The sequence below is a fragment of the Alteromonas sp. KUL106 genome (genome assembly GCF_009811415.1).
Lineage (GTDB): Bacteria > Pseudomonadota > Gammaproteobacteria > Enterobacterales > Alteromonadaceae > Alteromonas.
Window position 1 is genome coordinate 1 of record NZ_BLIG01000033.1, and the last position, 40,883, is coordinate 40,883.

Genomic DNA, 40,883 nt, shown 5'->3' on the forward strand with positions numbered 1-40,883 from the left:
TTTTTCTCGTTTCCTAAGTTAAAAGTCCGACCCACCAATAGACCGGACCGAACCTTCATTTAGATTAAATTCTAGATTCAATAATAGCCTGCGCCACATTGTTCGGCGCCTCAGAATAATTGAAGAACTCCATTGAGTATGAAGCACGACCTTGTGTTTGTGAACGCAAGTCTGTTGCGTAGCCAAACATTTCTGAAAGCGGCACTTTTGCACGTATTATTTTAACACCTGCTACACCATCTTCCATACCTTCGATCATGCCGCGACGACGATTAATGTCGCCAACTACATCACCCATCCAGTCTTCTGGAGTAGTCACTTCAACTTTCATTGTGGGTTCAAGTAACACCGGATTTGCTTCTGCGGCGCCTTTTTTGAAACCCATAGAGCCGGCGATCTTAAACGCCATTTCAGAAGAGTCAACATCGTGGTATGAACCGTCAAACAAAGTTACCTTTACATCAAGTACCGGATACCCTGCAAGAACACCACTTCGCATCTGCTCCTGAATTCCTTTATCGACCGCTGGGATGAACTCTTTTGGTACAACACCACCGACGATTTCGTTCACAAATTCGTAGCCTGAACCTTCTTCTTGAGGTTCAATACGTAACCAAACATGACCAAATTGGCCACGGCCGCCTGACTGACGAACGAACTTCCCTTCAACTTCAACAGACTTACGAAGGGTTTCACGATAAGCAACCTGTGGGTTACCTACGTTACATTCAACTTTAAATTCACGCTTCATGCGGTCAACAATGATATCAAGGTGAAGTTCACCCATACCAGAAATGATTGTTTGACCTGTCTCGTCGTCAGTTTTTACTTTAAACGACGGATCTTCTGCCGCAAGCTTACTAAGGGCTATGCCCATTTTTTCCTGATCAGCTTGAGACTTAGGCTCAACCGCAATTGAAATTACCGGCTCTGGAAACTCCATACGCTCCAGCGTGATAACGTGATTCGGATCACACAGCGTATCACCGGTTGTTACATCTTTAAGGCCGATGGCCGCGGCGATGTCACCTGCGCGTACTTCTTTAATTTCTTCGCGATCTTTCGCGTGCATTTGCACGATTCGACCAAAGCGCTCGCGCTTACCCTTAACAGGGTTATAAACCGTGTCACCTGTGTTTACTACACCAGAATAACAACGGAAGAATGTTAGCGTGCCCACAAATGGGTCCGTCGCTATTTTAAATGCTAACGCTGAGAACGGCTCATCGTCGCTTGCATGACGCTCTGCTTCTGTTTCGTCTTTATCGTCAAGTACACCCGTGATGGCCTTAACTTCTGTTGGAGACGGAAGATAATGAATAACAGAGTCTAGTACAGCCTGAACACCTTTGTTTTTGAAAGCACTGCCACATGTGGCAAGAACAATTTCGTTGTTCAGCGTACGCTTACGAAGCCCTAAACGAATTTCTTCCTCAGAGAGCTCTTCACCCTCTAAGTATTTATTCATTAGTTCATCAGATGCCTCTGCAGCCGCTTCGATCATCTCTGTGCGGTACTGCTCAGCCGTGTCTAAATATTCAGCCGGAATGTCTTCATAGGTAAATGTCATACCCATGTCTTCTTCATTCCAGTTGATGGCTTTCATTTTCACAAGGTCAATGACGCCATGGAAATTCTCTTCAGCGCCCATGTTGATTTGAATCGGAACACAGTTTGCGCCTAAACGTTTGCGGATTTGACCCACAACCCGTTCAAAATCAGCGCCAGCCCGGTCCATCTTATTGACGAACACAAGGCGTGGCACTTGATATTTGTCAGCCTGTCGCCAGACTGTCTCTGATTGAGGTTCAACCCCAGAAGACCCACAGAATACCACTACCGCACCGTCTAATACACGTAGTGAACGCTCTACTTCGATAGTAAAGTCAACGTGTCCAGGGGTGTCGATGATGTTGATCCTATGTTGATCGAACTGTTGCTCCATACCAGACCAAAAACAAGTTGTTGCAGCAGACGTGATAGTAATACCACGCTCCTGCTCTTGCTCCATCCAGTCCATGGTAGCAGCACCATCGTGCACTTCACCGATTTTGTGAGACAGTCCTGTATAAAACAGAACACGCTCTGTGGTCGTGGTTTTACCCGCGTCCACGTGAGCCACAATACCAATATTGCGATAACGCTCAATCGAGGTCTTACGAGGCATAAATCTCTCTCAGTTATATAACGTTGATTACCAACGGTAATGAGCAAACGCTTTGTTTGCTTCGGCCATACGGTGAACGTCTTCACGTTTCTTAACCGCAGAACCTTTATTTTCTGATGCGTCTAACATCTCAGCCGCTAGGCGTTGTGCCATAGACTTTTCGCCACGTTTACGTGCAGCTTCAACCATCCAACGCATACCTAGCGCGTTACGACGAACTGGACGTACTTCAACTGGAACCTGATACGTTGAACCACCAACACGACGAGATTTAACCTCTACTGTTGGACGGATGTTATCAAGCGCTTCCTCGAAGATATCTAGGTGTGCTTTGCCGGTTTTTTCAGCAACAATATCAAGCGCACCGTAAACGATTTTTTCAGCGACTGACTTTTTGCCGTCGAGCATTACGACATTCATGAATTTCGCAAGCAGTTGTGAACCAAATTTTGGCTCTGGTAGGATTTTACGTTGACCTACGACTCTTCTTCTTGGCATTTTCTATTCTCCGTATGAATTCAGGGAAAACCCAAAACTCTTAAACTTCAGTTTGGCCTTACTAACGGAGAACCGTTAAGACTTAGGCCTTTTCGCGCCGTACTTAGAACGGGCTTGTTTACGATCGTTTACACCTGCGCAGTCAAGAGTACCGCGAACTGTGTGATAACGAACACCTGGTAGATCTTTAACACGACCACCACGGATAAGTACTACACTGTGCTCTTGTAAGTTGTGACCTTCACCACCGATGTATGAAGAAACTTCAAAACCGTTAGTAAGACGCACACGACATACTTTACGTAGTGCAGAGTTTGGTTTCTTAGGCGTAGTAGTATATACACGAGTACATACACCACGTCTTTGTGGACAAGCTTGTAGAGCAGCTACGTTGCTTTTTTCAACGGGCTTTCTACGCGGCTTGCGCACTAACTGGTTAACTGTTGCCATTAACTAGCTCCTGATTAAAAACTACGAAAACCCAATCACTGTGATTGGGTCCATATAAACGCGACTTTTTTTAAAATCGCCCTGATTTGTGAATATTGTGCTCGTCAATATTCACTGAGCGTTGAAACAAAAACCGCGACCGTTCATCGAGCCCTTCAAGGCTATCCAAAATCGGGTCGCGGAATATTAAAGATCATCGCCCTGACTGTCAAGGTGTACAAAGGTTAAGCAGTTAATTTATCTGCAATCTGTACAACTGAACTGCCAATTTGTTAGGAGTACGTTAACGTACTCCTATGATCATGCCTTATTCGGCAGTATCTTCGTCTGCACCAGCATTAAGCGCTTCGGTTAGTGCCTGTTCTGCTTCAGCAGCAGAAACTGACATTTCTTCGATTTGCTCTTTGCGACGTTGTGCACGGCGTTCGTGGTAAGCGAAACCCGTTCCCGCTGGAATTAGACGACCAACGATAACGTTTTCTTTCAGACCGCGTAGGTCATCTTCTTTACCTTGAACCGCAGCTTCAGTTAGAACACGTGTTGTTTCTTGGAACGATGCTGCTGAGATAAACGACTCAGTAGACAGTGACGCTTTAGTGATACCAAGCAGTTGCGTTTCGTACTGCGCTGGGATCTTACCGTGTTTTTCAATTTCACGGTTCGCCACTTTAACGTTCGATACTTCAACCTGTTCACCTTCAAGGAACTGCGTATCGCCTGGGTGAGTGATAACACACTTACGTAGCATCTGACGGATAACTACTTCGATGTGCTTATCGTTAATCTTAACACCCTGTAGACGGTATACTTCCTGAACTTCGTTCACGATGTAGTTTGCTACTGCTGAGATACCACGTAGACGTAGGATATCGTGCGGAGACTCTGGACCATCAGCGATAACTTCGCCTTTTTCCACTTTCTCACCTTCGAACACGTTAAGCTGACGCCACTTAGGAATCATCTCTTCGTATGCATCACCCTCAGCAGGTGTAATTACAAGACGCTTCTTACCTTTGGTCTCTTTACCGAAGCCGATAGTACCTGAGATTTCTGCAAGGATTGCAGGCTCTTTAGGCTTACGTGCTTCAAATAGGTCCGCAACGCGCGGTAGACCACCCGTGATATCACGAGTCTTCGAGCTTTCCTGAGGAATACGTGCTAGCACGTCACCTTCATTCGCCACTTTGCCTTCTTTCGCTTCGATAGTCGTGAAGCTTGGAAGACGAATTTCTTGAAGACCGAAATCGTCACTTTCAAGAATTAGCTTAGGCTCTTTAGAGTTAACTTTCGCAAGGTCTTTAACAACGATACGGGTTAGACCAGTAAGCTCGTCTTGCTGCATTTCGGTGTTAGAGTCATCAATGTCTGCGAAGCTAATCTTAGCTGCGCGCTCAGTGATGATTGGGTGACTATGCGGATCCCAGTTAGCAACCACGTCGCCAGCTGCAATCGTTGCACCGTCATCCACGCTAAGTACAGCACCGTAAGGCACTTTATAACGCTCTTTCTCACGGCCTTGCTCGTCGATAACAGTAAGTTCTGTTGAACGAGAAACGATAACCACTTTACCGTCAGAGTTACGTACGAATTTTGCATTGTGTAGCTTAAGGCTACCCGCAGTCTTAACTTGTACGCTGTTCTCAGCAGATGCTCTAGATGCCGCACCACCGATGTGGAACGTACGCATGGTAAGCTGTGTACCTGGCTCACCGATTGACTGTGCTGCAATAACACCAACCGATTCACCGCTACCCACCATGTGACCACGTGCAAGGTCACGACCGTAACACTTAGCACAAACACCGAAGTCGTTGTCACAAGTGATTACCGAGCGAACCATGATTTGGTCAACTGAGTTAGCTTCAAGCATGTCTACTAACGCTTCGTCTAGAAGAACGTTACGCTCTACGAGTACTTCGTTAGTACCAGGCTTAAGTACATCTTCTGCTACTACACGACCTAGTACACGCTCGCGTAGTGGCTCAACAACGTCACCGCCTTCGATTAGTGGTGTCATTTGAACACCTTCGAATGTGCCACAGTCGTCGTTAGTGATTACCAAGTCTTGTGCAACGTCTACTAGACGACGCGTTAGGTAACCCGAGTTCGCTGTCTTAAGTGCGGTATCCGCAAGACCTTTACGCGCACCGTGCGTTGAGATGAAGTACTGTAGTACGTTCAGACCTTCACGGAAGTTCGCCGTAATTGGTGTCTCGATGATTGAGCCATCTGGCTTAGCCATCAGACCACGCATACCAGCAAGCTGACGAATCTGAGCGGCACTACCACGAGCACCCGAGTCGGCCATCATGTAAACAGAGTTAAATGATGTTTGCTCTTCTTCTTCGCCATCGCGGTTAATTACGATGTCAGTCTTAAGGTTATCCATCATGGCCTTAGCAACTTTTTCGTTGGCATTTGACCAAATATCGATAACTTTGTTGTAACGCTCACCCGCGGTAACAAGACCGTTTTGGAACTGTTCCTGAATTTCGATAACTTCTGCTTCAGCGGCGTCGATGATTTCTTTCTTCGCTTCTGGGATAACCATATCGTCGATACCAACAGATGCACCCGCGATCATCGCGTAGTGGAAACCGGTATACATGATTTGGTCAGCAGCAATTACTGTGTCTTTCAGACCTAGCGTACGGTAACAAGCATTCAATAGTCTTGAAATTTGCTTCTTGCCCATGGCTTGGTTGATGATTTCAAACGGCAGACCCTTTGGAAGGATCAATGAGAAAATTGCACGACCAACAGTAGTATCTGTTAGCGTCACTTTCTCAGTTTTGTTGCCATCTTCATCGATGTCATATTCAGTAATACGTACTTTAACGCGAGAGTGAAGCTCAGCATTACCTGTACGGTATGCTTTTTCTGCTTCATTCGGGCTGGTAAATACCATGCCTTCGCCTAAGCCGTTTACTTTGTCACGCGTTAGGTAGTAAAGACCTAATACAACGTCCTGTGAAGGAACGATGATTGGTTCACCGTTCGCGGGTGACAGAATGTTGTTCGTCGACATCATAAGCGCACGTGCTTCTAGCTGTGCTTCGATAGTCAACGGAACGTGTACCGCCATTTGGTCACCGTCGAAGTCGGCGTTGTACGCCGCACACACTAGCGGGTGAAGCTGAATCGCTTTACCTTCGATAAGTGTTGGTTCGAACGCTTGGATACCCAAACGGTGAAGTGTAGGTGCACGGTTAAGCAGTACCGGGTGTTCGCGGATAACGTCATCTAGTACGTCCCAAACCTCTGGTGCTTCGCGCTCTACAAGCTTCTTAGCTGCTTTAATTGTCGTCGCAAGACCACGTGCTTCAAGCTTACCGTAGATAAACGGCTTAAATAGCTCAAGTGCCATCTTCTTAGGAAGACCACACTGGTGAAGACGTAGCGTTGGACCTACGGTAATTACAGAACGGCCTGAGTAGTCAACACGCTTACCAAGAAGGTTTTGACGGAAACGACCTTGCTTACCTTTGATCATGTCTGCAAGCGACTTAAGTGGACGCTTGTTAGAACCTGTAATCGCACGACCGCGACGTCCGTTATCTAGAAGCGCATCAACAGACTCTTGAAGCATACGCTTTTCGTTGCGTACGATAATGTCTGGAGCAGCAAGGTCTAGAAGACGCTTAAGACGGTTGTTACGGTTAATTACACGACGGTATAGGTCGTTTAGGTCAGACGTTGCAAAACGGCCTCCATCTAGTGGTACTAGAGGACGTAAGTCTGGTGGAAGTACCGGAAGTACCGTCATGATCATCCACTCTGGCTTGTTACCAGATTGTTGGAATGACTCAAGCAACTTAAGACGCTTAGTAATTTTCTTACGCTTGGTCTCAGAGTTGATTGAAGGCAGCTCTTCACGCATAGCCGCAACGTCTGCGTCTACGTCTAGTGCTTTTAGAAGGTCAAATATCGCTTCAGCACCCATCTTCGCATCGAACTCATCACCGTGCTCTTCAAGTGCATCCAAATACTCTTCTTCGTTAAGAAGTTGGCTGCGCTCAAGCGTCGTCATACCTGGCTCTGTAACCACATATGATTCGAAGTAAAGTACACGTTCAATATCACGAAGGGTCATATCAAGCATTAAGCCGATACGAGACGGAAGTGATTTAAGGAACCAGATGTGTGCAACCGGGCTAGCTAGCTCGATGTGACCCATACGCTCACGACGTACTTTAGTCAGTGTTACTTCAACGCCACACTTCTCACAGATTACACCGCGGTGCTTAAGGCGCTTGTACTTACCGCAAAGACACTCATAGTCTTTAACCGGACCAAAGATACGTGCACAGAACAGACCGTCACGCTCAGGTTTGAACGTACGGTAGTTAATTGTTTCAGGCTTTTTAACTTCACCGAATGACCATGAACGGATCATGTCAGGCGAAGACAGACCGATTCGGATATTATCGAATTCTTCGGTCTTGTTTTGTTGCTTTAGAAACTTTAATAAGTCTTTCACATTACTCTCCCAGCGGAGTCAGTCTCTAGAACCCGGCGCAAGCGCCGGGCCATCTCATAACATTACGTGGCTAACGCCGTATTACTTTTCTTCAAGCTCGATGTTGATACCCAACGAGCGAATTTCTTTAAGTAGTACGTTGAATGACTCTGGCATGCCAGGTTCCATTCTGTGGTCGCCATCGACGATGTTCTTGTACATCTTGGTACGGCCGTTAACGTCATCCGACTTAACGGTAAGCATTTCTTGAAGGGTATATGCTGCACCGTATGCTTCAAGTGCCCACACTTCCATCTCACCGAAGCGCTGACCACCGAACTGTGCTTTACCACCAAGAGGCTGCTGTGTAACAAGGCTGTAAGAACCCGTAGAACGCGCGTGCATTTTGTCGTCTACTAAGTGGTTCAGTTTCAGCATGTACATATAACCAACCGTAACTGGACGCTCAAATTCGCGACCGGTACGACCGTCAAACAAAGTAATCTGACCGCTTTCTGGAATATCAGCAAGCTTCAGCATTTCCTTGATTTCAGATTCACGAGCACCGTCGAATACCGGTGTTGCTACCGGAACACCTTTGCGAAGGTTTTCCGCTAGACGGCGAACTTCATGGTCTGTGAAGCTGTCGATGTCGACTTCTTGATGGTTCTCACCAAGCTCGTACACCTTCTTCAAGAAGTCACGTAGTTCAGCCAGCTCACGCTGCTCTTTGATCATGCGATCAATCTTCACACCAAGACCGTGTGCTGCCATACCCAAGTGCGTTTCTAGGATCTGACCGATGTTCATACGAGACGGTACACCTAGCGGGTTAAGTACGATATCTACCGGCGTGCCGTCAGCATCGTATGGCATATCTTCTACAGGCTGAATAGTCGAGATAACACCTTTGTTACCGTGACGACCGGCCATCTTATCACCCGGTTGGATGTGACGTTTAACTGCAAGGTAAACCTTAACAATCTTAAGTACGCCTGGTGCTAGGTCATCGCCCTGCGTGATCTTACGACGCTTCGTTTCGAACTTCTTATCGAAGTCGGCTTTTATCTCAGCGTGTTGATCAGCAATTTGGTCAAGCTCTAGCTGTGCATCTTCACTGTTAAGCGCAATTTCAAACCACTTTTCACGCGGTAGGCTATCAAGCTTAGCTTGATCAACACCAGCACGTAGCAATGCAGTTTGTGCACGACTGAAGATACCGTCTGCAAGAATTTCGAACTCGTCAGTAAGGTCTTTCTTAACCTGACGTAGCTGCATATCTTCGATTTCAAGCGCACGTTTGTCTTTCTCTACGCCATCACGGGTAAATACTTGAACGTCGATAACGGTACCGTGAACAGAGTTAGGTACACGTAAAGACGTATCTTTTACGTCAGACGCTTTCTCACCGAAGATTGCACGTAGTAGTTTCTCTTCTGGCGTAAGCTGAGTTTCACCTTTAGGCGTTACTTTACCTACTAGGATGTCACCGCCTTTCACTTCCGCACCAATGTATACAACACCTGATTCATCAAGCTTGCTTAGTGCAGATTCACCCACGTTCGGGATATCAGAAGAAATTTCTTCTGGCCCAAGCTTAGTATCACGAGCGATACAGCTAAGCTCTTGAATGTGGATAGTAGTAAAACGGTCTTCCTGCGCTACACGCTCAGAAATAAGGATTGAATCCTCAAAGTTGTAACCATTCCACGGCATGAACGCGATACGCATGTTCTGACCAAGTGCAAGATCACCAAGGTCTGTTGAAGGACCATCGGCGAGCACGTCACCTGCAACAATCGGGTCGCCAACGTTACACGTAGGCTTCTGATTGATACATGTGTTTTGGTTAGAACGTGTGTACTTAGTCAGGTTGTAGATATCGATACCCGCTTCACCTGGAAGCATTTCATCTTCATCTACCTTAATAACGATACGGCTGGCATCAACGTAATCAACCACACCACCGCGCTTAGCAACTACAGTTACACCTGAGTCAACCGCGATTGTTCTTTCCATACCGGTACCAACTAGCGGCTTATCAGCGCGTAGTGTAGGTACTGCCTGACGTTGCATGTTCGCACCCATTAGTGCACGGTTCGCATCATCGTGCTCTAGGAATGGGATAATGCTTGCAGCAATTGAAACGATTTGCTGAGGTGAAACGTCCATGTATTTGATGTCTTCTTTAGGCATCAAGGTTGTTTCACCACGGTGACGACAAGGAATTAGGTCGTCAACCAACTCGCCTGCTTCAGTTAACGCGATGTTAGCCTGAGCGATTGCGAATTGACCTTCTTCAATTGCAGATAAATAATCGATTTCGTCTGTAACCACACCGTCAACAATGCGACGGAACGGTGTTTCTAGGAAACCGAAGTCATTGGTGCGCGCAAAGCTTGCCAATGAGTTAATAAGACCGATGTTCGGGCCTTCCGGCGTTTCGATTGGACATAGACGACCGTAGTGAGTCGGGTGTACGTCTCGAACTTCGAAGCCTGCACGTTCACGTGTAAGACCACCCGGGCCTAATGCAGAAATACGACGCTTATGCGTTACTTCTGATAGCGGGTTGTTTTGGTCCATGAACTGAGAAAGCTGAGATGAACCGAAGAACTCTTTAACCGCTGCCGAAATAGGTTTAGCGTTTATAAGGTCTTGTGGCATTACGTTGTCTAGGTCGCCTAAGCTTAGACGCTCTTTAACTGCACGTTCAACACGTACAAGGCCAACGCGGAACTGGTTCTCTGCCATTTCACCAACAGAACGGATACGACGGTTACCTAGGTGATCGATGTCATCTACTTCGTCTTTACCGTCACGAATCATTATTAACTGCTTCATTACAGCGATAATGTCTTCTTTATCTAGCGTTCCAGAACCAATAAGTTCTTCGCGACCTAGACGACGATTGAACTTCATACGACCAACAGAAGACAGGTCATAACGTTCTTCAGAGAAGAACAAGTTATCAAACAAGGTTTCTGCTGCGTCTTTTGTCGGTGGTTCACCAGGACGCATCATACGATAAATTTCAACTAGCGCTTCTAGGCGGTTGGTTGAAGAATCGATACGAAGCGTATCTGAAATGTATGAACCGTGATCGAGTTCATTGATGTAAAGCGTTTCGAACTCTTTTATACCTGCTTGGCTCAGCGCCGCTAGGTTTTCCAGAGTAAGTTCATCGTTAGCACTAACAATGACTTCGCCGGTGTCTTCGTTTACGTAAGTGGCAGCATATACGCGACCAATTAAGTAATCCGCAGGAACTTCAAGTTCCGATAGACCCGCTTTCTCAAGTGCACGAGTATGACGCGCAGAGATACGACGGCCTGACTCAACAACAACGTTACCTTCGCCATCAATGATATCAAACTGGGCAGTTTCACCGCGTAGGCGATCTGGCACCACTTCCATCATCAACTTGTCTTTATTGATACGTACGTTAACTTTCTCAAAGAAAGTGTCTAAGGCGATCTGGCACCACTTCCATCATCAACTTGTCTTTATTGATACGTACGTTAACTTTCTCAAAGAAAGTGTCTAAAATTTCTTCAGACGACATTTCCAACGCACGTAAAATAATCGTTGCAGGCAACTTACGACGGCGGTCAATACGTACAAACAAGTTATCTTTCGGGTCAAACTCGAAGTCTAACCACGAACCACGGTAAGGAATTACACGTGCGTTATATAGCACTTTACCTGACGAGTGGGTTTTGCCTTTGTCGTGATCGAAGAATACACCAGGTGAACGGTGCAGCTGTGACACGATAACACGCTCTGTACCATTGATTACGAACGTACCGTTCTCAGTCATCAATGGGATCTCGCCCATGTACACTTCTTGTTCTTTAATATCTTTTACGGTACCTGGCGCAGCGTCTTTATCGAACAACACTAACCGTAGTTTTACTCTTAACGGAGCAGAGAAAGTTACGCCACGAATTTGACATTCTTTAACGTCGAAAACGGGCTCTCCCAGGCGGTAGCTTACATACTGAAGCTCTGAACTACCTGAGTAGCTTTTAATTGGAAAAACGGAACGAAATGCTGCTTCCAAACCGTATTGAGCATCTGCGTCGATCTCAATAAACTTTTTGAAAGAATCAAGCTGAATTGAAAGAAGGTATGGAATTTCCAATACCTGTGGGCGTTTGCCAAAATCCTTACGGATACGTTTCTTTTCGCTATAAGAGTAAACCATGGGTTCCTCAGCCTGCTGATTTATGACCCAACCTGCTGCAAAATGCTTTAAAACGCGTGCTATGGGCTAAAAGCTGCGTTTCAAATGGCGCACTAAGCAACAAACTTCCACAACCCTTTTTCGGGCAGATACACCAGCATACAACAAAATTTAACCAATTATTAGTTAACTTGTTGGATTTTTATGCTTTTTATGGGTATGTCCGATTGGCGCTTTTACGTGATGTAGTCAAGGGTTAGAATCTACACACTATACAGCGCAAAAAGGCTGGTGGTTCAAAAAACCACCAGCCTTGCCGTCTCAGGCAATAATCTGACTGTGTCAGATTACTTGATTTCTACTTCTGCACCAGCTTCTTCAAGCTCTTTCTTAAGTGCTTCAGCTTCATCTTTGCTTACGCCTTCTTTGATAGCTTTAGGAGCAGACTCAACTACTTCTTTAGCTTCTTTAAGACCTAGGCCAGTCGCGCCGCGAACTGCTTTGATAACTGCAACTTTGTTAGCGCCGAATGAAGTCATTACAACGTCGAACTCAGTCTTTTCTTCTGCAGCAGCAGCTTCACCAGCTACAGCAGGACCAGCAACAGCAACAGCTGCAGCAGATACGTTGAATTTTTCTTCAGCCGCTTCGATAAGTTCAACCAGTTCCATTACCGGCATTTCAGCGATTGCGTTTAAGATATCTTCTTTAGTTAGAGCCATGTTCTCTAAACTCCTGGGTATAAAATGTTAAAAAAATCAATATGCCAAAAACGCCAATTACTTGGTGTCTTTGACCGCCGCCAATACACGCACAAACTTGCCAGGAACTTCGTTGATTGTTTGAACGAATTTCCCAACTGGTGCTTTGAAGGTCGCAAGTAGTCTTGCAAGCGCTTCGTCGCGGGTAGGTAGTGCTGCAACTGCGTCCAATTTCTCTGGACCAAGAAGACCGCTACCAATTGAAAGTGCAGTAACTTTTAGCTTATCGTTAGTCTTACCGAAGTCTTTGAAAAGACGTGCCGCACCGCCTGGTGCGTCGATAGAGAAACCATAGATAAGCGGACCAGTTAAGGCGCTGTCTAAGTCTGCAAATTGACTGTCTGCTAGAGCACGTTTTGCAAGAGTGTTACGTACAACCTTTAGGTATACGCCTTGCTCACGAGCTTTAACACGTAGGTCAGTCAGTTCACTAACTTCCATCCCACGGTATTCAGCAACGGCTACGGATAGAGCGCGAGACGCAACTTCAGAAACTTCTGCTACGATCTCTTTTTTTGCTGCTAAACCTAGTGCCACTGAGTTCACCTCTTTGTATCTGATGTTGTTTGTAGTTACCTACTTACGTCATCAGGGTTCACAGATTGATACCAACCCTCATGGTTGATACCGCTCTACGGTGTTTGTTACCCCAGAGAGTCTGAGTCAAACCACCGTCTGCGCAGGTTGTTGTATTAAGCAGTGTGTTGACTGTGAAAGTTCTCTTACCTCTTCCACCACACCGCACCTGCGGTCTTGGACGGGAGCTGCTTATTAGCACTGCTAATTATCACAGCTCCAACCCATAACCTTTAAGAGATTTCGATGAGCCTGAGCTCAGCGAAATTAAAGACCTACAGAAGCCTTATCTAGAGCAACACCAGCACCCATTGTAGTGCTTAGGCTGATCTTCTTGATGTATGTACCTTTAGCAGAAGAAGGCTTCGCTTTCTTCAGTGCTTCAAGTAGCGCTTCAAGGTTTTCTTGAATTTGGTTCGCTTCGAACGCAATCTTACCAATGCTTGCATGGATGATACCGTTCTTATCGTTACGGTAGCGTACCTGACCAGCTTTAGCGTTCTTAACTGCCGTTGCAACGTCAGGCGTTACAGTGCCAGTTTTAGGGTTAGGCATAAGGCCACGTGGACCTAAGATTTGACCTAGTTGACCAACAACGCGCATCGCGTCTGGGCTAGCAACTACTACGTCAAAATTCATTTCGCCTTTCTTAACTAGCTCAGCAAGGTCGTCCATACCAACGATGTCCGCACCCGCTTCTTTAGCCGCTTCAGCATTAGCACCTTGAGTGAATACTGCAACGCGAACGTCTTTACCAGTACCGTTAGGTAGTACAGTTGCACCACGTACGTTTTGGTCAGATTTCTTCGCATCGATACCAAGGTTAACTGCTACGTCAACGCTTTCTGCAAACTTAGCTGTTGCTAGTTCTTTAAGAAGCGCTACTGCTTCGTTGATTTCGTACTCTTTGCTTGCGTCCACTTTTTCGCGGATAAGGCGAGCGCGTTTAGTTAATTTAGCCATTCGATTAGTCCTCTACCTTCAAGCCCATTGAGCGAGCAGAACCCGCGATAGTGCGTACCGCTGCATCTAGATCAGCTGCAGTAAGGTCTGGCTCTTTAGTTTTAGCAATCTCTTCCAACTGAGCGCGAGTAACAGTACCCACTTTTTCAGTGTTAGGACGGCCAGAACCACTCTTGATGCCCGCTGCTTTCTTAAGCAGGTAAGACGCAGGAGGAGTCTTTGTTTCGAATGTGAAAGAACGGTCTTCGTATACAGTAATTTCTACTGGTACCGGAGCGCCTTTCTCAAGACTTTCAGTTTTCGCGTTGAAAGCCTTACAGAATTCCATGATGTTCACACCGTGCTGACCTAGTGCAGGACCAACCGGTGGACTTGGGTTAGCAGCGCCAGCTGCAACCTGAAGCTTGATAATACCGCTTACTTTTTTAGCCATTTTACATGCTCTCTTGTTTGGGTCTAACGCCTCGCAAATACAGAGATTATTTGCTCAATCGGCTTCCCGTTTCCGTTTAAAAGGGCGCGCATTATATAAGGTGATTAATTACTATGCAAGGGCTAATTAGAATAAAAAACGGTCGAAAGTTCAGTATTTTTGCACGCTTACTTTCTAATACCAATCCGCATAGATAATTGCTCTCGCTGAGTGGGTAATTATCTATGCGGGCTGGTATAATGGGCAAACACAAACAAAAAAGCCCCTATCAGGGGGACTTTTCAATATGACATCAAATCATGTTGGCAAGCTTTTTCAGGTTCCCTTTGTTTTTAGGCGTACTTGATAAATTGATTACGGCCATTATTTTTTGCTCTATAGAGCGCCTTATCAGCTTTGGATATGGCATCTTCAGGTGACTGCGCCTTAGATAGCGAACAGAAGCCAGCGCTAGCAGTCATTATGAACATTTGCTGATCAATTTTTACTGCCCTTTCTTTTAGCTTTTTCATTGCCCGAGATAGATACAGCTCCGCCTCATCCTCTTTACAATGAGTAAGAACGACCATGAACTCTTCTCCCCCCCAACGCCCTACTATGTCAGCTGCTCGCGCTTCTTCTTCCAGACAATAGGCAAATTTCTTTAACGCCACATCACCCACATCATGACCATAGACATCATTAATTTTTTTGAAATGGTCAATATCAAAAAGAATTATTACCGCATCTTCGCTACTTCTTTTGGTGGCGTGCCATTGGTATTTTAAAAACGTGTTCAAAAAGCGTCGGTTCTTCAGGCCGGTTAGCTCATCAGTAGTCGCTTTAAGAGACGCAATGCGTGCTTTCTTAGCATGAACGAGTTCCGCATCCTGCAGCGCCTTCAATCTCGATGTGATTTTAATGAGGTGTTCATCTAACTGCACAAGCATTGCAGCTGGCAATCTAGACTCTTTATAACGCAGTGCCGATATATAGCCCGGAACGCATGTTTTAACACCGCAGTTTTCAAGTTCTACAAATAACTGAATCGGAAATAAACCGGTTCTCTTTGTTGTTTTTGTCGCTATTTCTATAATGTTTTCGGTTTCGTAAACGCTGGATCTTACGTTGAGGAGCTGTTGAATATTCCCTTTGCAGACAACGTCTGGCACTTTGGTATGAAATTGACGGTTGTAGCTGAGTATCTCACCATCCATTGCAGCAATTACAGCAGGCTCAGTTATGTTGTCTAATACAGAGCGCAGGCTCACATCACCAGCTAACTTAGTGTGGTCAACCGAAATACTCACTTATTCCTCCCATCTCATCATTATGCGGTTCTAAATGGATAACGATGTGGCAATGACCATCTCCGCTTGCGATCGTCTTTTTCAACTCAACAGCGGCATAAGAAAATTCCGTTGACACGATTTTTCCAAAGACGTTTGCCGTCATTGAACAAAGCGGACGTTTCCCTACCACATTCACACCAAAAGGGCATTGGGTGTTGATTAAAACTATAGCGTTTCTAGATATCTCTGAAACCCTAAATCGACCGCCTATTCTTCGTTTTAAATCGACTAGTATATGCGCCATTGTTTCTATCGTCATGGCATCATCATTTAGCTCCCTTTTGTATTTGTCGTACAGCATCTCTCCGACTTTGTCAGCAACCAAGCTGATGAAACTTTTTGACTCTTCAAATCCAATAACATCCTCCAACAGCTTTTCAAGCTCTAGCAGGATAGTTTGATGGAATGAGCTGGCGTCAATATCTATGTTTTTACATGCTATGCGTTTTGCAACATTTTGCTCTGCCATGATAGCCCCTTAAGTTATACTTAAGTTGTAGAACATGACGATTAAATAATCAACAAGTGGGAAAGTTGCTACCTTTTTACCTAACTACGTTAGTCCGTTTTATTTTGAATAGTGTGTGACGTTAACGTTCGCGCCATGAAAGCTCGATTGATGGGATTATGATATCGATGCTCCGGTGTTTTAATGCGCCATAGCCAATGTCAGAACAAAAAAAAGCCCCTGTAAAGGGGCTTTTAAAAATTACAAAGCAGAATAGGCTTAGCCTTTTTCTACCTGACCAAATTCTAGGTCTACCGGTGTAGAACGTCCGAAAATAAGTACCGATACTTTTACGCGGCTCTTTTCGTAGTCTACTTCTTCTACTACACCGTTGAAGTCTGCAAACGGACCGTCGATAACGCGAACCACTTCGCCTGGCTCGAACAATGTTTTTGGTCTTGGCTTATCAACATTCTCTTCAAGACGGTTTAAGATAGCGTCAGCTTCTTTCTGCGTGATTGGCATTGGACGATCTGATGTACCGCCAATAAAACCAAGTACACGAGGTACGCTTTTCACTAAGTGCCATGACTCTTCTGTCATCGCCATTTCTACCAAAACATAACCCGGATAGAATTTACGCTCAGACTTACGCTTTTGACCCGCACGCATTTCTACCACTTCTTCAGTTGGTACTAGTACCTGACCGAAGTAGTCTTCCATGTTGTGCATTTTAATATATTCAAGCAGCGTCTTTTTAACGCGAGCTTCGTATTGCGAATAGGCTTGTACTACGTACCATCTTTTCTTTACTGCTTCTTCAGACATACGTTTATGCTCCTATTCCAGTAATAAAGCCAACTACACGAACAATAATGCCGTCTAGTCCCCATAAAATTAGTGCCATAACTAACGTCGCTGCAAGCACGATAAGCGTAGTTTGGTTCGCCTCTTGACGAGTAGGCCACACTACTTTGCGAACTTCTGTGCGAGACTCTTTAGCAAAGCTCAAGAAGGTGCTACCTTTTTCGGTAGTTGCTGCGATGAAACCAGCAATACCCACTACTACGACAATTGCGATGGCACGGTATAGTACCGAGATCTCACCGTACATTGTATTAGCGGTCACTAAACCGGCAAGCAGTGCAAAAATCACTACCCATTTAAACATGTCCAACGCATTGGACTGATTTTCCGTCTTTTCGCTCATGTTACGATCCTAGCACTACAGCGTCGTTGATTTACGCATTTGGTTAATGCGCAATTTAAAAATTCTTAGTTTAAGTAAATTTGGCAGGGGTGGAGGGACTCGAACCCCCAACCATCGGTTTTGGAGACCGCTGTTCTACCAATTCGAACTACACCCCTGTGGTGTCATCAAGACAAAATTTACTTACACTGCCCTTGGGAATAATGCGTCTTTTCTGAGGAAAGTGCGGTATCGCAAGGGAGGGACGCGTATTATACTTAACCACTTTCAAGATACAAGCGCTTTATCTCTCCTAGATGCTCTTCCCATTATTTCTCACTCAACTTATTCCACACCAATAAAACCACCCGTTTGGTGCGCCCATAGCTTGGCATAAATACCGTTGTAAGCAATAAGCTCTGCATGCGTTCCCTGCTCTACAATCTTGCCTTTATCCAGTACCAGTAAACGGTCCATTTGTGCAATTGTCGATAAACGGTGAGCAATCGCAAGCACGGTTTTGCCTTCCATCACTTTATCTAAGCACGCTTGAATCGCTGCCTCTACTTCTGAGTCTAATGCCGATGTCGCTTCGTCTAGTACCAGCACGGGCGCGTCTTTTAACAATACTCGCGCAATAGCGATACGTTGCCTTTGTCCACCAGATAACTTTACTCCGCGCTCGCCCACATGGGCGTCGTAGCCTGTTCTGCCATAGCTATCGGTAAGGGTAAGAATAAAATCATGCGCTTCTGCCTGCTTAGCCGCCCGAATCATATCGTCTTCCGTTGCGTCGGTTCGACCGTAGAGAATATTGTCGCGTACCGAGCGGTGCATGAGCGAAGTATCTTGTGTCACCATACTGATTTTGGCACGAAGTGTTTCTTGCCCAACCTCAGTGATATCTTGCCCGTCAATAATAATACGGCCGCTTTGCGTATCGTAAAAACGCATAAGCAGATTTACTAGGGTAGACTTGCCCGCGCCTGAGCGCCCCACCAACCCAACTTTTTCCCCCGGTTTTATGGTTAAATCCAAATGATTAAACACATCAATAGGTTTGTCATCCGCACCTGAATAAGAGAAATTAACGTCATCAAACGTAATGCCCCCACCAGCGACGCGCAGAGCATTTGCTTCTGGTTTGTCTTGTACCGCAATAGGCTGTGCTAACGTATTCATGCCGTCTTGCACAGTACCTAAGTTTTCAAACAGGCCCGATACTTCCCACATTACCCAGTGAGACATACCGTTTAGTCGCAAACACAGACTAATAGCAATAGCGATATCACCGGGGCTCGCAATATTTTCCAACCACAAATACACAGACAGCGCACCGATAGTGAAAATGAGAATAGCATTGGCCATTTCCACGCAGAATTCCAACACGGTAACCAAACGCATTTGCGGATAAACCGTTTTAAGAAACCCATCCATACTCTCTTTTGCGTAATCCGCTTCGCGGCGACTATGTGAAAACAGCTTTACCGTTGTGATATTGGTATAGCTATCAACAATACGTCCGGTCATTAGTGAGCGTGCGTCTGCTTGCTTTTGCGAGACCTCTTTTAGTTTAGGTACCAATACCTTTAAAATTCCAATGTAGACAAAGAACCATACAATCAGCGGCATGGCCAAGCGCCAGTCGGTACTAAAAATAAGTACCACCATTGAGATAAAATACACACTTATATACACCAACAGGTCGAGTACCTTGGTGACAGTTTCTCTCACTGACAGAGCCGTTTGCATGACCTTCGTGGCAACACGTCCGGCAAATTCATCGTGAAAAAACGTAAGACTTTGTCCCAGTAAGTAGCGATGCGCTTGCCATCTAATGCGCATAGGATAGTTGCCCATCAGGGACTGACGAGAAAATAGCGAGCGCAAAAGAATGAAAAGTGGAATGAGAACAAGTACTGTGCCCCCCATTCCAATAAGCGTAAACTTCTGGTCAGCCAAAAACGTCTCGCGATTTTGCTCAGAAAACCAGTCAACGAGCTGCCCTAAAAAGCCAAACAATGCCACTTCTAACATGGCCACTATTGCACTGAGCACAGAAACGGTGAGGATTACTCCCCACATGCCCTTGGTATAGTATTTACAAAAAGCAACGATACCCTGAGGTGGTTGAGTGGGCGGTGTATCTGGGAAAGGCTGGGTCAGCTTTTCAAAAAATGAAAACATGTAAAACTCGTTAGTTATTCAGTGACAGATGATTTGTTCGTGTTGCCAATGCTAGATCGCTATAACGTGGCTTGACCGCATCGACCATTGCGGTATGTTTTTGTTACAAGGGTCAATGCGATAAGTACGCAATTCTACACTAAATGTTCACGCCTTGTCGGTGATACATTGGTTTGTTTAATACAATTTCATTGTCGTGCTTTGTCGCCTTTTTTACTTCAATTTCGCTTAAGCAAAAATGCAAAACACGTTAAGCATCCGTTTATATGCGATTAATCTGCTTTTTGTCGTTTTGACTTTTATTCATACTTCACGTGGATAAAAATAATAACGATGCCACACACATTATTATGGATAATTCTTTATTAAAGCACGTCGATGCTGCGCTTAAGCACGCGCGTAGGATCTTTACATTCTGTGCCTTTGCGAGCTACTTAGCCTCTGGCCCCGCCTTTTCAACGCCACTACAGGAAACACCGCACGAGCAACCTAAAGCAATAGACACATCCATACCTCCTACTATCGTTACAGAGCGGTCGGAAAACGCGATTTCAGAAACGTCTGATGACCACATGGGCGATACACTGGTTGTGCCTTTCATTGCAGGTACAGTGGAACTTGATGGCATTATAAACGAGGCCATTTGGGAAGAAGCAACTAAGGTGCCGCTGACCTTTGTAACCCGGCCTTTTGAAAATACAGCGCCTCCTGTACTGACAACGGCACGCATATTTGAAAACGGTGAAAACATTTATATTGCGTTCACGGCGCAAGACGACGACCCATCCCAATTACGCGCCTTATTTCGCGACAGGGATAACGTTTGGGATAACGACTTAGTTGGAATAAAAATAGATACGTTTGGCGACAGTCGTCTGTCATATCAGTTCTTTGTTAACCCCCGTGGTATACAATCTGATGCCATCGAAAACCAAATGACGTTAAGTGAAAGCGATAGTTGGAATGCGATTTGGGACGCACAAGCACGAATAACACAAGACGGCTATACCGTTGAAATTGCATTACCTTTTCGCATCATGAACTTTCTCGATAGTGATGGCCCGAAAAGATGGCGAGCGGAGTTTGTACGTTTCTATCCGAGAGAAAATAATCTTCGAATATCTAACAGGCCCGTTGATAGAAATAATGCATGCGGTTTATGTCAAATGGGAGACATGGAAGGTTTCGCCACGGCAAAGCAAGGTCAAAACCTATCGATCACACCTTATGCGGTAGCGGGCTATGCCCGTAACCGTGAAGCCGTACCCTCGCAAAGTGCGACAGGCTGGCAGTATCAAGATAACCAAGAAATAGGTGTTGATATTAACTGGGGCATATCATCTGACATGCTCCTGCAAGCCACCGTTAATCCTGATTTTTCTCAAGTGGAAGCCGACGCTGGACAACTCGGTATTAATAACCCGTTTGCGCTATTTTTCCCTGAACAGCGCCCCTTCTTTCTTGAAAACGCAGATTTTTTCAGTACCCAATATGACCTTGTGTATACCCGTAATATCGGCGCACCTGACATCGGCACCAAACTGACTGGGCGGGTGAACAACCATACTTTTGGCATTTTGGCCGCTAACGACGAAAGCACCACATTTTTGGTGCCTGGAAATCTGGGCTCTAGTGTAGCAAGGCTCAACGAAGAAAGTACGAATATAGCCGCGCGTTACCGCTATGATATTTCGGATGCGCTTTCCGTAGGCGCAATCATTACTGGTCGTCACTCAGAGGATTACCATAACATTGTTACAGGCCTAGACAGCCGTTATCAAATAACGCCAAGCGATACGTTACGTGTGCAGGTACTGCGCTCACAAACGCAATATCCACAAACATTGTTCTCTGACTTTTGCAGTAATGACTGTAGTGCTGATGATGATATTAACGAAATCACCCTACGAACGCGCAAAAACGATGCTTTCTCGGGTAGTACCTACAAGATTGACTACCGTCACGAGGTCCGTGACTGGTATGTCTATGCCAATCGCACCAGTACTCAAGCCGATTTTCGTGCTGACCTTGGCTTTGAGAGCACCGTGGATAGGCATAAGAGTGTACTGGGTGGCGGCTATATCTGGTGGAATGAAAATGCATGGTGGAACCGCTTCGAGTTCGGCGGTGATTGGGACATCACTCACAACGATAACGGAGAGCTTATCGAACGCGAAATGCAGGCTCAAGTAGAATTAAGTGCGGCTTACCAGTCTTATTTCAATTTTCAATGGATTAAAAGGGATACTGTTGGTCTACGCCACAATGGCGCTAGTTTAGCCATTGATGGCAATACCTCGCGCTTTACCGAAGAACAATATTCTTTCTATTTTGAAGCCCAGCCAAGTCGCACGCTCTACTTCGAAAATTTCGTCCGTATTGGTGACAGAATCGATTTAAGAAACGACCGATTGGGCGATCAGGTGCTCCTAGAGCCTTCAATTACGCTTAACCTGGGGCAGCATTTGGAAGCCTCACTGAGTCATGAATACAATCGTATTGATGTAAACGATGAAATGCTCTTTACCGCCAACCTATCGGATTTGCGACTAAGTTATCAGTTTAGTGCAAACCAGTTTATCCGCGTTGCACTGGTTTACGCCGATATCAAGCGAAATCCGCGTTGCACTGGTTTACGCCGATATCAAGCGAAATACCGATAATTACTTAATGCGCGTAGATGCACGAGATAGAAGCCTAGGCACGCAAGTGGTGTATTCTTATATGATAAACCCACTTTCGCGCCTTTATATTGGCTATGGCGATTCAGCGTTTGCCGATGATGAAAACCCAGGGCTATTACGCACCGAGCAAGCTGTCTTTATGAAGTTCAGCTATGCGTGGCTTTACTAAAACATCTATTTTCAATCAGTGAAACCTAATTCAGCGAGCGTAGCCTCTACTTTATCTTGATGCTGCGCTTGCCATTCACTGAGTGACATTGCCGCATCTTTATCACCTCTCGCCTTGGCGATTTCAAAAGCACGCTGCGCTTGTTCATGTGGAATAACCGCTATTCCCTCTTCATCAGCCACAATAATGTCTCCCGCATTGACGGTGACACCGCCACAACGTACTGGCTGGTTAAGTGGAGCAATACACTTTTTTGCGCCGGGCTTGGGCACCACACCGCGCGCAAACACGGGAAACTGGTTTTCCCTAGTTTCTGCAATATCGCGTATAACACCGTCAATAACGAAACCTTTGATACCGCGGGATTGTGCAATGGCACAGACGTTCCCCCCAGCAACCGCAAATTTATCGTCTGCCTCAACCACGATAATATCACCTGGGTTTGCGCGATATATGGCCGCATGTAGCATAAGGTGATCACCTGGCTCACATTTTACAGTGAATGCTGGGCCAGCAATACGTGGCATACCTTCCCACAAGGGTTTTATCGCGTAGTGCATAAACTGCTCTCTAGGCAGTGCATCGGCGTACTCACAAGGTGATACGCTGTCAAAAGTGATATTATGTAAGTCCATCGCCGTTCCTTGAGTGTCGTAATGTCTATAAAAAAACACTATAGCGAAATTAAACCTACAAGTTGTTACAAGCTGTGTATTTTCACTATAAACACTTTTTCTATCTCCGCCGCCATGCTAAAAACGAGTAATAAAACGTGCTCGCAATCCGCCAAACCATTCCGTAAAAAGTATTTACAGGTTTTCGCAACGCACTAAAACAATAAGCGGCAAGCCCGAACATTGCCCAACAAAAGGAAAACTTCACATGTTACGTAGCGTTTTAAGCTTAAGCGTGGCACTAGCCTTAACAGCTTGTAGCCCTCAACATTCATCCACAGAACAACAGACGCAGAGCGCGGCCACCCAAGATGCCCAGCAACCGCTTTCATCAGGCGTTATTAAAGAAAATATGGATTTGTCTGTTGACCCGGGTGATGACTTTTTTCGCTACGTAAACGGCAAGTGGTTTGATAACTTCGAAATACCCGCAGATAAATCAAGCTACGGCTCTTTCGTCATTCTTCGCGATGAAGCCCAAGACCACGTTATGGATATTATAAAGTCGTCTGCCGAAGGCGATTTTAAAGCGGGCAGTGATGAGCAGAAAGTGGGCGATTTTTATCGTGCTTATATGGATATGGAAACCCGCAACGAACTAGGCATGACGCCGTTAAAGCCTGAGCTATCAAAAATTGACGCTATTGAAGATTATACCGACCTTGCCGAATATTTTGCCTATGCCGCTCGCTATGGCTACGGTGCGCCTTTCAGCTTAACCCAATACCCAGATCTTAAGTCACCAAAAGAATATTTGATGTACACATGGCAAGCCGGGTTAGGACTTCCTGAGCGCGAGTATTACTTTAAGGACGACGAAACGTCACAAACCATTCGTGATGCCTACGTTAAACATATACAAACTATGTTTGAGTTGGCAGGGTTTGAAGCGCCAAAAGAAAGCGCAGATATGCTCTTCGCACTTGAGACTAAAATTGCTCAGCTACACATGAAAAAAGAGCAGGCACGTAACTTTGCCGCCAACTATAACAAGCTGACGATTGAAGAACTCAAAACATTAATGCCTCAGTTCGACTGGGACGCTTATCTAGCCCAAGCTGATGTAAGCGACATTCCTTCGCTGGGGATTCTGCAAAAAGACTACATGCAAAACATCGATGGCGTTATTGCTGAAACATCCTTAGACGACTGGAAGACATTTCTTAAATGGGGCTTGCTCAATGCTTCGGCCAGTCGCTTAAATGCTGAGCTTGATGAAGCAAACTTCAACTTCTACAGCAAAGTGCTTCGTGGCGTAGAAGAGCAGCAGCCACAATGGCGTCGCGCAGTAAGTCTGTCTAATGAGCACGTCGGCGAGCTCATCGGCAAAGTGTATGTGAAGCAGCATTTCCCACCGGAAGCGAAAGACCGCATGATGGAAATGGTTAACAATTTGCTCTTAGCGTACAAAGAAAGTATCGAAAACCTCGACTGGATGACAGACGAAACCCGTGCGCAAGCGCTGGACAAACTGTCCAAGTTTACTGTGAAAATTGGGTACCCAGACCAGTGGAGAGACTATTCAGCTCTGACAGTGAATGCCAGTGACCTGTTTGGAAACCTTAAGCGTTCTTCGGACGTGCTGTATGAAGAAATGCTGAAGAAACAAGGCGGCCCAGTGTGGACCCATGAATGGGGCATGACGCCTCAAACAGTCAATGCTTACTACAACCCGCCATTGAACGAAATTGTGTTCCCAGCGGCTATTCTTCAGCCACCGTTCTTTGACATGAACGCCGAAGACGCGGTTAACTACGGGGGAATTGGTGCGGTAATTGGTCACGAAATTGGCCATGGTTTTGATGATTCAGGTTCAACCTTCGACGGTGATGGCGTATTACGTAACTGGTGGACAGATGAAGATCGGGGCGAATTCGAAGCGCGCACTGCAAACTTGATTGAGCAGTATAATCAGTTTGAGGTTCTGCCTGACTTGCATGTGAACGGAGAATATACCCTAGGTGAAAACATTGGCGATCTTGGCGGTATCAGCATCGCACTGAAAGCTTACCACCTGTCGCTTGATGGCGAACAAGCCCCTGAACTTGACGGCTTCACTGGCGATCAGCGTGTATTCATTGGTTACGGCCAAGTTTGGGCCAGTAAATACCGCGAAGAAGCGTTGCGCAGCCAAGTACAAACCGATACCCATTCACCAACAAAATTCCGCACTAACGGCGCGGTACGCAACGTGCCAGAATTCTACGAAGCGTTTAACGTAACCGAAGAAGATGCGTTGTATTTACCACCCGAAGAGCGCGTGAAAATTTGGTAACTTGCGCATATAAACTTGCGTAAATAATACGATAGCTAAAGCCCCATGTTTCGTTCGTCAAACTGGGGCTTTTTTGTGGTGGAACAAAAATAGAACATTAGTTACGCAACGACGTTAAAACGTCTAGCGCCACATTGACTTTTTCGGCTGGCACAAAAATGTGGTCGTGATAATAAGCGGCTACCACGTTGGCACTGATTCCCGCCTTACCCAGCGCGTTAGACATGGCAGCAGTCATCCCTACCGCTTCCAAACTCGAATGTACTTCACAGGTTATACAGCGGTAGTAGCCTTCAAATTGCAGATTAGCTTGCTTGGCCGCGGCCACTGGCAGAATCAGCGTTGTGCCCTCGCGTTCCTGAAATATGCCTTTAGCCACCGAGACAAGCGTGGTTGATAACTTATCCGCAGGCAATGTAGTGAACACATAATTTTCACTACTCGCCACGGGGTTTAAGTTTTTTAGTAACACGCTTAGGTCAGTTTCAGCGACCACAAGAAGCCCTCTCAGTTTAGCAGCATACTTTTGTTACAGCTTTTTAGCTCTGATGCGCTTACCTTTAATTTTACCCTCTCTAAACTGCGTCATCGCTTTTTTAACGCTTCGCGCTTTTACAGCAACAAAACTCATGCTGTTTTGCACCGCTATTTTACCCAAGTCATCGCCAGGTATTCCTGCGTCTTTGGTGAGGGCTCCCACCAAATCCCCTGGGCGAAGCTTTTCTTTTTTACCTGCGCTCAATGAAAGGCAGGTAAATTCGGGCTGGGTTATTTTGTTTTTGTGAAACCGCAGGCTCTGAGCACCTTTCAGCGGAATATCACTTTCTTGTAGCACCTCTATTTTTCTTAAGAAATGCTCTTCCTCTTCACTTACCAGCGTAATTGCCATCCCCTTCGCCCCCGCACGGGCGGTGCGCCCTATTCGGTGAATATGGGTTTCAGGCTCTTCACTCACAGTGTAATTGATAACACAGGCGACATCGTCAATGTCTAAACCACGCGCTGCTACATCAGTAGCTACGAGCACTTGGAGTGAATCGCTAGCAAACTGCATGAGCACTGACGTTCGTTGATGCTGTTCCATATCACCCTGAAGACCTTTCGCGCTAAAACCGTCTTCAAGTAGCTCCTCAACCACCTCATTGACCTGCGTCTTGCGATTACAGAAAACAATGGCATTTTTAGGCTGAAATTCAGTTAATACCGCTTTTAACGCCTGCGTACGCGTATGAGGCATTACGTTGTATCCGAACTGGGTAATAGCAGGCTTATTCTCTTGCGATTCAACTTTGCAGGTTACTGGATTGTGTAAGTACTGCTTGGCCACACGCTCTATTTGTTCGGTGAAGGTGGCGGAAAACAACAGGGTCTGTACCTGCTTTGGCGTTTGACCAAAAATAACGCGCAAGTCATCCTCAAAGCCCATGTCCAGCATACGATCGGCTTCGTCGAGTACACGCAACTTTACGTTGCGCAAGTCTATGCGGCGCTTTTCCACGTGGTCCATCACACGTCCTGGCGTACCGACAATGATGTGGGGACTATGTTTGAGAGACTGAATCTGCGGCCCCATCGGCTGACCACCACACAAGGTTGTCACTTTGATGTTGCCAATATCTTTAGCGGCTGCACGGCATTGCTGAGCAACTTGTTCTGCAAGCTCTCGAGTTGGACAAAGCATAATCGCCTGCGTAGAAAAGTCATTAACTTCAATACGCTCTAGCGCAGGAATGACAAAACATAAGGTTTTACCACTGCCGGTTTGGGCCTGACCAATCACATCTTTACCCTGCAATGCGTCTGGAAGCGACTGAGCCTGTATGGGAGAAAGTTGGTAGATACCTTGCGAGTCTAATGCTTTTATGATGGCGGGATTTATATCTAATTGCTTTACTGTTTCAACTGTCATTAATTTGGGTTCCAAAGGTGCACTACACCATGTTCGGTATGATGAGCTATGCCGTATTCTTGAGACACCATGTCACTCCATGAAGAAAGCTGCTCATTAAATTTATCACTCATTTTCACATCGACCGCAGCTAACTTGAGTTTTTCTAAAACCAATACACAAGTGTCTTTCTTGGAGAGTGCTAGGTAGGCCGTTGAGATATCGTACTTACTTGAAAGGGTTATTGTCTCACATTTAAACTGATTTGGGTTACACCCAAAATCAATTGCCCCCTGAGAGCCGAAAATTGTGTCTATTTCATTATTAAATAAGGCTTCAACTAGCTCATTCCATGATTCATAAGCGCTTACTCTGAAGCCATGTTTAACCGCCACGTTATAGCGATAGTCTTCTAAAAGCGTACCTACTCTGAAGGTTCTTGGTACTTCATCAAAGGTCTCGAAAAAGGGTTTGTTTAAACCATAAAGGCCATGAAGATTGCGTGATACGGGGGTAACCCAATGAAACACGTCGTCTCTTTCCTCCGTGCGGATAACAGCAAACACCAACACGTTCGATTTAGACATCGCTTCTTTAGCAATTCGTTCCCACGGCGCAGATAATATATATTGCGGCAGTGAAATCTCATCGAGAACATTATTGACCAAATCGGCAGCAATGCCCTTCAATTTGCCGCGTTCCCCCTTCTCAGAAAAGAGTGGGATAACATCAGCTATCACCCAAAGATCGCTTGCATCAGCATCTAGCTTACCCGCGAGGCTTAAAAGACCGTAATTCAGCTCGACGTTAGCATGATTTTTCGACAGCTCAGACTTCATCTCATTTGCAAGCAAAGAAAAGCTTTCTGACCTTTTATACTCCGTGACCTCTTCACTTACACGCTCTGCAAATTCAAAGGAAGCGCTGTTTTTATCGATTGCGATGTAACTGATGGCTATGTTTTCTTGCTGACTTCCCGCATTTGGCGTGCAGGGTATGGTTCCACCACACGTCATCGCAATCAATGGTGATATCCAATAAAACGCTTGCTCGTTTTCCTCGCTCCTCACCAAACTAGAATAAATATGGGGGCCAAGCTGCGGTTTACTCGAGGCCTGTATTAAGTCGACTTTTTCGTTTGATAAGGCATTTTCGAGGACGGTGCGGGCATACTCGTCAATGCGCTCTCGCTGCAATTGGGTAAGCATACCTTGAAAATCATGGACACTGGATTTAAAGAGAGAAAGTGCCCTTGCGGAGTTTATCCACAGAGCACTTAAACAAAGAACCAGTATAATTAAGGTTGAAACGCTTTTTCTAGTTTCCACTGTAATGTTTGTCCAGCAAAGAATGGAACCATATCGGTGCCATCCGCTAAAGTCACTTGCTCTGGCACCGTCCACGATTCTTTAACTAACGTCATTGTAGTCTCATTTCGTGGTAAACCATAAAAATCCGCGCCATAGTGGCTCGCAAAGCCTTCTAACTTTTCTATTGCGCCGAGCTGCTCAAATACTTCTGCATAAAGCTCAATTGCAGACCACGCACTGTAGCACCCTGCACAACCGCATGCGTTCTCTTTTTTATGCTTAGCATGCGGCGCTGAGTCAGTACCCAAAAAGAACTTTCTATTGCCACTGGCAACCATATCACGAAGGGCTTTTTGGTGAGTATTGCGTTTAAGTACTGGCAAGCAGTAATTGTGTGGACGTACTCCACCTACCAAAAGATCATTGCGGTTTAACAATAAATGCTGAGGCGTAATAGTGGCACCCACGAACTCACTCGCGCCGGCAACAAAGCTTGCTGCATCTGCGGTTGTAATGTGTTCGAACACCACTTTCAGTTTCGGAAACGCGTCAACAATGGGTCCCAAATGAGTATCAATAAACACTTTTTCACGGTCAAAAATATCGATATGGTGCTCTGTCACCTCACCGTGAATTAATAATAACAAACCTTGTTCTTGCATTGCCTGGAATACGGGATACAACGCCTGGATACCTTTTACCGCGGCATCAGAATTCGTTGTTGCGCCCGCTGGATACAGTTTGCAAGCTGTGACACCTGCTTGCTTGGCATCAACAATATCTTGTGGCGTAGTTTGATTGGTTAAAAACAAGGTCATCAATGGCTCGAAATTGCTGCCACTCGGTCTTGCAGCCTCAATGCGCCCCTTATAAGCCATTGCCATTTCAGCATTTACCACTGGCGGTACAAGATTCGGCATGACGATAGCACGTTGAAAGCAGCGCGCGGTAGCCGGAACGGTTTCTGCTAGCATTTCGTTGTCGCGAAAATGAAGATGCCAATCATCTGGTGTAGTAATGGTAAGCGTTTGCATGCCTTGTCTCTCTTAATACTTGTTCAAACAGAGGGGGAACTTGCGCGCAATAATAGCACAACTCACTTTTTTTGCGCGCAGAACACCGTCGTTGATTTAGGCTATTTTTTAACGTTTTCGTGCTCTACCCAAATTAGCTTGCTGACATCATACCCCGCAACCGTGGCTTTTTCTAAAAGCTGAGAACGTACATTTTCACTTATTGATGGGGTGCGGGCTAGAATCCACAAATAGTCCTTATCAGGGCCAGTAATCAACGCGTATTGATAACCCTCTTTATCTAACTCCATGATTACGTAACTCGCATAGAAGGGCCCAAAGAACGAGACCTTAAGGTGACCTATCGAGGGTGATTCAACAAAGTACGCTTTACCCTCGGCCTCATCCCACGTGTTTTCTTCTTTAGAAAATCCACGATTTATGACCTTTACACCACCGTCGTCGCGCATACTGTAAGTCGCCGTGACTTCGCTTAACCCTTCCTCAAAGCTATGATCGTACCTAGCTATCTCGTACCACTTACCCAAGTAACGAGGAAGCTCGAAACCATCAACAGGGGTTACTTTATCAGGCACACCGGTACACGCTGATAGACTAAAAAGAATAACCCCATTAACGAAAGCAAAAATCAATTTCTTAAGCATATCTCTTCTCTTTTTTGTAAATACTTGCATAGCACGGTCCACCTGCTGTTCGTATTAGGCCGTTACTTCATTCAATAGGCCGTTACTTCATTCAATAGACCCTTTCACTCAACATTGGCTCTGACCATACAAAATAAGCTAGCTGTCGTTAGCAGAAATAATTTCGCCTAATCAAACTTTTATTCTCAGAGCACTCATATTACAGTGCCTCAACGAAAAGCCATGAATAGATACCAATAGCGAGTGCCTTCACGTTTTGTTCACTCGATATTGAAAATAGGGAGAAGAACAAATGAATGCACATTTTCCACACGCAAGCCGATTAATTTATGGATGCATGGGGCTCGGTGGCGGTTGGAATACCTCATCTGTTACAAAAGACGATATACGCCAAGCGCGTTCCATTATCGACACTGTATTGGATTTAGATATCAATGTTTTCGATCACGCTGATATTTATACGTTTGGTAAAGCCGAAACTGCCTTTGGCGCAGCATTAAAAGAATCACCAGCGTTAAAAGACAGAATGATTATCCAATCAAAATGTGCAATACGCTTTGAGGATGATTTGGGACCAAAACGGTATGACTTTTCAGCAAGCCATATTCATAACTCTGTTGAAGGTATTCTATCTCGTTTAGGCATAGACCAGCTCGACGTGCTATTGCTTCACCGTCCTGACCCTCTGATGGAATTAGAAGAGGTCGCAGGCACCCTCTTGCTTTTGCAGCAGCAGGGGAAAATTAAACACGTTGGCGTATCCAACATGCATGGTCATCAAATTAGCTATCTTCAATCGGCCCTATCAACGCCTATAGTCGCTAATCAATTAGAAATGAGTTTGAGTTTTAGAGACTGGTTAGAAGACGGTATTACCACAAATAGTGCTGCAAACCGAAATATCGGGTACGCTCCTGGAACCCTTGAATACTGCATGATGAACAAGGTACAACTGCAAGCGTGGGGAAGCCTAGCTCAAGGAAAATATACAGGTGCTAAGGCAGAGACAGCTAAGGATAAGGCCACGGCAGATTTCGTCGCGCAACTGGCCAGTGAATATCAAACGACACCAGAGGCCATTGTATTGGCTTGGCTTATGCGCCATCCAGCAAATATAGCGCCTGTGTTGGGCAGTACCAACGAAGCAAGAATTAAATCCAGTCAGAAAGCCATGGACGTCCACCTTACCCGTGAGCATTGGTATAAATTGTTCGAAGTCGCTCGCGGCCAAGAGATGCCATAAATAACTGAAACAGGAATGGGTATGTTAAACGGCTTTCATCATGTTGCGATTATTTGCAGTGATTATCCTCGCTCTAAGGCATTTTACACCGAGATATTAGGCTTTTCGGTCCTTGACGAAAATTACAGAGAGGAGAGAGACTCCTACAAATGCGACCTCGTGTTACCCGACGGTAGCCAAGTGGAATTATTTTCGTTTCCCGGCGCCCCTCAAAGACCATCTCGTCCGGAAGCCCAAGGCCTAAGACACTTGGCTTTTAAAGTGAACAACCTAGATACCGTCATTAATCACTTAACTAACAAGCGGATAGCGTGTGAGCCAGTACGTATCGACGAGTACACCGGTAAGCGCTTTACGTTTTTCCAAGATCCAGATGGGCTGCCGTTAGAACTTTACGAATATTAAGTGTTTTTGCGAAAGGTATTGATTGTCGAGCAACGCCCACTGCTCGACAATTCATCCAAGCGGCGCACTTGTGCTTAAAAAATCGCAGAGAGTCATACCAAATCGCAATGCTAGTCGAGCATTCTTACTTCTCGTTGTGGAAATGGAATATCAACGTTATTTTGCTGCAGGGCATTGAAAATTGCTTGGTTTAACGCATAGCGCACCTCAAAGTGTCTAACAGCAGGAGCCCAAACCCTAATACCAAAATTAATACTGCTATCGCCAAAGTTATCTACACCAACAGCAGGTGATTTTTCGTCACTCACACCGTCAACGGTTTCAATGGCACTTTGAATTATCTGAATAACCTCATCCACGTTGCTGGAATACGCCACACCAATTTCCAATTCAATAAGCATGTTCTCTGCAGAATTATGCAGTATTTCCCCTACAATCAATTTATTGGGAATTTGAATATGAACATTGTCTTCGTCAATCAATATGGTATAGGGAAGCATGACTTGGTCTACAACTCCCGCTACGCCGCGAACGCGTATCGTATCTCCCACGACGAAAGGGCGAGTAATAATGATGGTAAAACCTGCCGCGTAGTTTGCCAACATACCCTGTATAGCTAACCCCGCTCCCAATCCGACGGCACCCAAAGCAGCAATCAGCGGCGTAACACTAATACCCACGTTGCCCAGCGCAATAATAATCACAATACCCAGTATCGCTAGCTTGCACACTCCACCAGTAAACCGACTCAGCGTGACATCAATACTTTTGTTAACCATAAGGTTTTCAACCACATGGCCTATTTTGTTGGCTATCCACCAGCCAACAAAGAAAATGATAATTGCACCTACAATTTGAAAGCTATAGGTCACTGCAAATTCAACGAGGGTGTCGTATAGTGCTTGGGCTTGTTTTAATTCATCCATTGATGTGTGGGTTCAATTAGCGGTGAGACTTCAATAGATAAAGCTTAAACAACAACGAAGGGAAAAACCAGTGCAAGAATTCAGTCCTACACTGGTATGGGATTTATAATATCAATTGATGAGAGGTCTTATTCTAGGGCGTGTTGATCTTTGCTGTGCACTTTTGCAGACTAAAATTCGTACACCAAAGATCAACACGCCCTAGGATCACTTAATTTGCGTATTCGCTTGCTTCAATTTCAGCCAAACGCGCTTTGGTCGGGTTCTTAAGATAATTGTAGACAAGCCCAACAAAAAGCAGAGCAGCAAACCCTGTCGCCACCATAAAACCGTATTTGGCATCACCGCCATTAGCGTCGCTAACCAGGCCCATAATAAAGGGGCCAGCGGCTGCGCCTGCGGCAGTAAAGAACAATATTACGCCGGCTACACTTCCGTGTTGATGTTTAGGAAAACAGCTTATCCCTTTTGAATTGAAGGTTGGGTATATTACCGACATGAAGATGCCTGTCAGAGGGAACAAGAAGAGCGCAATATGCTTTCCACCCCACAGCCCGATACCGAAGCAGAGTACAATAGCACCGGTGAACAACATCAAAACCAGTGCCCAGTTGAAACGAGACATCATCCATATTCCGACAAATCGTCCCGCAGCACGAAGTATAAAGAAAGCGGTAACGGAATAAATGGCTAATGTTTGCGAAAAGCCTTCACTGTAACAATCATAAGTCGCTTTGAGTGTGGTGGCGTCACACACTAAATAGCTTGGCATCCAAACATAAATGGCACTTTCTGCCGCAACGTAGAGAAACGCCCCCAAAGAAAAGCCGAGCGCATAGGGGTTTTTAACCAGTTTTAGGCTTTGTGCTATGGATACTTTTTCTTCACCGGCGCCTGTATTCCTAGTATACGCAGGGTATTTAACCAACAACGCGCCAACAATAAGGACGGTACATACCCCCCCTGCAATAACGTAAAGCCACTGCCAAGCAACGCCCTGATGGATAAGGTAGGCCACAATTAACGGGCCTATAATTGCGCCCACGCCAAAAAAGGCTTCTGCACCGTTCATTGTCGCTGTGTGCTGTTTTGTGGATGATGATATATCACCAATCAGCGCGAGGGCACCTGTCTTGAATATGCCCACGGCAACGCCTGAAAGACTCATTAAACTAACAATTAGCATGAAGTCATTCGCAATTAGGAAGCTGTAACACGCAAGCCCAAAGAGCGCTAGCCCTATGATGATAGTAGGTTTTCTACCTAGTTTGTCTGCCAAGAAGCCTAAGAATAAGCCCGATAACGCGATACCCAACATTGGGAGTGAATGCATCAAGCTAGCTTGCGCATTAGTGACCGAAAACGCCACTTTTACTTCTTTTATTATCTCGCCTACAGAATCTGATGTCATTGCGAACATCATAAACATTAGGTACGTCAACCACCTGATAATTCTGCTACTAGAGTCATGATTAGGCATATTCTGTCTCACCAACACACTGTTGAAAGGTTAAACTTAACCTTTCTTAAATTCATAAAAACACGTTCACTGTTAAACGTATTCATTTAGTTAAAAATAACGATTTAATAACCTTGAAAAATCAGCTTAATCGTTTAAGATAAAAGTTAACAGAATTTAAAAAGCCTGTAAACCCGATAATTCGGCTAGGCTAATTTAGCATACAAATGCGTAACATTTTGGAGTTTTCTATGAGCTATGCTGCTGACAGTGGTGTATGTTTAGACCGAATCTTGGCATCGACCGATTTATCTGGCCTTACAAAGAAAGATGCGACTACATTTACTCGTAGATTAAAGGCACATTTTCCTCGCCTTTTCGAAAAGTATACTTATGTCTATGGTCATCAGTACGACTGCTATTTTCATTTACAAAAACTCGTTGAAATTTTAAGAGACGGTTTAAAAGATAGAAAAGCCGCACTCAAAAAGTTAGACAGTGAGCGCTTAGACTCTCCTCTGTGGTATCGCGATGAAGAACAAGTCGGCATGGCGTGTTATGTGGATTTGATGGGACCAACCCTAAACGATCTTCACGATAAAATTGATTACTTTAAGGCACTCGGTGTTACCTACGTTCACCTCATGCCTTTATACGATGCGCCTAAAGGTGATAGTGACGGTGGGTATGCCGTGTCAGACTACCGAAAGGTAAACCCAACTTTAGGGACTGTGAAAGATTTAGAAAGGCTCGCAGCTGCACTACAAAAAGAAGGGATCAACCTGGTTCTTGATTTCGTTTTCAACCATACCTCGGATGAACACGCTTGGGCTAAAGCGGCATTAGACGGTGACAAGCAATATCAAAATTATTATTACTTGTTTGATGACCGAACAATTCCAGATCAATACGAACATACCCTTCGAGAAATATTTCCGCAGGTGAGAAGAGGCAGTTTTACCTTCAATGCGCAAATGGAAAAATGGGTATGGACAACGTTTAATAGCTTTCAATGGGACCTAAACTACAGCAACCCAGAAGTATTTAACGCGATTACGTCAGAGATGCTCTTTTTAGCAAATTTAGGCTGTGCTGCGTTACGCTTAGACGCACTGGCATTTATATGGAAAGAACTTGGCACTGATTGCGAAAATCAGGAAAAGGCGCACGTACTTATCCAAGCGTTCAATTGCTGTCTACAAATAGTAGCGCCCGCGGTTGTATTTAAGTCAGAGGCTATCGTGCACCCTGACGAAGTGGTGAAATATATCGACAAGGACGAGTGTCAGCTTTCTTATAACCCATTGCTTATGGCCTTATTATGGAATTCGCTGGCAACGCGAAAAACGCGACTTCTCACCAGCTCAATGAAGAAAAGTTTTGCCATATCTGATGACTGTACATGGGTTAACTATGTGCGTTGCCATGATGATATCGGCTGGACCTTTGATGACGCTGTCGCCCATCAAATTGGCATTAACTCGTTTGATCACCGCTTTTTCCTTAATCAATTTTATACGGGACGGTTTGAAGGCAGCTTTGCCAACGGTGTACCTTTCGCTGAAAACCCGTCAAACGGTGATTGTCGGGTATGCGGTTCCCTTGCCTCATTATGCGGTTTAGAAGGTGCACTAGAAAATAACGATGCTCACGGTATAGATGAAGCGGTTAAGCGAATGCTATTACTGTATGGTATTACTTTTAGCATTGGTGGTATTCCTCTGCTTTATTCAAGTGACGAGATAGGCAAGTTAAACGACTATAGCTATCGTGATGATGACAGCAAAAAGCACGATGACAGATGGGTTAACCGCATTGCGGTTACTAACCAAGATACCGCGCTTGCATTAGGAGAGAATTCACCTTCAACACCAGCAGAAGTAGCTAGCCTAAGAGTATTCAATGGCCTGCAACATATGATAAAGATAAGAAAGCAGCATGCTATTTTCGGTCAGTCTAAAACCCACATACTAGACACTGAAAACCAGCATTGTTTTGCCTTTTTGCGAGAAAATGCAGAAGGACAAAAACTCCTTGTCATTTGTAACTTTAGCGAACATCCTCAGTCACTATCACGTAGCATTTTAGCTACACTTAAGCATTCGACAAGTACAGATTTGCTGACTGACGATACTGTCGAGATAAACTCGACAGCACTTCTACTCGCGCCATTTCAACAAATGTGGCTCCTTCCTGCTTAATGACGCTTCTCTACGTTGAGCCCAACTAAGTCCTGGCTTTGGCCAAGAAACTCGTTGGGCGCCTCCTTGGCAAATTATTTAACTTTATAAAAGCCAATAACTTAGCAAGTATCCCGTTTTTTCAAAGGCAGTAAAAAAAATAGCCACTATAATTATGGTAGTGGCTATTTTTTCGCACGCTTTAAGGTGAACTGCGTTCTAGACCAATAAAAGCAAAGGGAGTAGAAAAAATACATGTGCTGTTAAGTATGGTTTAGTTCTTGCTAAATCCATCGCAGTACATCTCAGAATTAGCCGCCGGCAGAATTCGGATTATGTCATAAGGATATGTTCACATGGTAACGGATAATAAAATGCAAAGTGACTGCACATTAGAGTATATGTGCCCCTATTGCGGGGCTATAAACAATTTTCACCTCAACAGCATTCGCGATATGTATTACGAGCAGCATGAGTCCTGCGGTTGCTGCAATAAGGTGTTAAGCCTTACCCCAGCGGACGGTATAGCAGGCAGTATAAACCTCATCGTCGATGAAATTATTAACGACAATGTGATTAAGTAGCCGCAAACCCGTGGTTACTTTCTTTGTTAAACAAAAAAACCGCTGAATTCAGCGGTTTTTTTCATGTTAGCGACGAAGCTTGTTTAGCGAAAAAAATCTCGCTTCAATTCACTATCAGTAAGGAAGCGGCCGCCCAATGCAGACGTTTTTGTGTATGAATTCGTATCTCGAATCCCTCGGGCCTTAACGCAGTAGTGTGTTGCATTGATACTCACCGCGACGTCTTCAGTATTTGTCAGCGTTTGTAGCGCAACAAGTACTTGCTGAGTCAAACGCTCTTGCACCTGGGGACGCTGCGCAAAAAAGCCTACAAGCCTGTTAATTTTCGATAGACCAATTACTGTGTCTTTCGGAATATAAGATACCGTCGCAGTACCGTCGATAGTCACAAAATGATGTTCGCACGTGCTTGTCAGACTAATATCTGACACCTGCACCGGCTGGTCAATCTGCATCTTGTTTTCGATGGCTGTGATTTTTGGAAACTTTCGATAATCGAGCCCACCAAAAATCTCGTTAACGTACATCTTAGCGATGCGTGCTGGTGTGTCACACAGGCTATCATCTGATAGGTCAAGACCCAGCGTATCCATGACGTCACGCATGGCACTTTCAATCCGTTTCCGCTTTTGGTCATCTGTCAACCCATTAGCCACCATGGGGGTTTCCAATCCTCTGGCTTCTAATGCTTCTCGTACACGTTGTGCTGGCTCTGATATAGAGGGGTCTAGTGCGTCGCGCACAATTACCGCTTCTTTTGCTAACATTCGATTATCCGTTGTTACTGCTTTTTTTGAACTTCTACGCTTAAATGCTCGTAAAGGTTCGGTTATACAACAACATGACTTTAATTTAATGTTGTTGCTACCTTAGGTATTACTAACACACAATAGTAAAACTGCGACCGCTTAGTTAAAAAGGAAATCATTTTGAAATCACCCGTACTTATAACAGGCGCTAGCCAACGTCTTGGTCTAGCCATGGCCGAAAGTTTGCTTGAACAAGGCCAGCATGTTGTGGTGACGTACCGAACATTCCGCTCGAGCATCACGATGCTTAAGGACAAAGGCGCGACAGTCTTACATGCAGATTTTAGCACCGAGGCGGCTATTGATCGAGCAATTGATGAGATTAAAGCAATCAGTAACACCTATCGAGCTATTATTCATAATGCATCTGATTGGGCGCAAGAAAAAGACAACAGCGATAAGCAAAGCTTAATAGAGCGAATGATGATGATTCACGCTATCGCTCCGTACCGTATCAATTTAGCGCTTGAAAAAGCATTGTGCGACCACGAGGGGCAAGCTGACATCATTCACATGACTGATTATATTCAAGAAACGGGCAGTGAAAAACACATGGCCTATGCAGCGAGTAAAGCAGCACTCCACAACCTGACCCTATCCTTTGCTAAAAAACTCGCCCCGCAAGTAAAAGTAAACAGTATTGCCCCTGCTTTGCTTATGTTTAACGAAGGTGACGACGACGTGTACAAGAAAAAGGCATTAGGAAAATCATTGCTAGAGATTGTGCCAGGGGCACAAGAAGCCGTAAAAGCCATGAACTACTTATTTGATAGCGATTACGTGACAGGGCAAACACTTCACCTTAATGGTGGACGGCATTTAAAATAGAGAACGCTGCCTTTTGAATAACGTTTATACCAATCCGCATAGATAATAAAGTAATCGTCACCGCCAAATAATTTCATCGCCATTTGCCTTGGTCTCATAGTGATGCATGGCTATAATCCCAACCCTAATTTAACGTACTTGGAATTTTTACTATGCACGGCAACCGTACTATGGCGCCCGAGTGGCATGACGTTGATGCTGTTATGTTAGCGTGGCCTCATGCGCAAACTGATTGGGCACCATGGTTAGAAGAAGCGAGAGACACCTACCTTAATGTAATTGCAGCGGTAAACCGCAATGATGCGGGTGTCATTTTGTTGTGCGCACCAAGTGACGTAGACGACCTGATGTCCCGTTTACCTGAAAATGCGCACGTGCTTATTGTTGCGGCGTCGTTTAACGACACCTGGATGCGCGACTACGGTTTCATTACATGCAAAGACAATGAAGGCAATGGCTCACCTGTTGAATTCCGCTTTAATGGTTGGGGTAATAAATTCAACGCAGCTGAGGACAACTTAGCTAATCAGCGTTACTTGGCTGCTATGTGTAAATCTGTGCTCCGCAGCAGCCCTATTGTGGCTGAGGGCGGTGCGTTGGAGATTGATGAAGACGGCCACCTATTGAGTACCGCTCAGTGCTTACTTAACCCTGAACGTAACGGTGATATGTCGCTAAGTGCTTACGAAGATGCATTTAAGGATATGCTAGGCTGCAGCAAAGTTACTATTTTGCAGCATGGTCATTTAGAAGGCGATGATACTGACGGCCACATCGACACCTTAGTGCGTTTCACGCCGAACAAAGGCCTAGTGATTCAGGCGTGTAACAACCGCCCTAACGATAGTCATTTTGAAGGCTTAAAAGCGTTGTGCGACGAGTGCGCACTTGAGCTGCCTGAGCATGAACAGTTTCATTTACCCCTGCCTAATATAGTAAATGACGAAGGGGATCGCTTGCCGGCATCGTACGCAAATTACTTAATTTGTAACAACGCAATATTATTGCCTGTTTACGGTGAAGAGGAAGACGCGGAAGCCATTGAGACTGTACAAAAAGCACATCCCAATCATATTGTTGAACCAATTGATTGTAGTGTACTCGTAAGACAATACGGTAGCTTGCATTGTATTTCCATGCAGGTACCTACAAATACGTTAAAAGATTCGATTATCACCACCTTAAAAAAAGGAGTGTCAATACATGCGCCCAGCTAAGCTAAAAGTGGGTCTGGTACAACAGGCCGTTGCCGATAACGACAAAGCGACGAACTGGAATAAAAGTGCCGAGCAAATTGCTAAATTAGCGGCTGAAGGCTGCGAGTGTATTCTGCTTCAAGAACTGCACAGCACACTGTATTTTTGTCAGCAAGAAGACACTGACGCCTTTGATTTAGCTGAACCAATCCCTGGCCCAGCGACAGACTTTTTTGGCGAACTGGCCGAAAAGCACAACATTGTATTAGTGACGTCTCTGTTTGAAAAACGCGGTTCTGGGTTGTATCACAATACTGCTGTCGTGTTTGACCGCAGTAAAGAGATTGCGGGCAAATACCGAAAAATGCATATTCCTGACGACCCGGGCTTTTACGAGAAGTTTTACTTCACGCCAGGTGATATGGGCTTCACGCCAATTGAAACTAGCGTTGGAAAACTTGGCGTATTGGTATGCTGGGACCAGTGGTATCCAGAAGCAGCGCGTCTAATGGCGATGGCTGGTGCAGATTTGTTGTTCTATCCTACCGCTATTGGCTGGGACTTAACTGACACAGAAGAAGAGCGTACCCGTCAGCACGGCGCATGGGAAACCATTCAGCGCGCTCACGCTGTGGCTAACTCAGTTCCAGTTATTGTAGCGAACCGCACAGGCTTCGAAGCATCGCCCGTTGAAGGTGACCCAGGCATTCAGTTCTGGGGGCAAAGCTTTGTCGCAGGTCCGCAGGGCGAAATTTTGGCTAAAGCCGAAGCTGAAGGGGAAACTACCCTAACAGTAGAGCTTGATATGGAACGTACAGAGCAGGTTAAGCGCATTTGGCCTTACTTCCGTGACCGCCGCATAGACGCCTACGACGAGCTAACCAAACGCTGGCGCGACTAACCCGAATAATGGGGTCAGAGTACATT

General features: G+C 45.3%; 32 protein-coding genes, 1 tRNA gene and 1 pseudogene. 10 read left to right on the forward strand and 24 right to left on the reverse strand.

The features are described from left to right. Positions 1–64 precede the first annotated feature (64 nt). The 15 genes and pseudogenes from fusA to GVO63_RS12430 form a co-directional block, all read right to left on the reverse strand. Positions 65–2,167 carry an elongation factor G gene (gene fusA / locus GVO63_RS12360; RefSeq protein WP_159580257.1) on the reverse strand — a complete coding sequence of 701 codons (2,103 nt, stop codon included), beginning with the start codon at positions 2,165–2,167 and terminating at the stop codon, positions 65–67. 27 nt (positions 2,168–2,194) lie between these two features. Next, complete coding sequence (rpsG, locus tag GVO63_RS12365) at positions 2,195–2,665, reverse strand: 30S ribosomal protein S7 (protein WP_131094756.1); 471 nt, start codon at positions 2,663–2,665, stop codon at positions 2,195–2,197. Between the two features lie 75 nt (positions 2,666–2,740). Continuing rightward, positions 2,741–3,115: a 30S ribosomal protein S12 gene (gene rpsL / locus GVO63_RS12370; protein ID WP_071980814.1), complete on the reverse strand. Its 375-nt coding sequence runs from the start codon at positions 3,113–3,115 to the stop codon at positions 2,741–2,743. A 307-nt stretch (positions 3,116–3,422) separates the two neighbouring features. After that, positions 3,423–7,595, reverse strand: a complete 4,173-nt coding sequence (gene rpoC / locus GVO63_RS12375) for a DNA-directed RNA polymerase subunit beta' (RefSeq protein WP_159495019.1) — start codon at positions 7,593–7,595, stop codon at positions 3,423–3,425. Positions 7,596–7,676: 81 nt separating this feature from the next. Continuing rightward, positions 7,677–11,781 (reverse strand): annotated as a pseudogene (gene rpoB, locus GVO63_RS12380) (DNA-directed RNA polymerase subunit beta). Between the two features lie 326 nt (positions 11,782–12,107). Further along, a complete protein-coding gene (rplL, locus tag GVO63_RS12385) occupies positions 12,108–12,482 on the reverse strand; it encodes a 50S ribosomal protein L7/L12 (protein WP_131094759.1) in 375 nt (124 codons plus the stop codon). Positions 12,483–12,539: 57 nt separating this feature from the next. Continuing rightward, positions 12,540–13,058: a 50S ribosomal protein L10 gene (rplJ, locus tag GVO63_RS12390; protein WP_159495017.1), complete on the reverse strand. Its 519-nt coding sequence runs from the start codon at positions 13,056–13,058 to the stop codon at positions 12,540–12,542. 306 nt (positions 13,059–13,364) lie between these two features. Further along, entirely contained in the window at positions 13,365–14,060 is a 696-nt protein-coding gene (gene rplA, locus GVO63_RS12395; protein WP_159495016.1) for a 50S ribosomal protein L1, read from the reverse strand. Positions 14,061–14,064: 4 nt separating this feature from the next. Beyond that, complete coding sequence (gene rplK, locus GVO63_RS12400) at positions 14,065–14,493, reverse strand: 50S ribosomal protein L11 (RefSeq protein WP_159495015.1); 429 nt, start codon at positions 14,491–14,493, stop codon at positions 14,065–14,067. Between the two features lie 332 nt (positions 14,494–14,825). After that, positions 14,826–15,782: a GGDEF domain-containing protein gene (locus GVO63_RS12405; protein WP_159580259.1), complete on the reverse strand. Its 957-nt coding sequence runs from the start codon at positions 15,780–15,782 to the stop codon at positions 14,826–14,828. Then, positions 15,766–16,293, reverse strand: coding sequence for a methanogen output domain 1-containing protein (locus tag GVO63_RS12410; RefSeq protein WP_159580261.1), 528 nt, complete (start codon positions 16,291–16,293; stop codon positions 15,766–15,768). Before GVO63_RS12410 ends, GVO63_RS12405 begins: the two co-directional genes overlap by 17 nt. A gap of 258 nt (positions 16,294–16,551) precedes the next feature. After that, a complete protein-coding gene (nusG, locus tag GVO63_RS12415; RefSeq protein WP_159580263.1) occupies positions 16,552–17,100 on the reverse strand; it encodes a transcription termination/antitermination protein NusG in 549 nt (182 codons plus the stop codon). A 4-nt stretch (positions 17,101–17,104) separates the two neighbouring features. Beyond that, entirely contained in the window at positions 17,105–17,482 is a 378-nt protein-coding gene (secE, locus tag GVO63_RS12420) for a preprotein translocase subunit SecE (protein ID WP_159580265.1), read from the reverse strand. An 81-nt stretch (positions 17,483–17,563) separates the two neighbouring features. Beyond that, positions 17,564–17,640, reverse strand: a tRNA-Trp gene (locus GVO63_RS12425). 166 nt (positions 17,641–17,806) lie between these two features. Next, entirely contained in the window at positions 17,807–19,648 is a 1,842-nt protein-coding gene (locus GVO63_RS12430; protein ID WP_159580267.1) for an ABC transporter ATP-binding protein, read from the reverse strand. Positions 19,649–19,998: 350 nt separating this feature from the next. Between GVO63_RS12430 and GVO63_RS12435 the strand changes: the two genes are divergently transcribed. Continuing rightward, a complete protein-coding gene (locus GVO63_RS12435) occupies positions 19,999–22,311 on the forward strand; it encodes a carbohydrate binding family 9 domain-containing protein (RefSeq protein ID WP_159580269.1) in 2,313 nt (770 codons plus the stop codon). Positions 22,312–22,318: 7 nt separating this feature from the next. Continuing rightward, on the forward strand, positions 22,319–22,501 hold the full coding sequence (locus tag GVO63_RS12440; RefSeq protein WP_159580271.1) for a hypothetical protein: 183 nt from the start codon (positions 22,319–22,321) through the stop codon (positions 22,499–22,501). A gap of 11 nt (positions 22,502–22,512) precedes the next feature. On the opposite strand, the gene GVO63_RS12445 is transcribed toward GVO63_RS12440, so the two are convergent. Further along, entirely contained in the window at positions 22,513–23,136 is a 624-nt protein-coding gene (locus GVO63_RS12445; protein WP_159580273.1) for an RraA family protein, read from the reverse strand. Between the two features lie 247 nt (positions 23,137–23,383). Between GVO63_RS12445 and GVO63_RS12450 the strand changes: the two genes are divergently transcribed. Further along, on the forward strand, positions 23,384–25,450 hold the full coding sequence (locus GVO63_RS12450; protein WP_159580275.1) for a M13 family metallopeptidase: 2,067 nt from the start codon (positions 23,384–23,386) through the stop codon (positions 25,448–25,450). Positions 25,451–25,547: 97 nt separating this feature from the next. Here GVO63_RS12450 and GVO63_RS12455 read toward each other — a convergent pair whose 3' ends face one another. The 5 genes from GVO63_RS12455 to GVO63_RS12475 all read right to left on the reverse strand — a co-directional run bounded on the left by GVO63_RS12455 (position 25,548) and on the right by GVO63_RS12475 (position 30,326). Further along, positions 25,548–25,946 carry an ACT domain-containing protein gene (locus GVO63_RS12455; protein ID WP_159580277.1) on the reverse strand — a complete coding sequence of 133 codons (399 nt, stop codon included), beginning with the start codon at positions 25,944–25,946 and terminating at the stop codon, positions 25,548–25,550. A 33-nt stretch (positions 25,947–25,979) separates the two neighbouring features. Beyond that, a complete protein-coding gene (gene dbpA / locus GVO63_RS12460; RefSeq protein ID WP_159495003.1) occupies positions 25,980–27,359 on the reverse strand; it encodes an ATP-dependent RNA helicase DbpA in 1,380 nt (459 codons plus the stop codon). Beyond that, a complete protein-coding gene (locus GVO63_RS12465; protein WP_236552134.1) occupies positions 27,359–28,546 on the reverse strand; it encodes a transporter substrate-binding domain-containing protein in 1,188 nt (395 codons plus the stop codon). The genes dbpA and GVO63_RS12465 overlap by 1 nt, the downstream gene beginning before the upstream one ends. 89 nt (positions 28,547–28,635) lie before the next feature. Continuing rightward, positions 28,636–29,682: a dihydroorotase gene (gene pyrC, locus GVO63_RS12470; protein WP_159495001.1), complete on the reverse strand. Its 1,047-nt coding sequence runs from the start codon at positions 29,680–29,682 to the stop codon at positions 28,636–28,638. 101 nt (positions 29,683–29,783) lie between these two features. Then, complete coding sequence (locus GVO63_RS12475) at positions 29,784–30,326, reverse strand: lipocalin family protein (RefSeq protein ID WP_159495010.1); 543 nt, start codon at positions 30,324–30,326, stop codon at positions 29,784–29,786. A 292-nt stretch (positions 30,327–30,618) separates the two neighbouring features. Between GVO63_RS12475 and GVO63_RS12480 the strand changes: the two genes are divergently transcribed. Next, complete coding sequence (locus tag GVO63_RS12480; protein WP_159580281.1) at positions 30,619–31,569, forward strand: aldo/keto reductase family oxidoreductase; 951 nt, start codon at positions 30,619–30,621, stop codon at positions 31,567–31,569. Positions 31,570–31,590: 21 nt separating this feature from the next. After that, positions 31,591–31,974, forward strand: coding sequence for a VOC family protein (locus tag GVO63_RS12485; protein ID WP_159494999.1), 384 nt, complete (start codon positions 31,591–31,593; stop codon positions 31,972–31,974). A 110-nt stretch (positions 31,975–32,084) separates the two neighbouring features. Here GVO63_RS12485 and GVO63_RS12490 read toward each other — a convergent pair whose 3' ends face one another. Next, on the reverse strand, positions 32,085–32,900 hold the full coding sequence (locus GVO63_RS12490; protein WP_159580283.1) for a mechanosensitive ion channel family protein: 816 nt from the start codon (positions 32,898–32,900) through the stop codon (positions 32,085–32,087). Between the two features lie 211 nt (positions 32,901–33,111). After that, a complete protein-coding gene (locus GVO63_RS12495; protein WP_159580285.1) occupies positions 33,112–34,329 on the reverse strand; it encodes an MFS transporter in 1,218 nt (405 codons plus the stop codon). Positions 34,330–34,610: 281 nt separating this feature from the next. Here GVO63_RS12495 and GVO63_RS12500 point away from each other — a divergent pair, with 281 nt between their 5' ends. Continuing rightward, positions 34,611–36,560 carry an alpha-amylase family glycosyl hydrolase gene (locus GVO63_RS12500; protein ID WP_159580287.1) on the forward strand — a complete coding sequence of 650 codons (1,950 nt, stop codon included), beginning with the start codon at positions 34,611–34,613 and terminating at the stop codon, positions 36,558–36,560. Between the two features lie 335 nt (positions 36,561–36,895). Further along, entirely contained in the window at positions 36,896–37,123 is a 228-nt protein-coding gene (locus tag GVO63_RS12505; RefSeq protein WP_159494996.1) for a hypothetical protein, read from the forward strand. Positions 37,124–37,206: 83 nt separating this feature from the next. On the opposite strand, the gene folE is transcribed toward GVO63_RS12505, so the two are convergent. Continuing rightward, entirely contained in the window at positions 37,207–37,890 is a 684-nt protein-coding gene (folE, locus tag GVO63_RS12510; RefSeq protein WP_159494995.1) for a GTP cyclohydrolase I FolE, read from the reverse strand. 162 nt (positions 37,891–38,052) lie between these two features. Here folE and folM point away from each other — a divergent pair, with 162 nt between their 5' ends. The 3 genes from folM to GVO63_RS12525 all read left to right on the forward strand — a co-directional run bounded on the left by folM (position 38,053) and on the right by GVO63_RS12525 (position 40,857). Further along, positions 38,053–38,760: a dihydromonapterin reductase gene (gene folM, locus GVO63_RS12515; protein ID WP_159494994.1), complete on the forward strand. Its 708-nt coding sequence runs from the start codon at positions 38,053–38,055 to the stop codon at positions 38,758–38,760. A gap of 152 nt (positions 38,761–38,912) precedes the next feature. Continuing rightward, the gene (locus tag GVO63_RS12520) at positions 38,913–39,977 is read left to right on the forward strand and encodes an agmatine deiminase family protein (RefSeq protein ID WP_159494993.1); all 1,065 of its coding nucleotides are present in this window, start codon (positions 38,913–38,915) and stop codon (positions 39,975–39,977) included. Continuing rightward, positions 39,964–40,857 carry a carbon-nitrogen hydrolase gene (locus tag GVO63_RS12525; protein WP_159494992.1) on the forward strand — a complete coding sequence of 298 codons (894 nt, stop codon included), beginning with the start codon at positions 39,964–39,966 and terminating at the stop codon, positions 40,855–40,857. The genes GVO63_RS12520 and GVO63_RS12525 overlap by 14 nt, the downstream gene beginning before the upstream one ends. Positions 40,858–40,883 lie beyond the last annotated feature (26 nt).

What these genes read in the sequence shown, in the direction of transcription:
- fusA (WP_159580257.1), bottom strand. Translation starts at nt 2,167, where the DNA reads ATGCCTCGTAAGACCTCGATTGAGCGTTATCGCAATATTGGTATTGTG.
- rpsG (WP_131094756.1), bottom strand. Translation starts at nt 2,665, where the DNA reads ATGCCAAGAAGAAGAGTCGTAGGTCAACGTAAAATCCTACCAGAGCCA.
- rpsL (WP_071980814.1), bottom strand. Translation starts at nt 3,115, where the DNA reads ATGGCAACAGTTAACCAGTTAGTGCGCAAGCCGCGTAGAAAGCCCGTT.
- rplL (WP_131094759.1), bottom strand. Translation starts at nt 12,482, where the DNA reads ATGGCTCTAACTAAAGAAGATATCTTAAACGCAATCGCTGAAATGCCG.
- rplA (WP_159495016.1), bottom strand. Translation starts at nt 14,060, where the DNA reads ATGGCTAAATTAACTAAACGCGCTCGCCTTATCCGCGAAAAAGTGGAC.
- rplK (WP_159495015.1), bottom strand. Translation starts at nt 14,493, where the DNA reads ATGGCTAAAAAAGTAAGCGGTATTATCAAGCTTCAGGTTGCAGCTGGC.
- GVO63_RS12410 (WP_159580261.1), bottom strand. Translation starts at nt 16,293, where the DNA reads ATGGCAGAGCAAAATGTTGCAAAACGCATAGCATGTAAAAACATAGAT.
- nusG (WP_159580263.1), bottom strand. Translation starts at nt 17,100, where the DNA reads ATGTCTGAAGAAGCAGTAAAGAAAAGATGGTACGTAGTACAAGCCTAT.
- secE (WP_159580265.1), bottom strand. Translation starts at nt 17,482, where the DNA reads ATGAGCGAAAAGACGGAAAATCAGTCCAATGCGTTGGACATGTTTAAA.
- GVO63_RS12430 (WP_159580267.1), bottom strand. Translation starts at nt 19,648, where the DNA reads ATGTTTTCATTTTTTGAAAAGCTGACCCAGCCTTTCCCAGATACACCG.
- GVO63_RS12435 (WP_159580269.1), top strand. Translation starts at nt 19,999, where the DNA reads ATGGATAATTCTTTATTAAAGCACGTCGATGCTGCGCTTAAGCACGCG.
- GVO63_RS12440 (WP_159580271.1), top strand. Translation starts at nt 22,319, where the DNA reads ATGCGCGTAGATGCACGAGATAGAAGCCTAGGCACGCAAGTGGTGTAT.
- GVO63_RS12445 (WP_159580273.1), bottom strand. Translation starts at nt 23,136, where the DNA reads ATGGACTTACATAATATCACTTTTGACAGCGTATCACCTTGTGAGTAC.
- GVO63_RS12450 (WP_159580275.1), top strand. Translation starts at nt 23,384, where the DNA reads ATGTTACGTAGCGTTTTAAGCTTAAGCGTGGCACTAGCCTTAACAGCT.
- dbpA (WP_159495003.1), bottom strand. Translation starts at nt 27,359, where the DNA reads ATGACAGTTGAAACAGTAAAGCAATTAGATATAAATCCCGCCATCATA.
- GVO63_RS12465 (WP_236552134.1), bottom strand. Translation starts at nt 28,546, where the DNA reads ATGCTTACCCAATTGCAGCGAGAGCGCATTGACGAGTATGCCCGCACC.
- pyrC (WP_159495001.1), bottom strand. Translation starts at nt 29,682, where the DNA reads ATGCAAACGCTTACCATTACTACACCAGATGATTGGCATCTTCATTTT.
- GVO63_RS12475 (WP_159495010.1), bottom strand. Translation starts at nt 30,326, where the DNA reads ATGCTTAAGAAATTGATTTTTGCTTTCGTTAATGGGGTTATTCTTTTT.
- GVO63_RS12480 (WP_159580281.1), top strand. Translation starts at nt 30,619, where the DNA reads ATGAATGCACATTTTCCACACGCAAGCCGATTAATTTATGGATGCATG.
- GVO63_RS12485 (WP_159494999.1), top strand. Translation starts at nt 31,591, where the DNA reads ATGTTAAACGGCTTTCATCATGTTGCGATTATTTGCAGTGATTATCCT.
- GVO63_RS12490 (WP_159580283.1), bottom strand. Translation starts at nt 32,900, where the DNA reads ATGGATGAATTAAAACAAGCCCAAGCACTATACGACACCCTCGTTGAA.
- GVO63_RS12495 (WP_159580285.1), bottom strand. Translation starts at nt 34,329, where the DNA reads ATGTTTATGATGTTCGCAATGACATCAGATTCTGTAGGCGAGATAATA.
- GVO63_RS12500 (WP_159580287.1), top strand. Translation starts at nt 34,611, where the DNA reads ATGAGCTATGCTGCTGACAGTGGTGTATGTTTAGACCGAATCTTGGCA.
- GVO63_RS12505 (WP_159494996.1), top strand. Translation starts at nt 36,896, where the DNA reads ATGGTAACGGATAATAAAATGCAAAGTGACTGCACATTAGAGTATATG.
- folE (WP_159494995.1), bottom strand. Translation starts at nt 37,890, where the DNA reads ATGTTAGCAAAAGAAGCGGTAATTGTGCGCGACGCACTAGACCCCTCT.
- GVO63_RS12520 (WP_159494993.1), top strand. Translation starts at nt 38,913, where the DNA reads ATGCACGGCAACCGTACTATGGCGCCCGAGTGGCATGACGTTGATGCT.
- GVO63_RS12525 (WP_159494992.1), top strand. Translation starts at nt 39,964, where the DNA reads ATGCGCCCAGCTAAGCTAAAAGTGGGTCTGGTACAACAGGCCGTTGCC.